At 72.4% G+C, this 56,169-nt stretch carries 53 protein-coding genes, 4 tRNA genes and 1 pseudogene (2 of these 58 running past the window's edge); 18 read left to right on the top strand and 40 right to left on the bottom strand.

What is annotated here, in order from left to right; genetic code table 11:
* The 3 genes from nusG to IQ279_RS14465 form a co-directional block, all read right to left on the bottom strand.
* Positions 1–562, bottom strand: partial view of a transcription termination/antitermination protein NusG gene (gene nusG / locus IQ279_RS14455; RefSeq protein WP_206348927.1) — the 5' portion only. 269 nt of this gene lie to the left of the window's left edge; the window shows 562 of its 831 coding nt (coding positions 1–562); it begins with the start codon at positions 560–562; the stop codon falls past the left edge of the window.
* A gap of 74 nt (positions 563–636) precedes the next feature.
* The gene (gene secE, locus IQ279_RS14460) at positions 637–918 is read right to left on the bottom strand and encodes a preprotein translocase subunit SecE (protein WP_206348928.1); all 282 of its coding nucleotides are present in this window, start codon (positions 916–918) and stop codon (positions 637–639) included.
* A gap of 114 nt (positions 919–1,032) precedes the next feature.
* Positions 1,033–1,105 (bottom strand) — tRNA-Trp (locus tag IQ279_RS14465).
* A gap of 243 nt (positions 1,106–1,348) precedes the next feature.
* Between IQ279_RS14465 and IQ279_RS14470 the strand changes: the two genes are divergently transcribed.
* Both IQ279_RS14470 and IQ279_RS14475 read left to right on the top strand, forming a co-directional pair.
* Entirely contained in the window at positions 1,349–2,587 is a 1,239-nt protein-coding gene (locus tag IQ279_RS14470) for a pyridoxal phosphate-dependent aminotransferase (protein ID WP_206348929.1), read from the top strand.
* A 159-nt stretch (positions 2,588–2,746) separates the two neighbouring features.
* Entirely contained in the window at positions 2,747–3,841 is a 1,095-nt protein-coding gene (locus IQ279_RS14475; protein WP_206348930.1) for an adenosine deaminase, read from the top strand.
* Positions 3,842–3,884: 43 nt separating this feature from the next.
* Here the strand turns inward: IQ279_RS14475 and IQ279_RS14480 are convergent, their stop codons facing one another.
* The 6 genes from IQ279_RS14480 to IQ279_RS14505 all read right to left on the bottom strand — a co-directional run bounded on the left by IQ279_RS14480 (position 3,885) and on the right by IQ279_RS14505 (position 6,561).
* Positions 3,885–4,940, bottom strand: a complete 1,056-nt coding sequence (locus IQ279_RS14480) for a UDP-N-acetylmuramate dehydrogenase (protein WP_206348931.1) — start codon at positions 4,938–4,940, stop codon at positions 3,885–3,887.
* Between the two features lie 104 nt (positions 4,941–5,044).
* A complete protein-coding gene (locus tag IQ279_RS14485) occupies positions 5,045–5,479 on the bottom strand; it encodes a MaoC family dehydratase (RefSeq protein ID WP_206348932.1) in 435 nt (144 codons plus the stop codon).
* Between the two features lie 5 nt (positions 5,480–5,484).
* Positions 5,485–5,967, bottom strand: coding sequence for a MaoC family dehydratase N-terminal domain-containing protein (locus IQ279_RS14490; RefSeq protein WP_206348933.1), 483 nt, complete (start codon positions 5,965–5,967; stop codon positions 5,485–5,487).
* A 148-nt stretch (positions 5,968–6,115) separates the two neighbouring features.
* Positions 6,116–6,280, bottom strand: coding sequence for a 50S ribosomal protein L33 (gene rpmG / locus IQ279_RS14495; RefSeq protein ID WP_003948671.1), 165 nt, complete (start codon positions 6,278–6,280; stop codon positions 6,116–6,118).
* An 85-nt stretch (positions 6,281–6,365) separates the two neighbouring features.
* Positions 6,366–6,441, bottom strand: a tRNA-Met gene (locus tag IQ279_RS14500).
* Positions 6,442–6,488: 47 nt separating this feature from the next.
* Positions 6,489–6,561 (bottom strand) — tRNA-Thr (locus tag IQ279_RS14505).
* Positions 6,562–6,784: 223 nt separating this feature from the next.
* On the opposite strand from IQ279_RS14505, the gene IQ279_RS14510 reads away from it, so the two are divergent.
* The 3 genes from IQ279_RS14510 to IQ279_RS14520 all read left to right on the top strand — a co-directional run bounded on the left by IQ279_RS14510 (position 6,785) and on the right by IQ279_RS14520 (position 9,528).
* Positions 6,785–8,191, top strand: coding sequence for an amidohydrolase family protein (locus IQ279_RS14510; protein WP_241028106.1), 1,407 nt, complete (start codon positions 6,785–6,787; stop codon positions 8,189–8,191).
* A gap of 84 nt (positions 8,192–8,275) precedes the next feature.
* Positions 8,276–8,956: an NAD(P)H-binding protein gene (locus IQ279_RS14515; RefSeq protein WP_206348934.1), complete on the top strand. Its 681-nt coding sequence runs from the start codon at positions 8,276–8,278 to the stop codon at positions 8,954–8,956.
* A gap of 362 nt (positions 8,957–9,318) precedes the next feature.
* On the top strand, positions 9,319–9,528 hold the full coding sequence (locus tag IQ279_RS14520; RefSeq protein WP_206348935.1) for a hypothetical protein: 210 nt from the start codon (positions 9,319–9,321) through the stop codon (positions 9,526–9,528).
* A 76-nt stretch (positions 9,529–9,604) separates the two neighbouring features.
* Here the strand turns inward: IQ279_RS14520 and IQ279_RS14525 are convergent.
* A tRNA-Tyr gene (locus IQ279_RS14525) sits at positions 9,605–9,686 on the bottom strand.
* Positions 9,687–9,875: 189 nt separating this feature from the next.
* Here IQ279_RS14525 and IQ279_RS14530 point away from each other — a divergent pair.
* From IQ279_RS14530 to IQ279_RS14540, 3 genes are all read left to right on the top strand, one after another.
* Positions 9,876–10,364, top strand: a complete 489-nt coding sequence (locus tag IQ279_RS14530; protein ID WP_206348936.1) for a YajQ family cyclic di-GMP-binding protein — start codon at positions 9,876–9,878, stop codon at positions 10,362–10,364.
* Positions 10,365–10,549: 185 nt separating this feature from the next.
* Positions 10,550–10,942: a hypothetical protein gene (locus IQ279_RS14535; protein WP_206348937.1), complete on the top strand. Its 393-nt coding sequence runs from the start codon at positions 10,550–10,552 to the stop codon at positions 10,940–10,942.
* Between the two features lie 111 nt (positions 10,943–11,053).
* Positions 11,054–12,004 (top strand): restriction endonuclease, encoded by a 951-nt coding sequence (locus IQ279_RS14540; RefSeq protein ID WP_206348938.1) that lies wholly within the window; start codon positions 11,054–11,056, stop codon positions 12,002–12,004.
* A 34-nt stretch (positions 12,005–12,038) separates the two neighbouring features.
* Here IQ279_RS14540 and IQ279_RS14545 read toward each other — a convergent pair whose 3' ends face one another.
* The 12 genes from IQ279_RS14545 to IQ279_RS14600 form a co-directional block, all read right to left on the bottom strand.
* Positions 12,039–12,452: a YccF domain-containing protein gene (locus IQ279_RS14545; protein ID WP_206348939.1), complete on the bottom strand. Its 414-nt coding sequence runs from the start codon at positions 12,450–12,452 to the stop codon at positions 12,039–12,041.
* The gene (htpX, locus tag IQ279_RS14550; protein WP_206348940.1) at positions 12,449–13,312 is read right to left on the bottom strand and encodes a zinc metalloprotease HtpX; all 864 of its coding nucleotides are present in this window, start codon (positions 13,310–13,312) and stop codon (positions 12,449–12,451) included. Before htpX ends, IQ279_RS14545 begins: the two co-directional genes overlap by 4 nt.
* A 143-nt stretch (positions 13,313–13,455) precedes the next feature.
* Entirely contained in the window at positions 13,456–14,982 is a 1,527-nt protein-coding gene (locus tag IQ279_RS14555; protein WP_206348941.1) for an NADH-quinone oxidoreductase subunit N, read from the bottom strand.
* Complete coding sequence (locus IQ279_RS14560; RefSeq protein WP_241028128.1) at positions 14,979–16,574, bottom strand: complex I subunit 4 family protein; 1,596 nt, start codon at positions 16,572–16,574, stop codon at positions 14,979–14,981. The genes IQ279_RS14555 and IQ279_RS14560 overlap by 4 nt, the downstream gene beginning before the upstream one ends.
* A gap of 27 nt (positions 16,575–16,601) precedes the next feature.
* The gene (locus IQ279_RS14565; protein ID WP_206348943.1) at positions 16,602–18,662 is read right to left on the bottom strand and encodes an NADH-quinone oxidoreductase subunit 5 family protein; all 2,061 of its coding nucleotides are present in this window, start codon (positions 18,660–18,662) and stop codon (positions 16,602–16,604) included.
* Entirely contained in the window at positions 18,659–19,084 is a 426-nt protein-coding gene (gene nuoK / locus IQ279_RS14570; RefSeq protein ID WP_206348944.1) for an NADH-quinone oxidoreductase subunit NuoK, read from the bottom strand. Before nuoK (IQ279_RS14570) ends, IQ279_RS14565 begins: the two co-directional genes overlap by 4 nt.
* A complete protein-coding gene (locus IQ279_RS14575; RefSeq protein WP_372445136.1) occupies positions 19,084–19,707 on the bottom strand; it encodes an NADH-quinone oxidoreductase subunit J family protein in 624 nt (207 codons plus the stop codon). Before IQ279_RS14575 ends, nuoK (IQ279_RS14570) begins: the two co-directional genes overlap by 1 nt.
* Positions 19,704–20,297 (bottom strand): NuoI/complex I 23 kDa subunit family protein, encoded by a 594-nt coding sequence (locus IQ279_RS14580; RefSeq protein WP_206348945.1) that lies wholly within the window; start codon positions 20,295–20,297, stop codon positions 19,704–19,706. Before IQ279_RS14580 ends, IQ279_RS14575 begins: the two co-directional genes overlap by 4 nt.
* Entirely contained in the window at positions 20,297–21,259 is a 963-nt protein-coding gene (locus IQ279_RS14585; RefSeq protein WP_206348979.1) for a complex I subunit 1/NuoH family protein, read from the bottom strand. The genes IQ279_RS14580 and IQ279_RS14585 overlap by 1 nt, the downstream gene beginning before the upstream one ends.
* Positions 21,256–22,359, bottom strand: coding sequence for an NADH-quinone oxidoreductase subunit C (locus IQ279_RS14590; RefSeq protein WP_206348946.1), 1,104 nt, complete (start codon positions 22,357–22,359; stop codon positions 21,256–21,258). Before IQ279_RS14590 ends, IQ279_RS14585 begins: the two co-directional genes overlap by 4 nt.
* On the bottom strand, positions 22,356–23,042 hold the full coding sequence (locus tag IQ279_RS14595; RefSeq protein WP_206348947.1) for an NADH-quinone oxidoreductase subunit B: 687 nt from the start codon (positions 23,040–23,042) through the stop codon (positions 22,356–22,358). The genes IQ279_RS14590 and IQ279_RS14595 overlap by 4 nt, the downstream gene beginning before the upstream one ends.
* Positions 23,033–23,404 carry an NADH-quinone oxidoreductase subunit A gene (locus IQ279_RS14600; protein WP_206348948.1) on the bottom strand — a complete coding sequence of 124 codons (372 nt, stop codon included), beginning with the start codon at positions 23,402–23,404 and terminating at the stop codon, positions 23,033–23,035. The genes IQ279_RS14595 and IQ279_RS14600 overlap by 10 nt, the downstream gene beginning before the upstream one ends.
* A gap of 515 nt (positions 23,405–23,919) precedes the next feature.
* Between IQ279_RS14600 and IQ279_RS14605 the strand changes: the two genes are divergently transcribed.
* From IQ279_RS14605 to IQ279_RS14630, 6 genes are all read left to right on the top strand, one after another.
* A complete protein-coding gene (locus IQ279_RS14605) occupies positions 23,920–24,984 on the top strand; it encodes a sensor histidine kinase (protein WP_372445137.1) in 1,065 nt (354 codons plus the stop codon).
* A 128-nt stretch (positions 24,985–25,112) separates the two neighbouring features.
* Complete coding sequence (locus IQ279_RS14610) at positions 25,113–25,772, top strand: response regulator transcription factor (RefSeq protein WP_206348981.1); 660 nt, start codon at positions 25,113–25,115, stop codon at positions 25,770–25,772.
* A gap of 195 nt (positions 25,773–25,967) precedes the next feature.
* Positions 25,968–27,878 carry a 2-oxoacid:acceptor oxidoreductase subunit alpha gene (locus tag IQ279_RS14615; RefSeq protein WP_307792355.1) on the top strand — a complete coding sequence of 637 codons (1,911 nt, stop codon included), beginning with the start codon at positions 25,968–25,970 and terminating at the stop codon, positions 27,876–27,878.
* Complete coding sequence (locus IQ279_RS14620; protein WP_206348950.1) at positions 27,871–28,962, top strand: 2-oxoacid:ferredoxin oxidoreductase subunit beta; 1,092 nt, start codon at positions 27,871–27,873, stop codon at positions 28,960–28,962. Before IQ279_RS14615 ends, IQ279_RS14620 begins: the two co-directional genes overlap by 8 nt.
* Before the next feature lie 274 nt (positions 28,963–29,236).
* Positions 29,237–30,217, top strand: a complete 981-nt coding sequence (gene rarD, locus IQ279_RS14625) for an EamA family transporter RarD (RefSeq protein WP_372445143.1) — start codon at positions 29,237–29,239, stop codon at positions 30,215–30,217.
* Between the two features lie 218 nt (positions 30,218–30,435).
* Positions 30,436–31,776, top strand: a complete 1,341-nt coding sequence (locus tag IQ279_RS14630) for a M28 family metallopeptidase (RefSeq protein ID WP_206348952.1) — start codon at positions 30,436–30,438, stop codon at positions 31,774–31,776.
* A 141-nt stretch (positions 31,777–31,917) separates the two neighbouring features.
* Here the strand turns inward: IQ279_RS14630 and IQ279_RS14635 are convergent, their stop codons facing one another.
* Positions 31,918–32,514 (bottom strand): CGNR zinc finger domain-containing protein, encoded by a 597-nt coding sequence (locus tag IQ279_RS14635; protein WP_206348982.1) that lies wholly within the window; start codon positions 32,512–32,514, stop codon positions 31,918–31,920.
* Positions 32,515–32,587: 73 nt separating this feature from the next.
* Between IQ279_RS14635 and IQ279_RS14640 the strand changes: the two genes are divergently transcribed.
* A complete protein-coding gene (locus tag IQ279_RS14640) occupies positions 32,588–33,082 on the top strand; it encodes a VOC family protein (RefSeq protein ID WP_206348953.1) in 495 nt (164 codons plus the stop codon).
* A gap of 5 nt (positions 33,083–33,087) precedes the next feature.
* On the opposite strand, the pseudogene IQ279_RS14645 reads toward IQ279_RS14640, so the two are convergent.
* From IQ279_RS14645 to IQ279_RS14655, 3 genes and pseudogenes are all read right to left on the bottom strand, one after another.
* Positions 33,088–33,447 (bottom strand): annotated as a pseudogene (locus tag IQ279_RS14645) (ATP-binding cassette domain-containing protein); the annotation flags it as partial.
* 108 nt (positions 33,448–33,555) lie between these two features.
* Complete coding sequence (locus IQ279_RS14650) at positions 33,556–34,773, bottom strand: LolA family protein (RefSeq protein ID WP_206348954.1); 1,218 nt, start codon at positions 34,771–34,773, stop codon at positions 33,556–33,558.
* Between the two features lie 276 nt (positions 34,774–35,049).
* Positions 35,050–36,060, bottom strand: coding sequence for a polyprenyl synthetase family protein (locus IQ279_RS14655; protein ID WP_206348955.1), 1,011 nt, complete (start codon positions 36,058–36,060; stop codon positions 35,050–35,052).
* Between the two features lie 278 nt (positions 36,061–36,338).
* Between IQ279_RS14655 and fahA the strand changes: the two genes are divergently transcribed.
* Complete coding sequence (fahA, locus tag IQ279_RS14660) at positions 36,339–37,577, top strand: fumarylacetoacetase (protein ID WP_206348956.1); 1,239 nt, start codon at positions 36,339–36,341, stop codon at positions 37,575–37,577.
* A gap of 228 nt (positions 37,578–37,805) precedes the next feature.
* The gene (locus tag IQ279_RS14665; RefSeq protein WP_206348957.1) at positions 37,806–38,270 is read left to right on the top strand and encodes a hypothetical protein; all 465 of its coding nucleotides are present in this window, start codon (positions 37,806–37,808) and stop codon (positions 38,268–38,270) included.
* 167 nt (positions 38,271–38,437) lie between these two features.
* Here the strand turns inward: IQ279_RS14665 and nuoN are convergent, their stop codons facing one another.
* The 14 genes from nuoN to IQ279_RS14735 are packed head-to-tail and all read right to left on the bottom strand — an operon-like array spanning position 38,438 to position 54,629.
* Positions 38,438–40,033 carry an NADH-quinone oxidoreductase subunit NuoN gene (gene nuoN / locus IQ279_RS14670; protein WP_206348983.1) on the bottom strand — a complete coding sequence of 532 codons (1,596 nt, stop codon included), beginning with the start codon at positions 40,031–40,033 and terminating at the stop codon, positions 38,438–38,440.
* Positions 40,034–40,068: 35 nt separating this feature from the next.
* Positions 40,069–41,664, bottom strand: a complete 1,596-nt coding sequence (locus IQ279_RS14675; RefSeq protein WP_206348958.1) for an NADH-quinone oxidoreductase subunit M — start codon at positions 41,662–41,664, stop codon at positions 40,069–40,071.
* A gap of 4 nt (positions 41,665–41,668) precedes the next feature.
* Positions 41,669–43,615 carry an NADH-quinone oxidoreductase subunit L gene (gene nuoL / locus IQ279_RS14680; RefSeq protein ID WP_206348959.1) on the bottom strand — a complete coding sequence of 649 codons (1,947 nt, stop codon included), beginning with the start codon at positions 43,613–43,615 and terminating at the stop codon, positions 41,669–41,671.
* A 13-nt stretch (positions 43,616–43,628) separates the two neighbouring features.
* Positions 43,629–43,928, bottom strand: coding sequence for an NADH-quinone oxidoreductase subunit NuoK (nuoK, locus tag IQ279_RS14685; protein WP_093660472.1), 300 nt, complete (start codon positions 43,926–43,928; stop codon positions 43,629–43,631).
* Positions 43,925–44,881 (bottom strand): NADH-quinone oxidoreductase subunit J, encoded by a 957-nt coding sequence (locus IQ279_RS14690; protein ID WP_206348960.1) that lies wholly within the window; start codon positions 44,879–44,881, stop codon positions 43,925–43,927. Before IQ279_RS14690 ends, nuoK (IQ279_RS14685) begins: the two co-directional genes overlap by 4 nt.
* Positions 44,878–45,504, bottom strand: a complete 627-nt coding sequence (nuoI, locus tag IQ279_RS14695) for an NADH-quinone oxidoreductase subunit NuoI (protein ID WP_101258347.1) — start codon at positions 45,502–45,504, stop codon at positions 44,878–44,880. Before nuoI ends, IQ279_RS14690 begins: the two co-directional genes overlap by 4 nt.
* Entirely contained in the window at positions 45,497–46,909 is a 1,413-nt protein-coding gene (nuoH, locus tag IQ279_RS14700; RefSeq protein WP_206348961.1) for an NADH-quinone oxidoreductase subunit NuoH, read from the bottom strand. The genes nuoI and nuoH overlap by 8 nt, the downstream gene beginning before the upstream one ends.
* Complete coding sequence (locus tag IQ279_RS14705) at positions 46,909–49,443, bottom strand: NADH-quinone oxidoreductase subunit G (protein WP_206348962.1); 2,535 nt, start codon at positions 49,441–49,443, stop codon at positions 46,909–46,911. The genes nuoH and IQ279_RS14705 overlap by 1 nt, the downstream gene beginning before the upstream one ends.
* The gene (gene nuoF, locus IQ279_RS14710) at positions 49,440–50,780 is read right to left on the bottom strand and encodes an NADH-quinone oxidoreductase subunit NuoF (protein ID WP_206348963.1); all 1,341 of its coding nucleotides are present in this window, start codon (positions 50,778–50,780) and stop codon (positions 49,440–49,442) included. The genes IQ279_RS14705 and nuoF overlap by 4 nt, the downstream gene beginning before the upstream one ends.
* Positions 50,780–51,616: an NADH-quinone oxidoreductase subunit NuoE gene (nuoE, locus tag IQ279_RS14715; protein ID WP_206348984.1), complete on the bottom strand. Its 837-nt coding sequence runs from the start codon at positions 51,614–51,616 to the stop codon at positions 50,780–50,782. Before nuoE ends, nuoF begins: the two co-directional genes overlap by 1 nt.
* A gap of 17 nt (positions 51,617–51,633) precedes the next feature.
* Complete coding sequence (locus IQ279_RS14720; RefSeq protein ID WP_206348964.1) at positions 51,634–52,992, bottom strand: NADH-quinone oxidoreductase subunit D; 1,359 nt, start codon at positions 52,990–52,992, stop codon at positions 51,634–51,636.
* Positions 52,992–53,708: an NADH-quinone oxidoreductase subunit C gene (locus tag IQ279_RS14725; protein WP_206348965.1), complete on the bottom strand. Its 717-nt coding sequence runs from the start codon at positions 53,706–53,708 to the stop codon at positions 52,992–52,994. Before IQ279_RS14725 ends, IQ279_RS14720 begins: the two co-directional genes overlap by 1 nt.
* On the bottom strand, positions 53,705–54,259 hold the full coding sequence (locus tag IQ279_RS14730; RefSeq protein ID WP_093660456.1) for a NuoB/complex I 20 kDa subunit family protein: 555 nt from the start codon (positions 54,257–54,259) through the stop codon (positions 53,705–53,707). Before IQ279_RS14730 ends, IQ279_RS14725 begins: the two co-directional genes overlap by 4 nt.
* Before the next feature lie 10 nt (positions 54,260–54,269).
* Entirely contained in the window at positions 54,270–54,629 is a 360-nt protein-coding gene (locus IQ279_RS14735; protein ID WP_206348966.1) for an NADH-quinone oxidoreductase subunit A, read from the bottom strand.
* 736 nt (positions 54,630–55,365) lie between these two features.
* Between IQ279_RS14735 and IQ279_RS14740 the strand changes: the two genes are divergently transcribed.
* Positions 55,366–56,169: the 5' portion of a C40 family peptidase gene (locus IQ279_RS14740; RefSeq protein ID WP_206348967.1), read on the top strand. It continues 21 nt past the right edge of the window; 804 of the gene's 825 nt are visible here — the first part of the coding sequence; the start codon lies at positions 55,366–55,368; its stop codon lies off the right edge, out of view.

Raw genomic sequence — 56,169 nt, forward strand, 5'->3', positions numbered from 1 at the left:
CGACCTCGTCCAGGGTCAGCGGGTACGGGTCGTAGGCGTTGCCCACGAAGCCGGTGACACCGGGGGTGTTGCGCACGACGCCCCAGGACTCGTTCGTCAGGTCCATCCGCACCAGGACATAGCCGGGGAGCTTGTTCTGGCGGACGTTCTTGCGCTCGCCGTTCTTGATCTGGACGATCTCTTCCTCGGGGACCTCGGCCTGGTAGATGAAGTCCTCGACGTTGAGTGAGACGGCACGCTGCTCCAGGTTGGCCTTCACGCGCTTCTCGTAGCCCGCGTAGGTGTGGATGACGTACCACTCGCCGGGGAGATGACGCAGCTCGTCGCGGAGGGCCGCGACCGGGTCGACCGGCTCCTCGGCCTCCTGTGCCGCCTCGGGCTCGGTCTCGCCGGCAGGCTCGGCGGGGGCCGCCGCCTCGGCCGACTCGTCCCCGGCGGTGTCGGCAGCTTCGGCCTGGTCGACGCCGTCCGCCGCCGCCTTGTCCGCCGTCTCGACGGCGTCGGGCGCGGTGTCGTCACCCTCGACGGGGTCGACGGCGTCGTTGAGGTTCGGGTCAGACACGGTGGCTGCTTCTTCCTGGCTTCAAGGGGTCGAACATGCGGAAAAGTGCCCCGGAGGGGCACTCCGCGGGCGTATCAGCCGAAGACGAACTTGACGACCTCGGTGAACCCCCAGTCAATCACGGTCACCAGGCCGATGATGACGAGGACGAAGATGATCACCACGGTCGTGTAGGTGGAGAGCTGCTTCTTGGTGGGCCAGACGACCTTGCGCAGCTCGGCGACGATCTGCCTGTAGAACAGGGCGAGACGGCCCAGCGGGCCCTTCTTCGCGCGCTTGCCACCGCGCCGGGGCTTGTTGTCGTCCTGCGACCGCCCGGGCTCGGGGACCTCGATGGAGTCCGTGATCTCCGCCACTCGTCCTCACCTGATCCGGGTCCTGGCCGCGTGCCGTGCCGCGTCCGGCCCGGCCGTACGGCGGTGCGTCCAGTTACGTACACGTGCACGCATCCCTGGTTCAGATGCGTGAAGCAGGGCCGGAGGGACTTGAACCCCCAACCGCCGGTTTTGGAGACCGGTGCTCTACCAATTGAGCTACGACCCTTCGCCGTTCCCAACCTACCGCATCCGGTCGGTTCCGCGGAGTGCGCGGACCACCGGTGATCGGTCGGGACCAACGACGGTGAGTGTACGTGCTTCCCGCGCCGCCGTCGAACACGTAACCCGTATCGCCCCGATCCTCCCCTTCACCCCGCCCGTACACCGGCGCTCTCCCCCGCCCGTTCCCCCTCCGGCTCCCCCCGCGACCCGGGTGCCCGGGCGTCCCCCCGTCTGCGACGATGCCCCCATGACTGCTGCAACCCCTTCCAACCAGTCACCCACCGAGCGCCGGGTCTCGGCCCGCGTCGGCTCGATCTCCGAATCCGCCACGCTCGCCGTCGACGCCAAGGCCAAGGCCCTCAAGGCCGCCGGGCGGCCGGTGATCGGCTTCGGCGCGGGCGAGCCCGACTTCCCGACCCCCGACTACATCGTCGAGGCCGCGGTGGAGGCCTGCCGGAACCCGCGCTTCCACCGCTACACCCCGGCCGGCGGGCTCCCCGAGCTGAGGGAGGCCATCGCGGCGAAGACGCTGCGCGACTCCGGCTACTCGGTCGAGGCGTCCCAGGTGCTGGTCACCAACGGCGGCAAGCAGGCCATCTACGAGGCCTTCGCCGCCATCCTCGACCCGGGCGACGAGGTCATCGTCCCCGCGCCGTACTGGACCACCTACCCCGAGTCGATCCGGCTGGCCGGGGGCGTCCCCGTGGACGTGGTCGCCGACGAGACCACCGGCTACCGGGTCTCGGTGGAGCAGCTGGAGGCGGCCCGCACCGAGCGCACCAAGGTGCTGGTGTTCGTCTCCCCCTCCAACCCCACCGGCGCCGTCCACTCCCGCGCCCAGGTCGAGGAGATCGGCCGCTGGGCCGCCGAGCACGGTCTGTGGGTGCTCACCGACGAGATCTACGAGCACCTGGTCTACGGCGACGCGGAGTTCTCCTCGCTGCCGGTGGTCGTGCCGGAGCTGGCCGACCGGTGCGTGGTCGTCAACGGCGTGGCCAAGACGTACGCCATGACCGGCTGGCGGGTGGGGTGGATCATCGGCCCGAAGGACGTGGTGAAGGCCGCCACCAACCTCCAGTCGCACGCCACCTCCAACGTCTCCAACGTCGCCCAGGCCGCCGCGCTGGCCGCCGTCTCCGGTGACCTGGAGGCCGTGGCGCGCATGCGCGAGGCGTTCGACCGCCGCCGCAGGACGATCGTGCGGATGCTGAACGAGATCGACGGCGTCACCTGCCCCGAGCCGGAGGGCGCCTTCTACGCCTACCCGTCGGTCAAGGGCGTGCTGGGCCGGGAGATCCGCGGCCGGCGCCCGGCCACGAGCGTGGAGCTGGCCGAGCTGATCCTGGAGGAGGCCGAGGTCGCGGTCGTCCCCGGTGAGGCGTTCGGCACCCCGGGTTACCTGCGGCTGTCCTACGCACTGGGCGACGAGGACCTGGTCGAGGGTGTTTCGCGGATCCAGAAGCTGCTGGCCGAGGCCAAGGCCTGAACCGGTCCGGGCCGGCCCGGCGGCGCCCTCACCGGAGCCCCGGAACATGCGGGCGGGCCCGCGCGAGCACTGCTTGCGCGGGCCCGCCCGCATGTTCCGGCCCGTCCCCGATCGTGGCGGTGACTTCCAGGCGTGTCGCGAGTGCGGCAAAATCTTCGGATGGAAAGCGCTCGTGACGTCCGCAAGCTCCCGAAGGCCCATCTCCACCTGCACTTCACCGGGTCCATGCGCCCGGGCACACTGCTGGAGCTCGCCGACAGACACGGTGTCCACCTCCCGGACGCGCTGAGCAGCGGCCGCCCCCCGAAGCTGCGGGCCACCGACGAACGCGGCTGGTTCCGCTTCCAGCGGTTGTACGACGCCGCGCGCTCCTGCCTGCGCACGCCCGACGACATCCGGCGGCTGGTGCGGGAAGCCGCCGAGGAGGACGTGCGGGACGGGTCCCGCTGGCTGGAGATCCAGGTGGACCCGACCTCCTACGCCCCGCGCCTGGGCGGGCTGATCCCGGCACTGGAGATCATCCTGGACGCGGTGGAGAGCGCCTCCGCCCAGACCGGGCTCGGCATGCGCGTACTGGTCGCCGCGAACCGGATGAAGCACCCGCTGGACGCCCGCACCCTGGCCCGGCTGGCCGTGCGCTACGCCGACCGCGGCGTGGTGGGCTTCGGTCTGTCCAACGACGAACGGCGCGGCTTCGCCCGGGACTTCGACCGGGCCTTCGCCATCGCGCGCCGGGGCGGCCTGCTGGCGGCCCCGCACGGCGGCGAGCTGTCGGGACCGCAGTCCGTCGCCGACTGCCTGGACGACCTGCGCGCGGGCCGCGTCGGGCACGGGGTGCGCGCCACCGAGGATCCGCGGCTGCTGGCGCGGCTGGCCGCGCAGGGCGTCACCTGCGAGGTCTGCCCGGCCTCCAACGTGGCGCTGGGGGTGTACGACCGGCACGAGGACGTACCGCTGCGGACCATGTTCGAGGCGGGGGTGCCCCTGGCCCTGGGCGCCGACGACCCCCTGCTGTTCGGCTCCCGGCTGGCCGCGCAGTACGAGATCGCGCGGCGCCACCACGGTTTCACGGACGAGGAGCTGGCCGAGCTGGCCCGCCAGTCGGTGCGCGGCTCGCGCGCCCCGGAGGACGTCCGGAAGGCGATCCTGGCGGACATCGACGCCTGGCTGGTGGAGGAGCCGGAGCAGGCCCCGTCCGGGCCCGCGTCCGTGTCCGGGCCCGCGTCCGCTTCCGTGTCGCAGAGGGGCCTCTGAGCCGCGGGCAGTGGTCTGACGAGGCGGGGGCGCGGGCGGCCCCTCAGAGCGAGCAGCCCACGGTCACCGGCTCGTTGACCAGCGTCACGCCGAACGCCTCGCGCACGCCGTCGCGGACCTCGCGGGCCAGGGCGAGGAGGTCGGCGGTGGTGGCCGAGCCCCGGTTGGTCAGAGCGAGGGTGTGCTTGGTGGAGATCCGGGCCGGGCCGTCGCCGTAGCCCTTGGCGAAACCGGCCCTGTCGATCAGCCAGGCGGCGGAGGTCTTCACCAGGCCGTCCCCGGCCGGGTAGGCGGGCGGGGCGGCGTCCGGCCCCAGCCGTTCGGCGGCGCGGGCGAGGAAGGCGGCGTGCTCGGTCTCGGTGAGGACGGGGTTGGTGAAGAAGGAGCCGGCCGACCAGGTGTCGTGGTCCTCCGGGTCGAGCACCATGCCCTTGCCCGCGCGCAGCTTCAGGACGGTCTCGCGGGCCCGCTCCACCGGCACCCGCTCCCCGGTCTCCACACCCAGCGCCCGTGCGGTCTCGGCATACCGCAGGGGCGCCGAGAGGCCGCCCGCGTCCTCCAGCTCGAAGCGGACGCGCAGCACGACGAAGCGGTCGGGGCCGGCCTTGAAGCGGCTGTGCCGGTAGGAGAAGCCGCACTCGGCGGCGGGGATGGTGACGGTCTCGCCGGACCGGCGGTCGTAGGCGACGACCTCGGTGATCGTGGAGGAGACCTCCTGGCCGTACGCGCCGACGTTCTGGATGGGTGTGGCGCCCGCCGATCCGGGGATGCCGGCCATGCACTCGACGCCCGCGAGCCCGGCCTCGACGGTGCGGGCGACGGCCTCGGACCAGTTCTCGCCCGCCGCCAGCTCCAGCCGGGTGCCCTCCAGGCGGAAGCCGGTGGTGGCGATGCGCAGGGCGGTGCCCGCGAAGCCCTCGTCGGCGATGACGAGGTTGCTGCCGCCGCCGACGAGCAGCAGCGGGGTACCGCCGGCGTCGGCGGCCCGTACCGCCTCGGTCACCTCCTCGTCGGTGGTGGCCGTGACCAGGCGGGCCGCGGGGCCGCCCAGACGGAAGGTGGTCAGCGGGGCGAGGGGCGCGTCGTGGAGTTCCTGCACGCGCCCAAGAGTACGAGAGCGGCCGTACGCGCATCTCCCACGGCCGCCCCGCCGGACGTGCGGCCGTGGTACCGGCACGGTGGTCCGCCGATGCGCCGGCGCGCTCAGGCGAGCCGGACCACCGCGCGGGACATGCCCAGCACCTTCTGTCCGGCGCTGGTGACCTTGAGGTCCACCCGGACGGTGCGGGCCTCGTCGTCGAGCTTGGCCGCGACCTTACCCGAGACCTCGATCACGGCGCCCTTGTCGTCATCGGGGACGACGACGGGCCTGGTGAAGCGCACGCCGTACTCCACGAGCGCGCCCGGGTCGCCGGCCCAGTCGGTCACCACGCGGGCGGCCTCGGCCATGGTGAACATGCCGTGCGCGATGACGTCGGGGAGGCCGACCTCGCGTGCGAACCGCTCGTTCCAGTGAATCGGGTTGAAGTCGCCGGAGGCGCCCGCGTACCGCACGAGCGTGTCGCGGGTCACGGGGAAGCTCCGTGCGGGCAGCTCGGTGCCGGCCTCGACGTCCTCGTACGCGATCCTCGCCGTCATCCGCCTCACTCCCCCTGCTTTCCGGCAGCGTCCACGGCCGCGTCGTCGGCCGCGCGGGCCACCAGCTTGGTCCAGGCCGTCACCACGTGCTCGCCGCCCTCGTCGCGCACCTCACCGCGGATGTCCAGGATGTCGTTGCCCGCCATGGACTTCACCGCCTCGATGGTGGACGTCACCGTGAGCCGGTCGCCGGCGCGCACCGGCCGCGTGTAGGCGAACTTCTGGTCGCCGTGCACCACCCGGCTGTAGTCCAGCCCCAGCTTCGGGTCCGCGACGACCTCCCCGGCCGCCTTGAAGGTGATGGCGAAGACGAAGGTGGGCGGGGCGATCACATCGGGGTGGCCGAGCTCACCGGCCGCCTCCGGGTCGGTGTACGCGGGGTGGGCTTCACCGATGGCCTCGGCGAACTCGCGGATCTTCTCCCGGCCGACCTCGTACGGCGCGGTGGGCGGATAGCTCCGCCCCACGAAGGACTGGTCGAGCGCCATGGCCCGGTACCTCCATACGGCTTGCGGGTGGTTGCTGGTCGGACGGCTCGGACGGGCGCAAAGCCGTGAGGCCGCCCCCGCGAACGGGGGCGGCCTCACGGCTTTGCGTGTCTGTGCGCGTGTGCGGCGGCCTGGCCGGTCGCGGCGTTTATCGCGTCTCGCGGTGCGCGGTGTGCGCGTTGCAGCGCGGGCAGTGCTTCTTCATCTCAAGACGGTCCGGGTTGTTGCGCCGGTTCTTCTTGGTGATGTAGTTCCGCTCCTTGCACTCCACGCAGGCCAGCGTGATCTTCGGGCGGACGTCGGTGGCAGCCACGTGAGTGCTCCTTGACGGCTGGGACGGGTTTAACGCAGAAAGAGTAGCCGATCGGAGGACCGACCCCGCAATCGGCTACTGGGTTTGGTAGCGGTGACCGGACTCGAACCGGTGACACAACGATTATGAGCCGTTTGCTCTACCGACTGAGCTACACCGCCGCGATGTGGGTGGCCCCCGTCTCTCGACGGGGAGCCTCACACATCAGAGCCCCAATACGGAATCGAACCGTAGACCTTCTCCTTACCATGGAGACGCTCTGCCGACTGAGCTATTGGGGCGAGCGATGAAGACATTACACGCTCGGAGCGCCGAACGTGAAATCCGTATCGGCCGCGCCTCCGTACGGCGGTGCCGACCGGTGCCTCCCGCCCTTCTTCCGGCGTAGCGGAGCGATCACCGGTACGACTATTGGGCTCCCGCGTGATGGCGGCGCGTCCCGGGACCGGTCCGGTCCTAGGCTTCGTCGCACCCCAGCGATCATGAGCGAAACGCGGGAGCCCCATGCCCGACAGCCAGCCGCAGGAACCGGCGCAGCCCGATCGCGACGCATCCCCGCCCCCGGGCCCCCCGGTCCCTCTCATCGGCCCCTCCGGCGCCGCTCCGGAGGAGACCCCGGAGGCGCCGGGGCGGACCTCGCTCGTTCTGTGCGGTGCCCGGCTCGCCGACGGCCGCACCGTGGACGTACGGATCGGCGGCGGGCGGATCGAGGCGGTCGGGACCGCGGGCAGCCTCTCCTCCCCCGCCCCTCCGTGCGCCACCCGGATCGACCTCACCGGCTATCTGCTGCTGCCCGCCCCCGCCGAGCCCCACGCCCACTACGACACCGCGCTGACGGCGGACGGTGACGCCCCCGGTGCCATCGGCGCCTCCCCGTACGGCCCCCGGGACCCGTACGCCCCCGGGCGGGTCCAGCGGCGCGCCGCCGAGGCCGCACTGCTCCAGCTCGGCCACGGCGCGACCGCGGTGCGCACCCATGTGCGCGTCGGCGACGTCGCCGGGCTGCGTGCCCTGCGGGCCGTACTGCGGGCCCGGCACGCCCTGCGCGGGCTGACCGATCTCACCGCCGTCGCCGTGCCCCGGCTGCTGACCGGCGCGGCGGGGGCCGACGGCCTGGCGATGCTGCGCGAGGCGGTGGACATGGGGGCCGCGGCGGTGGGCGGCTGTCCGGACCTCGACCCCGACCCGGCCGGCTACACGGAGGCCGTGCTGGAGGTGGCGGCCGAACACGGCTGCGCGGTGGACCTGCACACCGACGGCTCCGACCCGGTCCGGCTCTCCCGCCTGGCCTCGGTGGCCGGCGGGCTGCGGCCCGGGGTGGCCGTCGGTCCGTGCGACGGGCTGGCCCGGCTGCCGGGGGAGACCGCGGCCCGCGCCGCCGAGTCCCTCGCGGCGGCCGGGATCACGGTGGTCTGCCTGCCCCAGGGCGGCTGCGGCCTGCCGCCGCGGACGGCCGACGGCCCCCACACCGCGCCGGTGCGGCTGCTGCGGACGGCGGGGGTACGGGTCGTCGCCGGCAGCGGCGCTTTGCGCGACACGGCCAACCCGGTGGGCCGCGGCGACCCGCTGGAGGCCGCCTACCTGCTGGCCTCGCACGGCCAGGCCGCCCCGGAGGAGGCCTACGAGGCGGTGAGCGCGCGGGCGCGGGAGGCCATGGGGCTGCCGCGGGTACGGATCGAGGCCGGCTTCCCGGCCGAGCTGCTGGCCGTACGCGGCCGCACACTCGCCGGAACGCTCTCGCTGGCCTACAGCCGCCTGGTCGTCCACCGCGGCCGGGTGGTGGCCCGCACCAGCGCGGTACGCGAGTACTGCGACGCCACGGACCCGGGCGGCCACGCGGAGGCGGCGGCCACGGCGGCCCCGGAACCGGGCGGCCCCGCCACCGGACTCCCACGCCAGTCGCAGCGCTGACGGCGACGTGCCCGGCGGCGTGCCCGGCGGCGTGCCCGGCGGCGTGCACGACGGAGTACGGGCCCGGCGGCGTACGGTCGGAGTATGCGCACAGTCATCGCTGGAGGACACGGTCAGATCGCACTGCGGCTGGAGCGGCTGCTCGCCGCGCGCGGTGAGGAGGTCGTCGGGCTCATCCGTCGGCCCGAGCACGCGGACGACCTGCGCTCGGCGGGGGCCGAGCCGGTCGTCTGCGACCTGGAGTCGTCGTCCGCGGAGGAGGTCGCCCGGCACCTGAGGGACGCCGACGCCGCGGTCTTCGCGGCGGGCGCGGGCCCGGGCAGCGGCACGGCCCGCAAGGAGACGGTGGACCGCGCGGCCGCGGTCCTCTTCGCGGACGCCGCCGAACTGGCCGGAGTACGCCGCTTCCTGGTCATCTCCGCCATGGGGGCGGACGACACACCCCCCACCGACATGGAGCCCGTCTTCGCCGCCTACCTGCGTGCCAAGGGAGCGGCGGACGACGACATCCGCCGGCGCGTCAACCTGGACTGGACGATCCTGCGCCCCGGCCGTCTCACCAACCACCCCGGCACCGGGCAGGTGCGGCTGGAGCCCCGCACGGGGCGCGGCGAGATCCCGCGCGACGACGTGGCCGCCGTCCTCCTCGCCCTCCTGGACGACCCGCGCGCGGCGCGGGTGACACTGGAGCTGGTCTCCGGGGAGGTCCCGGTCGACCTGGCGGTCGCGGAACTGGGCTCGGAGGCGACGGAGGTGCCGGACTAGGCTCCGCACGGGTACGGAACGGACGCGGGGCGGGGTGGGGCGGCGGTGGAGCAACGGCGCGCGTGGCCGCGGTCGGTACGGGTGAGGGCAGCGCTGCTGACCTTGTTGTTCGCGGTCCCCATGTGGGCCCTCGGAGTGTCCTCCCTCTCCACGGCGAGCGCCCGGCTGGGCCTGGTCGGTGAGCCCGGTGAGTTCGAGGCGGACTTCTGCCGCGTGAGGAAGGAAGGCCGCAGCGCCCCGCTGCTCCGCTGCTCCACTGCACCGGCACCCTCGCCTCGCACGACGGCCGGATCGTCGGCCGGATCGTCGGCCGGGGGGGGGAGATCCTCTGGGCGGACGGGTACGCCGGCGCCCGTGCGCGGGTGCGGATCGACCCGCTCAACGGCGGCTCTGTGAGGGTGGACGAGGACGCCGTGGAGGATCTCGCGACGGCGGTCATGTTCGTACTGTGGCCGTTCCTGGTGTACCCGTCGGCGGTGTGGCGGATGCGGCGGCGCGGACTGGACCCCGAGTGGGGGGAGCGGTGGCCGGACGGAGGGCCCGTCGCCCCGCTCGGGGACCGCGGGCCGTGAGGAGGCCGCCCCCACGTCGGACGGAACGGCGAACGGCCCCCGACCAGTGGACTGGTCGGGGGCCGTCTCCCTCGTGTGGCGGCGCCAGGATTCGAACCTGGGAAGGCTGAGCCGGCAGATTTACAGTCTGCTCCCTTTGGCCGCTCGGGCACACCGCCTGGGATCGCTGCCCGGGGGTGTTCGCTCCCTGGCAACGCGCACAACCATACCCGATGGTGGGGGGTGGTCCGCCACCTGGTTGTCCAGCGGTGGATCACCGCGGCGGATGACTAGGCTGACGGCGCGGACCGGTCCGGACAGAGCCGGACCGCACCCTGACGGATCTACGCACGAGGAGCCAATCCACGATGGCCGACTCCAGTTTCGACATCGTCTCGAAGGTCGAGCGGCAGGAGGTCGACAACGCCCTCAACCAGGCCGCCAAGGAGATCTCCCAGCGCTTCGACTTCAAGGGCGTGGGAGCCTCCATCGCCTGGTCGGGCGAGAAGATCGAGATGCGGGCCAACTCCGAGGAGCGGGTCCTGGCCATCCTCGACATCTTCCAGACCAAGCTGGTCAAGCGGGGCATCTCCCTGAAGTCCCTGGACGCCGGGGAGCCCCAGGTGTCCGGCAAGGAGTACAAGCTCTTCGCGTCGATCCAGGAGGGCATCTCCCAGGACAACGCCAAGAAGGTCGCGAAGATCATCCGCGACGAGGGCCCCAAGGGCGTCAAGGCCCAGGTGCAGGGCGACGAGCTGCGCGTCAGCCACAAGAGCCGGGACGCCCTGCAGGAGGTCATCGCCCTGCTCAAGGGCAAGGACTTCGACTTCGCGATCCAGTTCACCAACTACCGCTGAGCACCGGGCCGGTGGTGGACGACGGCCGCCGGGCAGGAGCGAGGCAACGACGGGCACCCGCCGGGCGGCGGGTGCCCGTCGGCCTCTGAGGGGTGGCCGGGGGCAGGGGCGCCCGGGAGGTTGACGGACCGTGCGGCGGGCACCCGGGCACGGAACCTTCCACGCGTACGGGCCCAGGAGGACATATGAGAAAGAAGACCGTGCGGGCCGCTCTGCCGGCCGCGTTGCTGTGCGGCGCGTTTCTGCTCTCGGGCTGCGGGGACGGCGGCACCGGGGAGGAGATCTCCGGGACCCTCGCCCGCAACAGCGCGGCCGAGGCCGGTGAACTCGCCTTCGACCAGGCCGGGCACGAGATCGACGGTGACCTCACATGCGTCGACGAGGGCACCGGGAAGGACCTGAGGGTCACCTGCGAGGGCACCACCATGGACGGCGGGGAGGCCAGGATGACGGCCGACGCCGGCAGCGACCCCCGGATCGAGACGGAGGGCGGCGTCACGCTCGAGGGCTTCACGGTCGTCGGCACGGTGGACGGCGAGCAGGTCTTCCGGCAGGACTGCATCGGCGTCGGCTGCTGACCCCGGTGCGGCGGGCCGTTCCCGGCGGCCCGTTGAAAACGGGGAGGCGGGGCAGACGGCAGTAGCGAGCAGTGATGTTCCACGCCGAACCGCCAGGGGGGATCAGCAGCGATGGCCATATCCGCGCGCCGGAGGCGCGCACCGGACGGCAGGCCCGTCTTCGACCTGCGTGTGACGGCCCTGGCCTTCGTGCTGGCCGCCGTCGTCCTGCTGGGCGTGTGGTTCGCCGGGCGGGTGGTGCTGGAGGCCGCCGGGCGGCATCCGGTCGCGGCGGTGGCCGTCTGCCTGATCGCCGTACCGGCCGCCGTGGCCGGTCTGCGCGGCGGGCGCCGCTTCCGGGCGTCCAGGGCCGCGCGGCGGGCCGCCGCGGTCCTGACCGAGGCGGCCGAGACCGCGCTGGACTCCCTGGAGGAGGAGGTTCCGGGTGGCGGGCGGGAGAGCGGTGAGCGCACGGAGCGCCCCGGGCCGGCGGAGGGCCCGCAGGCCCTCCGGTACGCGGAACCGGACGGGGCCGACGGAGCCCGCCCCGACGGCCCCGACCGTCCTGTCCGACCGGACTACGAGGCCATGGAGGCCGAGGAGTTCGAGCAGGCGGTCGCGGCCCTGTGCGAGCGGGACGGCTGCCGCGACGTGGAGGTCGTCGGCGGCGCGGGCGACCTCGGCGCCGACGTCGTCGCCACCGCCCCGGACGGGCGGCGCGTGGTCGTCCAGTGCAAGCGCTACAGCGACACCAACAAGGTCGGCTCACAGGACGTGCAGCGCTTCGGCGGCACCTGCTACACCGTCCACGAGGCCCAGGTGGCGGCCGTGGTCACCACCGGCGACTTCACCGCGCCCGCCGCAGAGTACGCGCGGCAGTGCGGGATCCTGTGCTTCGACCGGCACGCGCTGGCCGCCTGGAGCGACGGCACCGGACCGGCCCCCTGGGAGAGCGCGGGCGAGCCGCCGCCCGGGGCCGAACCGCACGAAGGACGGTACGGAGGGCGGGACGAAGGCCCTTACGGGGACGCGTACGAGGGCGCGTACGACGGTCTGTACGACGAGGGGGCCGCCCGGGCCTGAGCCCTCCGGGACCTTCGACGCCCTGGGGGACGGCCTAGCGGGGAGCCGGGTTCCAGCGGTACGACGGGTACGCGGCGTCGCTGCGGACGATCTCGCGGCCCAGCGGCATCAGGGAGACCGGAATCATCTTGAAGTGGGCGATGCCGAACGGGATGCCGATGACCGTCAGGAAGAAGCCGATACCCGCGGCTATGTGCCCCAGGGTGAGCCATATCCCGGCGAAGACCAGCCAGACGACGTTGCCCGCGGCGGAGGCCGCGCCCGCGCCGGGCCGCTGGACGACGGTGTACCCGAAGGGCCACAGGGCGTAGACGGCGATCCGGAAGCAGGCGATGCCCCACGGGATCGTGACGATCAGCAGGAAGCAGATCAGGCCGGCGACCGCGTACCCCAGGGCCAGCCAGAGGCCGGAGAAGACCAGCCACAGGATGTTGAGGACCGTCCTCACAGCCGCCTCCCCGCCATGCGCTCCAGCCGGGCGATGCGCTCGGCCATCGGGGGGTGGGTGGAGAACATCCTGGTCAGGCCGTCTCCGGGGCGGAAGGGGTTGGCGATCATCATGTGGCTCGCGGTCTCCAGACGGGGCTCGGGTGGCAGGGGCAGCTGCTTGGTGCCGGCCTCCAGCTTGGCCAGGGCCGAGGCCAGGGCCAGCGGATCGCCGGTGAGCTGGGAGCCGGAGGCGTCCGCCTCGTACTCCCTGGAGCGGCTGACCGCGAGCCGGATCAGGGACGCGGCGAGCGGGCCGAGCAGCATGATCAGCAGCACTCCGACCAGGCCGGGGCCCTCCTCGTCCTCCGAGCGGCCGATCGGGATCAGCCAGGCGAAGTTGACCAGGAACATCACCACCGAGGCCAGTGCTCCGGCGACGGAGGCGATGAGGATGTCGCGGTTGTAGACGTGGCTCAGCTCGTGCCCGAGGACGGCGCGCAGTTCGCGCTCGTCCAGGATGCGCAGAATGCCGTCGGTGCAGCAGACGGCGGCGTTGCGCGGATTGCGGCCGGTGGCGAAGGCGTTGGGCGCCTGGGTGGGTGAGATGTACAGGCGAGGCATGGGCCGGCGGGCGGCCGTGGACAGCTCGCGGACCGTCCGGTACAGGCCCGGGGCCTCGAACTCGCTGACCGGGCGGGCTCTCATGGCGCGCAGGGCGAGCTTGTCGCTGTTCCAGTAGGCGTAGGCGTTGGTGCCGAGTGCCAGGACGACCGCGACGACCAGGCCGGTGCGGCCGAAGAAACCGCCGATGACGATGATGAGTGCGGACAGTCCCCCGAGTAGCAGGGCGGTCTTCAGCCCGTTGTGCCGGCGGTGCACGGTGCGCCCTCCAGGTGGTGCGGCAGGGGGGATCCCCCGTGTGGCCCTTCGTTGCGGCGTGCCTCCGTCCGAAGGCGGCTTGGTGGACCCTTCCTGTGAGGTCAACGCCGTGTGAAGGCGCCGGGTTCCCGGGCCGCTCCCGTCTAAAGCAGCACGTCGGCGGCGAAGCGCAGGGCGAGCTGGGGAGCACCCGAAAGGCCGACGGCGAGCAGCCCCGTCAGGGCGATCGCGGCCGTGAGCGGCGCGGCGACGCGTACGCGGGCGCGGGCGGCGGGGGCCTGTGCGGGGGCCCGGAAGATCTGCGCCGTCCACGCCAGGTAGTAGTAGAGGGCGATCACGACGTTCACCGCCATCACCGCCGCGAGCCAGCCCAGTCCCGCGTCCACGGCCGTGGAGAGGACCGCGACCTTGGCGAACAGGCCGATGATCCCCGGCGGCAGCCCGGCCAGGCAGAGCAGGAAGAAGGCGAGGGCGAGGGCGGCCGGGGGGTGGGCGGCGTACAGGCCGCGGTAGTCGGTGATCCGGTTGGCGGCGGCACTCCGGCCGACGTGGGCGGCCACGGCGAAGGCCCCGAGGTTCACGGCGGCGTACATCAGGGCGTACGCGACGGTCGCGCCGACGGCCCGCCCCGGCTCGGCGGCGTACGCCGCCGCGGCGATCGGCACCAGCAGGTAGCCCGCCTGGCCGACGGAGGACCACGCCAGCAGCCGTACCGCGCTGTGCGGGCGCTCCGGGCGCTGCCGCAGGGCGGCCGCGTTGCCCGCGGTCATGGTGAGGGCGGCCAGGACGGCGAGCGCCGGTCCCCAGACGTGGCCGTAGGAGGGGAAGGCCTCGACGGTCACCAGGATCAGCCCGGAGAAGCCGACCGCCTTGCCGATCACCGACAGGTAGGCGGCCACCGGCAGGGGGGCGCCGACGTAGGTCTCCGGCACCCAGGAGTGGAAGGGGACGGCCGCGGTCTTGAACGCGAAGCCGACGAGGGTGAGGGCGACTCCGGTGGCGGCCAGGGCCTCCAGGCCGGGGGCGGTCTCGCGCAGCCTCTCGGCGATCCGGTCCAGGTGCAGGGAGCCGGTCACGGCGTAGACGAAGCTGACGCCCATGAGGCTGACGGCGGTGGCGGTGACCGAGGAGAGGAAGAACTTCAGAGCCGCCTCGGAGGAGCGCCCGTCCGCGCGGCGCAGTCCGACCAGGGCGAAGGAGGGCAGGGAGGCGACCTCCAGTGCCACGATCAGGGTCGCCAGATCCCGGGCGGCGGGCAGCAGCGCCGCTCCCGCGGCGGAGGCCAGCAGCAGGAACCAGTACTCGCCGCGCGGCAGCGCCTCGTCCCGTACGGCCGTCATCGACAGCAGGGCGGCGATCAGGGCGGCGCCCAGCACCAGGAACTGGACGGCCAGGGCGAACGGGTCGGCGACGTAGGAGCACACCGCCGGGTCGGTGGTGAGGCAGAAGGTGGTGCGCTCGCCGCTCCGCAGGGGCAGCAGGCTGAGCGCGGCGAGCGCGAGCACGGCGACGGTGACCGGGCCGAGCAGCGGCTTGCGGCGCTCGGGCAGGAACAGGTCGGCGACCAGTACGGCCAGCGCGCCCAGCGCGGCGAGGGCGGGCGGGGCGATGGCGGTCCAGTCGACGGACTGGACGACCGACCGGACGGGGTCCTGGGCGAGCGCGTTCATCGGCTGACTCCCGGCAGGAGGTTCTGCACGGCCGGATCGGTGAGCCCCAGGAGGAGCGCGGGCCACAGTCCGGCCAGGACGGTGAGGACGACGAGCGGGATCCAGGCGGCGAACTCGTGGCCGCGTACGTCCGGCAGGGTCGCGCCCGGGGCGGGGGCGGTGCCGGGGGCGGACGGCGTCCCCGTGCACACCCGGCGTACGACCACCAGCAGGTAGGCGGCGGTCAGCAGGGTGCCGAGGGCCGCGACGGCCATGAAGACCAGGTACGCGGGCCGGCTGAGCCCGTCGGCCGGGTGGTACGCGCCGAGCAGCGCGAGCATCTCGCCCCAGAAGCCGGCCAGTCCGGGCAGTCCGAGGGAGGCGACTGCGCCGAAGGCGAGCAGCCCGCCGAGCCGGGGGGCGCGCCCGTACAGCGCCGCGCCCCCGCTGTGCACTCCTGCGCCGTCGAGTGCGAGGCGGTCCAGATCGGTGGTGCCGGTGCGGTCCTTGACCGCACCGGCGAGGAAGAACAGCAGGCCGGTGATGAGGCCGTGGGCGATGTTGGCGAACAGCGCGCCGTTGACGCCGGTGCGGGTGAGGGTGGCGACGCCCAGCAGCACGAAGCCCATGTGGCCCACCGAGGAGTAGGCGATGAGGCGCTTGAGGTCGCCTCCCGCGCCGGGCCGGGCGAGCGCCAGGCAGGCCAGCGACCCGTAGACGATGCCGGTGACCGCGAAGGCCGCCAGGTACGGCGCGAGGGTGTGGACGCCGTCGGGGACGACCGGCAGGACGATCCGGACGAAGCCGTAGGTACCCATCTTCAGCAGGACGCCCGCCAGCAGCACCGAGCCGACGGTCGGGGCGGCGGTGTGGGCGTCGGGGAGCCAGCTGTGCAGCGGCCACATCGGCGTCTTGACGGCCAGACCGGTGCCGATGGCCAGGGCGGCCACGAGCTGGGTGGTGTGGGTCAGCCCCCGGCCGCCGTCCTCGGCGAGCGCCGTCATGTCGAACGTCGGGCCGCCCTCGGCGCCCAGTCCGACCAGCAGCAGGCCCAGCAGCATCACCACGGAGCCGAGCAGGGTGTAGAGGACGAACTTCCACGCGGCCCGCTCCCGCCCCGCGCCGCCCCAGCGGGCGATGAGGAAGTACATCGGGATCAGGACCGTCTCGAAGGCCAGGAAGAACAGCATCAGGTCCAGCACGGCGAAGGTCGCAAGGGTGCCGGCCTCCAGCAGGAGCACGAGCGCGACGAACGCCTGCGGGCGCGGCCCCCCGGGGGGCCGGTGGTAGCTGTACAGGGCGCACAGGAAGGTCAGCAGCGCCGTCAGGACGAGCAGGGGCAGTGAGACGCCGTCGGTGCCCAGGTGGACGCGGACGCCGAGCGCCGGGATCCAGGCGATGTCGGTCTCGGCCTGCACCGTGCCGGGCCGGTCGTGGTCGAAGCCGAGCGCGAGCACCGCGGTGGCGGCCAGCACGGCGCCGGTGACGGTGACGCCGTGGCGCAGCACGGCCTGCTCGGGATTCCGGCCCCGCAGCCCGGGCGGGGCCGGCAGCAGGGCGGCGGCCGCGCCGAGCAGGGGCAGGACGACGACGGCCGCCAGGAGCAGCCGCATCGCGGTGTCGTTCAGGGGGATCACTGGTCACGCTCCGGCGGCGACGAGGGCGGCGGCCACGGCCAGGACGAGGGAGCCGGCGAGCAGGAGGCCGAGATAGGTCTGCACGTTGCCGGTCTGGGCGCGGCGCACGGCCGTGCCCAGCAGCCGTGCGGTGCCTGTGGCGCCGCGCACGTAGGTGTCGACGACCTCGCGGTCCAGGAAACGCACCAGACGTGCGGCGGCCAGGACCGGGCGCACGGCGACGGCCGCGTAGAGGGCGTCGAGGTGGAAGCCTCGGGCGGCGTGGCGGTGCAGCGGGCCGAGCAGGAGCCGGCCCGGGTCGGCCGGGTCGTCGGCGGCGGCGATGTCGCCGTACGCCGCCCGGTGGGTGGCGATGGTCTCGGCCTCGGAGACCGCCGGCTCGGCCTCCGGGTGGGCGGCGACGGCGCCGAGCGGGGCGCGGGCGGCGGCGGTGGCGGTGCTGTGCCGCCAGGCCGCGTACATCACCACGATGCCGGCGGCGGCCAGGCCGGTGCCCAGGACGGAGGTGGTGAGGGTGGGGGCCAGCGAGCGGCCGTCGAACCAGTCGGGCAGGGCCCCGTAGAGCAGCCCGACGGCGATGGTCGGCCCGGCCAGCGCCCACAGCACCGCGTTCATGACGACCGGCTGCCCGACGCGGCCGGGCACGGCGCTCCCACCGGGTGAGGCGCTCCCGCCGGGCACGGCGAAGCCGCGGCCGTGGAAGGCCAGCAGCCACAACCGGGCGGCGTACGCGGCGGTGAGCGCCGCGGCCAGCAGCCCGGCGAGCAGGACCGCCCAGCCCACGGCGGACGGGACGGCGTGGGCCGCCCCTTCGGCGGGGTCGAGGGCGGCGTGCTCGGCCGCGGCCAGGACGGCCTCCTTGGAGAAGAAGCCCGCGAAGGGCGGCACGGCGGCCAGGGCCAGCAGGCCGACGGTCATCGTCCAGTAGGCGTCCGGCGCCCGCCCGGCCAGACCGCCGGTGCGGGACATCGCGGCCAGGGAGTTGGTGCCGGCCGCGTGGATGAGCACGCCCGCGGCGAGGAAGAGCAGCGCCTTGAACACACCGTGGGAGATGAGGTGGAAGACGGCCGCGCCGCGGTCGGCGACGGCCAGGGCGCCGGTCATGTAGCCGAGCTGGCCGACGGTGGAGTAGGCCAGGACCCGCTTGATGTCGTCCTGGGCGAGGGCGGCGAGCGCCGAGCCGACCATGGTGACCGCCGCCATCGCGGCCAGGACGGCGAGCGCGGCGGCGGAGGAGGTGAAGACGGGCAGCAGCCGCGCGACGAAGTACACCCCGGCCGCGACCATGGTGGCGGCGTGGATCAGCGCGGAGACCGGGGTCGGGCCCGCCATCGCGTCCGGGAGCCAGGTGTGCAGCGGGAACTGGGCGGACTTGCCCGCGACGCCCGCGAGCAGCAGCAGTGCGATGACGGTGGGGTGCTCCAGCTCGAAACCGGACAGCGGGGAGGTAAGCCGCGTCACGATCGTGCTGATGCGGAAGGTGCCGGCCTTGGAGGCCAGCGCCAGGATGCCGATGACGAACGGCACGTCGCCGAGCTTGGTGACGAGGAAGGCCTTGAGGGAGGCGGAGCGCGCGGCGGCCGTCTCCCAGTAGTGGCCGACCAGGAAGTACGAGCAGATGCCCATGACCTCCCAGCCGACCAGCAGCACGATCAGGTCGTCGCTGTAGACGACCAGCAGCATCGCGGCCGTGAAGAGGGAGACCAGCGCGGCGTAGGAGGGGTAGCGCGGGTCGTCGCGCAGATAGCCGGTGGAGTAGATCTGCACACAGGACGCGACGGCGGCGACCAGGACGGCCACGAGGACGGCGAAGCCGTCGAGGTGGAAGGCGAGTTCGACGGGGAGGGCGTCGTTGCCGGTGGGGGCCAGCCGGGTCGCGCCGGTCAGGGCGCCCTCCCCGCCCTGGCGTACGGCGACGGCCGCGGCGAGGGCGGCGGAGGCGAGGGTGGGCAGGACGGCCAGGGGACGGACGTAGGCGGGGGCGCGGCGGCCCAGCAGAAGCCCGGTGAGGGCGCCGAGGAAGGGCAGCAGCGGGACGAGGACGGCGAGGGTCGTGGTGCTCACGCGGTGGCCTCTCCCCTGGTCAGGCGCGTGTCGGCGGGGTTGTCGGTGGCGTCTGCCACCGTCGGCCCGTCGGTTTCGGCAGGTCTGCCGGTTCCATCGGTTCCGCCGGTTCCGCCGGTCTCGGCGAGTTCGCGGAGCCGGTCGATGTGGGAGGTGCCCCGGTTGCGGTAAACGAGCAGCACGATGGCGAGGCCGATGCCGATCTCGGCGGCGGCGATGGTGATGGTGAAGAGGGTGAGGGCCTGGCCCGCGTGGAGGGTGTCGCGGAGCCAGACGTCGAAGGCGACGAGGTTGAGGTTGACGGCGTTGAGCATCAGCTCGACCGACATCAGTACGAGGATCGCGTTGCGCCGGGCGAGGACTCCGTACAGACCGGTGCAGAAGAGGAGGACGGCCAGGACGGCGGGGTAGGCCAGATGCATCAGCGCTCTCCCCCGTCCGCGGCCCCGGTTCCGTTCCGTCCGTCTCCCCGGCGGGAGAGGACGATCGCTCCGACGAGGGCCGCGAGCAGCAGGACGGAGAGGGCCTCGAAGGGAAGCACCCAGTGCTGGAAGAGGATCCTGCCGGTGACGTCGGTGGTGCCCTGCGGCGCGCCGTTCTCCAGGTCGATCCAGGTGGTGCGGAAGGCGTCCACCACGACGGTGACCAGGACGGCGGCGGCCGTGACGGCGACCGCGAGGGCGACGGGGCGATTGCCGGAGTCGGCGTCCGGCGAGCGGCCGATGGGCGCCCGGGTGAGCATCAGCCCGAACAGCAGGAGGACGACGACGGCCCCGACGTAGATCAGGACCTGCACCCAGGCGATGAACTCGGCGGACAGCAGTAGGTACTCGACGGCGATCCCGCCCAGTGCCACCACCAGCCACAGGGCGGCGTGCACCAGCTGCCGGGTGGTGACGGCGGTGATCGCGGCGCCGAGGGTGAGCAGGCCGACGAGCAGGAAGAGGATCTCGACGCCGGTGGGCGACAGGAAGCCGGGGGTGCCGGAGGCGGTGGAAGCGGCGGTGGCGGTGGCGGTGGCGGCGAGGCTCACGGTGGCGCTCACGCGTCACCGTCCCGCCGGTCCGTGTCCGACTGCGGGGCTCCCGGCCGCCCGGCCTCGCGGTCGCGGGCCTCGGCCGCGAGTTGCTTCTCGGCGGCCTTGCGGGCGGCGGCGATCTCCTTGGGCTCCTCCGCGGCGGGGTCGAGCGGCGGCGGGGCGGGCACGGTCCACATCCACTCCCGCAGCCGGTCCCGCTCGTGGACGAGATCGCGGATGTCGGTCTCGGCGTACTCGAACTCCGGGGACCAGAACAGCGCGTCGAAGGGGCAGACCTCGATGCAGATACCGCAGTACATGCACAGGGAGAAGTCGATGGCGAAGCGGTCCAGGACGTTGCGGCTGCGCTCGCGCCCTCCCGGGACGGCGGGCGGCACCGTCTCCTTGTGGGAGTCGATGTAGATGCACCAGTCGGGGCACTCGCGGGCGCACAGCATGCACACCGTGCAGTTCTCCTCGAACAGCCCGATCACCCCGCGGCTGCGGGCGGGCAGCTCGGGCTGGACGTCCGGATAGTGCGCGGTGACCGAGCGCCGGGTCATGGTGCGGAGGGTGACGGCCAGGCCCTTGGCCAGGCCACTGCCGGGAACGGCCATTACTGGATCACCACCTTGACGACGCCGGTGAGCGCGATCTGGAAGAGGGCGAGGGGGACGAGCACGGTCCAGGCGAACCTCTGGAGCTGGTCCTCGCGCAGCCGGGGGTAGCTCACCCGCAGCCAGATGACGACGAAGGCGAGGACGGAGGTCTTCAGCAGGGTCCACAGCCAGCCGAGGTCGTCGGCGAACGGCCCGTGCCAGCCGCCCAGGAACAGCACCGTGGTCAGTGCGCACAGGATGACGATGCCCGCGTACTCGACGAGCAGGAAGAGCGCGAAACGCAGGCCCGTGTACTCGGTGTACGCGCCGAAGATGATCTCGGAGTCGGCGATGGGGGCGTCGAAGGGCGGGCGCTGGAGTTCGGCGAGCCCGGCGGTGAAGAAGACCAGGGCGCCGATGATCTGCCACGGCACCCACCACCACTCGAACGCCTCCAGGATCCCGGGCAGCGAGAGAGTCCCGGCGGCCATGGCGACGGAGGCGGCCGCGAGCAGCAGCGGCAGCTCGTACGCCATGAGCTGGGCGGCGGTGCGCAGTCCTCCCAGGAGGGAGAACTTGTTGGCCGAGGCCCAGCCGCCCATCAGCGAGCCGAGCACGCCGACGCCCATCACGGCGAGCACGAAGAAGATCCCCGCGTCGATCGCCTGGCCGACCATGCCGTTCGGGCCGACCGGGATGGCGATCAGCACCAGGAGGTAGGGGATCAGGGCGACGGCCGGCGCGAGCTGGAAGACCCGGCGGTCGGCATCGGCCGGTACGACGTCCTCCTTCTGCGCGAACTTCACTCCGTCGGCGACGAGTTGGGCCCAGCCGTGGAAGCCCCCCGCGTACATCGGGCCGACCCGGCCCTGCATGTGGGCCATCACCTTGTGCTCGGCCTGGCCCACCACCAGGGGCAGGACGAGGAAGGCGAGCAGGACGGCCAGCAGCCGCCAGGCGACGTCGAGCACGTCCATCAGGCGCCGCCTTCCGTCGTTCCGCCGCCGCTGTCGCTGTCGCTGTCGCTGCTGTTGGTGCCGGTGCCGCCGTCGCCGGTGCCGCCGCCGGTGCCGGGCTTCCGGGGGGCCTCGCGCTCCGGTTCCGGGACGTCGCCCTCGGGGGTGTTCGCCACCGAGGCGCCGCCGCCCTCGCCGAGCGGGGCCCCCGTCCGCTCGTCCGTCCCGTGCACGCGGCGGGCGGCCTCGGCCGAGGTCTCGCCGGACGGCTCCGCCTGCTTGAGCCAGGGCGCGTCCGTGCTGCGCCGCCCCGGCTCCGCGGCTGCCCGCTGACTGGCCGAACCCTCGCTCGCGCTGCGGGAGCGGCGCGGAGCGGCGGCCTCCGGCGGAGTGGCCCCGGCGGCGCGCTGGCTCGCGGAGCCGGCGCTCGCGCTGCGTGTGCGCCGCGGCGGGCGATCCCCCGCGGCGCCCGCCGCACGGCCGCGTGCCGGGCGGGCGGGCGGCGCGGGGAGCTGCCCCTTGAGCGGACCCCACTCGTTCGGGTCGGGCACGCCGGGCGGCAGCGTCTGCCGCCGCCTCGGTCCGCCCTCGGCGGGCTCGCCGGGCTCCTTGGCACCGGGCCACGCCTTGGCGACACGGGCCGCCAGCACGAAGTCCTTGCGCAGCGGATGCCCCTCGAAACCGTCGGGCAGCAGCAGCGGAGCCGGGTTCGGGTGGCCGGTGAAGGAGACGCCGAACATCTCGTACGTCTCCCGCTCGTGCCAGGCGGCCCCCGCGTACACACCGGTGGCGGTGGGCAGTTCGGGCGCCTCGTGCGGCACGGTGGTCCGCAGCAGCAGCCGCCGGACCGGAGTGCCCAGCACGGCCAGGTGCGCGCAGATCGAGAAGCCCTCGCCCGGCTCGTCCACGGCGCTCAGCCAGTCGAAGAACGTGCAGCCCAGCTCGTCGCGCGCGATGGTCAGCGCCTCGGTCCAGCGGGCGGCCGGCACGTCGACGGTCAGCAGCCCGTACGCCTCGGCCGCGCTCGCGCCCTCGCCGAACACCTCCCCGGCGGGCCGGGGCAGCCACCCGGGGGCGGACGGCCGCGGGTCCGGTGGGTTCGGGTGCGGGTTCGGTCCGCTCATGCGCGCTCCTCCCCCGCGGCCGGACCCGGGGGCGGGGGCGGGGCGACCAGGCCGCTGGTCAGGGCCGCCCCCGAAGGGCCCGGCGGAGGCGGCGGCGCGGCGCCGGGGACGGGCGGGGACGCGGGGGCGTTCCCGTACCGCTCGGCCGTCGACTCGCCGGCGATCTTCTCCTGGAGCTTGAGGATGCCCTGGAGCAGCGCCTCGGGCCGGGGCGGGCAGCCGGGCACGTAGACGTCGACCGGGATGATCTGGTCCACGCCCTTGGTGACGGAGTACGAGTCCCAGTACGGGCCGCCGCAGTTGGAGCAGGCGCCGAAGGAGATCACGTACTTCGGCTCGGGCATCTGCTCGTACAGCCGCCTGATCGCCGGGGCCATCTTGTCGGTGACGGTGCCCGAGACGACCATCAGGTCGGCCTGGCGCGGCCCCGGGGCGAAGGGGATGACGCCGAGGCGGATGAAGTCGTGGCGGGACATCGACGCGGCGATGAACTCGATCGCGCAGCAGGCCAGTCCGAAGTTGAAGACCCACAGGCTGTAGCGGCGGCCCCAGTTGAGGACCACCTTCATCGGCTCGGGGGCGAGCCGGGCCAGCCCGCCCAGCCGGCGGGGCACCGGCAGGTCGGCCGGGGCGGAGGTCCCGCGGGCGCCGGAGGGCTCGGGGGTCGGGGGGGTCACGTCCATGCCAGAACGCCCTTCTTCCAGGCGTAGAGCAGTCCCACGGCCAGGAAGCCGAGGAAGACGAACATCTCCACCAGTGTCACTCCGCCGAAACCGGGCTCGGCGAAGACCGTCGCCCAGGGGAAGAGGAAGATCGAGTCGACGGCGAAGACGACGTAGAGGAAGGCGTACACGTAGTAGCGGATCCGGGTGTGCGCCCAGCCCTCGCCGACGGGGTCCACTCCGCACTCGTAGGTCAGCAGCTTCTCCGGCGTCGGCACCACGGGCCGCAGCAGCCGCCCGGCGCCGAAGGCCACCGCCACGAAGAGCACCCCGACGACCGCGACCAGCCCGACGACCGCGTAGCCGTGGAAGTAGTCCGGCACGTCCGCCCCTCGCTCCGTGGTGTTCGCATCGGTTACGACGCTCCGTTCGGAAGGGGAGTCTAGGCCCTGGACCCGTGGGCGGAAGCGGGCCTCCGCCGCACCCGCGCCCCGGCCCCCGCCGTGCCCCGCCCGGTGGTGGGGTTAACCCCACCGTGTCCCGCCCACGAACCCCATGGCGGCGCGCCCCCCGCGCCCGGCAGTCTTGTGCCCATGACCGCGAGCCCCCCGACCTCCGGCCGCGCCGCGCCCGACGGCCCGCGCGCCCCGTACGCCCCTCCCACCGCACAGGTGCCACGGCCTGCGGGAACACCGGAATCATCCGACGCGCCGGACGCCCCGGGCACGCCGGACGTCTGGCGCGCCCCGCAGGTCGCCGGGGCCGCCCGGACCGAGGGGGCCGCGGGCCCGCCGCCGGAGCACCCGGAACCGGCGGGGACGGCCGGCTGCCCCCGCCTCGGGCCCCGCTCGGCGCGCAGACCTGGAAGGAGATCGCGCATCTCCTGCTCAACCTGCCGATGGACATCGTGGGCTTCCTCTACGTCTCCGTGTGGGTCTACTGCGGCCTGCTGCTGTCGGTCACCGTCGTGGGGCTGCCGGTGCTGGCACTGGGCCTGATGGGCGGCCGCCGGTTCGGCAGGGCGGAGCGGGTCCGCGCGCGGCTGCTGCTCGGAGTCCGGATCGAGGAGCCGACGCCGATCCGGCACCGGGCGCACGGCGGCTTCTTCCCCTGGCTGTGGGCCTGCCTGAAGGATCCCGTCGGCTGGCGGCACGCGCTCTACTCCTTCGTCCGCCTGCCCTGGGGCGTCATCACCTTCACCGTCTGCCTCGTCTCGCTCCTCGTCGCCTGGCCCGTCCTGCCGTGGCTGGCTCGCGGGCTGTCCCATGTGGACCGGATGATGGTGCGCGGGCTGCTGTCTCCCTCGGACGCGCTGGAGCGGCGCATCGCGGAGCTGGAGTCGGGCCGGCGGACGGTGGCCGACACCGCCTCCGCCGACCTGCGCCGCATCGAGCGCGACCTCCACGACGGGGCGCAGGCCCGGCTGGTCGCCCTGGCCATGGGGCTGGGCCTGGCCAGGGAGAAGCTGCTGGAGGACCCGCAGGCCGCCGCCAGGATGGTCGACGAGGCCCACGGCGAGGCGAAGCTCGCCCTCGCCGAGCTCCGCGACCTCGCCCGCGGCATCCACCCGGCCATCCTCACCGACCGCGGCCTGGGCCCCGCGCTGTCCAACGTCGCCGCACGCTGCCCCGTCCCCGTGACCGTCTCCGTGGACCTTGCCACCCGCCCCGCACCCGCCATCGAGGGCATCGCCTACTTCACCGTCTCCGAGCTCCTCCAGAACGTCGGCAAGCACAGCGGCGCCGCCCGGGCCTCGGTGGATCTGCGGCGCTCCGGCGGCCGTCTGCTCATCCGGGTCGCCGACGACGGCCGCGGCGGTGCCCGCGCCGACCGCGGCACCGGTCTGGCCGGCCTCACCGAGCGCCTGGGCTCCGTCGACGGGCTCCTTGCCGTGGACTCCCCCGACGGCGGGCCCACCACCGTCACCGCCGAGCTGCCCTGGCGCGATCCCGACGGCGGCTGACGCCCCGGTTTTCCACAGCCCCCCGCGCCGCCGGGTCCCGGTCCTGGAATGCTGTGCACAGAGATTCCTGCGCACGGCGTTCGGAAGACGGGGAGCGAGGGGGAGCGGTGGGGGACGCGAGGGACAGGGTGCGGGTGGTCATCGCCGAGGATTCGGTGCTGCTGAGGGAGGGCCTGACGCGTCTGCTCGGCGACCGCGGCCACGAGGTCGTCGCGGGTGTCGGCGACGGCGAGGCGCTGGTGAAGGTCGTCGGCGAGCTGGCCGACGCGGGCGAGCCGCCGGACGTGGTGGTGGCGGACGTGCGGATGCCGCCGTCGCACACCGACGAGGGGCTGCGGGCGGCCGTCCGGCTGCGCGCCCGCCATCCGGGTCTGGCGGTGCTGGTGCTGTCGCAGTACGTGGAGGAGCAGTACGCCACCGAGCTGCTGGCGGGCTCCGGCCGGGGCGTGGGCTATCTGCTCAAGGACCGGGTCGCCGAGGTCCGCGAGTTCGCGGACGCGGTGGTCCGGGTGGCCCGCGGCGGTACGGCGCTCGACCCCGAGGTGGTCGCACAGCTGCTCGGCCGCAGCCGCAGGCAGGACGTGCTGGCGGGGCTCACCCCGCGTGAGCGCGAGGTGCTGGGCCTGATGGCCGAGGGCCGCACGAACTCCGCGATCGCCCGGCAGCTGGTGGTCAGCGCCGGAGCGGTGGAGAAGCACGTCGGCAACATCTTCCTGAAGCTGGGCCTGCCGCCGGGCGGCGAGGACCACCGCCGGGTGCTGGCCGTGCTGACGTACCTCAGGTCATAGCCCGGCGGGCCGGCAGACCGCGGTCCGGCGGCTCTGGCACGGGGCTCCAGAAGGGCTCCAGAGCAGCACCGGAATATACGCGCGTCCCCGAGTGTCGTCTCACCGGAACGTCCACCATGTGACCGATCGCAGGAAGGTCACCCTTACCCACGTACGATGGCTGACGAGCCGCCGCCTCAAGGGAGGTCCAGTCCAGTGACCAGCCAGGTCAGTAGCCCAGCCGATCAGCAGCGCTCGCCCGGCTCACCGGCCAAGGAGGTTCGGCGGCTGGAGCGGGTCATCATCCGTTTCGCCGGCGACTCCGGCGACGGTATGCAGCTGACGGGCGACCGGTTCACCTCGGAGACGGCGACCTTCGGCAACGATCTTTCCACGCTGCCCAACTTCCCCGCCGAAATCCGGGCGCCCGCCGGGACACTGCCGGGGGTGTCGTCCTTCCAGCTCCACTTCGCCGACCACGACATCCTCACCCCCGGTGACGCGCCGGACGTGCTGGTGGCGATGAACCCGGCCGCGCTGAAGGCGAACATCGGCGACCTGCCGCGGGGCGCGGAGATCATCGTCAACACCGACGAGTTCACCAAGCGGGCGATGGCCAAGGTGGGCTACGCCGCCAGCCCGCTGGAGGACGGCTCGCTGGACGCCTACCGGGTGCACCCGGTGCCGCTGACGACGCTGACGATCGAGGCGCTGAAGGACTCCGGTCTGGCCCGCCGGGACGCCGAGCGGGCGAAGAACATGTTCGCGCTGGGCCTGCTGAGCTGGATGTACCACCGGCCCACCGAGGGCACCGAATCCTTCCTGCGCAGGAAGTTCGCCAAGAAGCCGCAGGTGGCCGAGGCGAACGTGGCCGCCTTCCGGGCGGGGTGGAACTTCGGCGAGACCACCGAGGACTTCGCCGTCTCCTACGAGGTCGCCCCGGCTTCGGCCGCCTTCCCGCCGGGCACCTACCGCAACATCTCCGGCAATCTGGCACTGTCTTACGGACTGATCGCCGCGTCTCAGCAGGCGGACCTCCCGCTGTATCTGGGCTCGTACCCGATCACCCCCGCCTCGGACATCCTCCACGAGCTGAGCCGCCACAAGAACTTCGGCGTGCGCACCTTCCAGGCCGAGGACGAGATCGCGGGCATCGGCGCCGCGCTGGGCGCCGCCTTCGGCGGGGCGCTGGCGGTGACCACCACCTCCGGCCCCGGGGTGGCGCTGAAGTCGGAGACGATCGGGCTGGCGGTCTCCCTGGAGCTGCCGCTGCTGATCGTGGACATCCAGCGCGGCGGCCCCTCGACGGGCCTGCCGACCAAGACCGAGCAGGCCGACCTGCTCCAGGCGATGTACGGGCGCAACGGCGAGGCCCCGGTGCCGATCGTGGCCCCGGCCACCCCCGGCGACTGCTTCACCGCGGCGCTGGACGCGGCCCGGATCGCGCTGACGTACCGCACCCCGGTGTTCCTGCTGAGCGACGGCTACCTGGCCAACGGCTCCGAGCCGTGGCGGATCCCGGAGCCCGGCGAGCTGCCCGACCTGAGCGTGCGGTTCGCGTCCGGCCCGAACCACACCACCGAGGCCGGCACCGAGGTCTTCTGGCCGTACAAGCGCGATCCGCAGACCCTGGCCCGCCCCTGGGCCGTGCCCGGCACACCGGGCCTGGAGCACCGCATCGGCGGCATCGAGAAGCAGGACGGCACGGGCAACATCTCCTACGACCCGGCCAACCACGACTTCATGGTCCGCACCCGCCAGGCCAAGGTCGACCGGATCGAGGTGCCGGACGCCGCCGTCGACGACCCCACCGGTGACGCGGGGCTGCTGGTGCTGGGCTGGGGATCGACCTACGGGCCGATCACCGCCGCGGTACGCCGCCTGCGCGCCGCCGGCGAGAAGGTCGCCCAGACCCATCTGCGCCACATCAACCCCTTCCCCGGCAATCTCGGCGAGGTGCTGAAGCGCTACGACAAGGTGGTCGTCCCCGAGATGAACCTCGGGCAGCTGGCCACTTTGCTGCGAGCGAAGTACCTGGTCGACGCCCAGTCGTTCACGCAGGTCACCGGCCTGCCGTTCAAGGCCGAGCAACTCGCCACCGTTCTGAAGGAGGCCATCGATGGCTGAGACCACGACGGAGGCGCCCACCTTCGAGGCGCTCTCCCTGGTCCCCAAGGCCGACGGCAAGCAGACCATGAAGGACTTCAAGTCCGACCAGGAGGTCCGCTGGTGCCCCGGCTGCGGCGACTACGCCGTCCTGGCCGCCGTCCAGGGCTTCATGCCGGAGCTCGGGCTGGCGAAGGAGAACATCGTCTTCGTCTCCGGCATCGGATGCTCCTCCCGTTTCCCGTACTACATGAACACCTACGGGATGCACTCCATCCACGGCCGCGCCCCGGCCATCGCCACCGGGCTGGCCTCCTCCCGGCCGGATCTGTCGGTGTGGGTGGTCACCGGTGACGGTGACGCGCTGTCCATCGGCGGCAACCACCTCATCCACGCCCTGCGCCGGAACGTGAACCTGAAGATCCTGCTGTTCAACAACCGGATCTACGGGCTCACCAAGGGCCAGTACTCGCCCACCTCCGAGGTCGGCAAGATCACCAAGTCGACGCCGATGGGATCCCTGGACGCCCCCTTCAACCCGGTGTCGCTGGCGATCGGCGCGGAGGCATCCTTCGTGGCCCGCACCGTCGACTCCGACCGCAAGCACCTCACCGGCGTACTGCGTGCGGCCGCGGACCACCCGGGCACCGCCCTGGTGGAGATCTACCAGAACTGCAACATCTTCAACGACGGCGCCTTCGAGGTGCTGAAGGACAAGGAGCAGGCCCAGGAAGCCGTGATCCGGCTGGAGCACGGACAGCCGATCCGCTTCGGTGCGCCCGCGGAGGACGGCCTGGGCTCCAAGGGCGTGATCCGCGACCAGGCCACCGGAGACCTGAAGGTGGTCGACGTCACGGTGGAGGGCACCGAGGGCGTTCTGGTCCACGACGCCCACGCGGCCTCCCCGACGACCGCCTTCGCCCTCTCCCGGCTCGCCGACGCCGACACTCTGCACCACACCCCCATCGGCGTCCTGCGGGATGTGCGCCGCCCGGTCTACGACACCCTGATGACCGAGCAGCTGGAGAAGGCCGTCGTGCAGAACGGCAAGGGAGACCTGGGCGCGCTCCTGTCCGGCAACGACACCTGGACGGTCGTGGGCTGACGGCACGTTCGCCCGTGTGAGGGGCCGGTCCCGCCTGGCGGGACCGGCCCCTCGGCCGTTCAGGTGACACGGGATCCGGCCGGGGTGGGCCGAGTGTGCGGGACGGAGCACGATACGTAAGCACCGTACGCCGGAACGGAAATGACAACAGGGGCGTACGGCGCTACCGTCTTGAGGGCGGCCGCCGGGCCGGTCCGGTCACCCCCGAGGAGGAACGTTGGAGTCGCAGGGCGAGCAGCGCACGGGACTGTTGTTCGGCTTCGCCGCCTACGGGATGTGGGGGCTGCTACCGCTGTACTGGGCGCTGCTGGAGCCCGCCGGCGCCACCGAGGTCCTGGCCCACCGGATGGTGTGGTCGCTGCCCACCGCCCTGGTCATCCTGGCCGCGCTGCGCCGCTGGGCGTGGGTGCGCCCGCTGCTGCGCGATCCCCGCAGGCTGGCCCTGATAGCCCTGGCGGCCGGGCTGATATCGGTCAACTGGGGCCTGTTCATCTGGGCCGTGGGGAGCGGCAAGGTCATCGAGGCGTCGCTCGGCTACTTCATCAACCCGCTGATATCGATCGCCTTCGGCGTCCTGCTGCTGCGCGAGCGGCTGCGGCCCGCCCAGTGGGTGGCCGTCGGCATCGGGGCCCTGGCGGTGGGGGTCATGACCGTCGCATACGGCCGGCTGCCCTGGCTCTCGCTCGCCCTGGCCGTCAGCTTCGCGCTCTACGGGCTGATCAAGAAGGGCGTCCGGCTGGACGGGGTGGCGAGCTTCGGGGCCGAGACGGCCGTGCAGTTCCTGCCCGCCGTCGCCTTCCTGGTCTTCCTGGGTTCGCGGGGCGGGGCCACCTTCACCACCGAGGGCACCGGGCACGCGCTGCTGCTCTCCTTCGCCGGACTGGCCACCGCACTGCCGCTGATCTTCTTCGGCGGGGCGGCCGTACGACTGCCGCTGTCCACGATCGGCCTGCTGCAGTACCTGGCGCCCGCCTCGATGTTCCTGCTGGGCCTGCTGGCCTTCGACGAGGAGATGCCGCCCGAGCGCTGGGCCGGCTTCCTGCTCGTCTGGGCCGCGCTGTGCCTGCTCACCTGGGACGCACTGCGCACCGCACGCCGTTCGCGGGCACGCCTGCGTGCGGCCGCCGCGGCGGCGTCCGCACGGGCGCCGCGGACGGGCGGCGGAAAGGCCGGGGGCACGGTGTCCGACGAGGCCGCTCGCCCGGCGGACCGCCCGGCGGTGGCCGGCGCCCCGTCCGACCCCGCGAAGAGCTGACCGCGGGTCCGGCCACGGCCGGCCGGAGCCGGCCGGACCGCCCTGGGGACTCCAAAGGCGGAACGGCCGGAATCGGCCACTTCGCGGCGCGCCGCGAACCGGTGGCACGTCAGCGCGACATCGTCCGATATTCGGACGCGTATGTCCGGATTCTGCCCTTGACGGTGCACCGGCGCCCCATCAGCATCATGCTCACGTCAACCCCCACAGGAGGCATGATGCCCATTCACGCTGGACGACGGCTCCCCCGAAGATCCCCCCTCCACCGCGCCGTCCTCGGAGCCGGACTCGCCGGTGCGCTCGCCGCCGGACTGCTCACCGCGACGACCGCCCCGGCCGCGGCCGAGGTCACCACGGCCGCGGCGGCACCGGACATCCCGCTCACCAACGTCAAGGCACACCTCTCGCAGTTCCAGACGATCGCGAACGCCAACGGCGGCAACCGCGCCCACGGCCGCCCCGGCTACCGCGCGTCGATCGACTACGTCAAGGGCAAGCTGGACGCGGCCGGCTACACCACGGCGCTCCAGCAGTTCACCTACAACGGGACCACCGGCTACAACCTCATCGCCGACTGGCCCGGCGGCGACACCGGCGCCGTCCTCATGTCCGGAGCACACCTGGACTCGGTCAGCAGCGGCGCCGGCATCAACGACAACGGCTCCGGCTCCGCCGCCGTCCTGGAGACCGCCCTCGCCGTGGCCCGCGCGGGATACCAGCCCGACAAGCATCTGCGGTTCGCCTGGTGGGGGGCCGAGGAACTCGGTCTGGTGGGCTCGAAGCACTACGTCAACAGCCTCTCCTCCACCGAGCGGTCGAAGATCGACGGCTACCTCAACTTCGACATGATCGGCTCGCCCAACGCCGGTTACTTCGTCTACGACGACGACCCCGCCATCGAGAAGGTCTTCAAGGACTGGTTCGCCGCCAGGGGCGTCCCGACCGAGATCGAGACGGAGGGCGACGGACGCTCCGACCACGCCCCGTTCAAGAGCGCCGGTGTCCCCGTCGGCGGCCTGTTCACCGGTGCCGGACGCGTCAAGACCAGCGCCCAGGCGCAGAAGTGGGGTGGCACCGCCGGGCAGTCCTTCGACCGCTGCTACCACTCCTCCTGCGACACCACCGCCAACATCAACGAAACCGCCCTGGACCGCAACAGCGACGCCGCCGCCCACGCGGTGTGGACGCTGAGCTCGGGCACCACCACCCCGCCGGACGGCGACGTCTTCGAGAACACCGACGACCACGCCATCCCCGACCCGGGCACGGTGGAGTCACCGCTCCCCGTCACCGGCCTCTCCGGGAACGCCCCGAGCGACCTCAGGGTCGGCGTCGACATCAAGCACACCTACCGCGGTGACCTGGTCATCGACCTGGTGGCCCCGGACGGCAGCAGCTACCGGCTGAAGAACTCCGGCTGGGACTCGGGCGACGACGTGATCACCACCTACACCGTCAACGCCTCCTCCGAGGCGGCGAACGGAACCTGGAAACTGCGTGTGAGGGACGTCTACCGCTCCGACTCCGGCTACATCGACAGCTGGAAGCTCACCTTCTGACCCGTCCGGCCGGCCCGTCCGGGCCCCGAGCCCGCCCCGCCGGGCCGGGGACCACCGCCCGCCGACGCGACCGCGTCGGCGGGCGCGGCCATCCATGCAGACCGTCCGTACCACCCGGCGGGCGGACGCTCCGAGCCCCGGTCACTCCCCCTCCTCGCGGCGGGCGCGCAGCGCCCGGACCTTGTGACGGTTGCCGCAGCGCTCCATCGAGCACCAGCGGCGGCGGCCGGGGCGCGAGGTGTCCACGAAGACCAGTCGGCAGTCGTCCGACGCGCACTCCCGTATCCGGTGGACGTACGGGCCGCCGAACAGGTCGACGGCGTCGCGCGCGACGGTCGAGAGCAGTTGGGTGCCGGTCGCGTCCGGCCCCCATTCCCTCGCCCAGCCCCGTCCGCCGTCCCGCCGCAACCGCACCGGCAGCGGCGGCCGGGAGGCGGCCTCGTTGACCACCGCCGCATCCCGCGGGCGCGGTGCACGGCCGTGCGCCCGGTCCACCGCCATCCGCCACAGCGCGGCGCGCAACTCCTTGGCGGCGGCCAGCTCGGCCTCCGTCACCACGATGGAGGGCGCGGGGCGCAGCCGGGAACGGGCGGCCCAGACCGCGAGGTTCACCGGCTCGTGCAGCACCTCGTAGCGCGCGTGACCGCCGGACCCGCCCGTCGGCAGCAACTCCAGGCACAGGGACCCCGGGTCGAAGCGATAGGGCACTCCTTCGGGTGAGTGCAGCACCAGACCCATTGCGGACTCCGTCACGTAACCAATATAACTGGTTACCGAGCAGAGGGAAGTGCGGCGAACGGGAGACGGGGCGATGACGGAGACATCGGGCGAGGCGACCACGACGGGCAGCACGCAGGAGGTGCTGGGCTGGAAGCTGGTGATCGACTGCGCGGATCCGCACCGGCAGGCCGACTTCTGGGCCGCGACCCTGGGCTATCTGGTGGAGGACAACAGCGCCCTGATCGAGCGCCTGCTCGGTCTCGGCGTCGTGGGCGAGGAGATCCTGGTCGAGCACCACGGCCGCCGCGCCTGGCGCGACCTGGCCGCGGCACGCCACCCGGAGGATCCGGCCGACCCCGACAGCGGTGCCGGGCTGGGGCGGCGGTTGCTCTTCCAGCGCGTCCCGGAGCCCAAGACCGTCAAGAACCGCCTGCACATCGATGTCCACTCGGGCCCTGGGCGGCGCGAGGGGACCGTTGCCCGGCTGGAGGGCCTGGGTGCGTCGGTCATACGGCAGGTGAGGGAGCCGGGCGGTGAGTGGACGGTGATGGCGGATCCCGAGAGCAATGAGTTCTGCGTGTCATGAGGGCGCCGCCTCTCCATGCCCAGCGAGTACGCCCGTGTCTTCTTGCGGGCGGCGGCCGTGAGCCCCACCCGCTCCAGCGCCTCCGCCACCCGGGCCGCACGGGTGCGGGGACCGGCGGTCGGGTCGGCCGCCTCCAGGCGCGGCGGGTTGTCGCGGCCGGAGAGGAAGCCGTACGGCGCCCGACCTTCGATCAGCGCGCCCGCCCGCGGCAGCACCCGCCGGGCCGCGTCCGGCATCGACTCGCCCAGCAGCCGCGCGCTTCCGCCGCTGGGCTCGATCAGTCCGAACAGCATCCGAATCGTGGTCGTCCTGCCCGAGCCGTTCGGGCCCAGGAAGCCGAAGACGCTGCCGCACGGCACCTCCAGGGCTGCATGGCGCTTCCCGGGGTCGGGGGAACGGTGCGGTACGGCGGTGCCGAACCGGTCCCGCCGCACCGTCTCGCGGACGGGCAGCGGGACCGGGCGGCGGGCGCGCTAGCCGGCGGAGCCGGCCGCCTCGGCCAGGCCCTCGCGGGTGACGGCCCCGACGTAGACGGTGCCGTCTTCGGTGATCAGGGCGTTGACGAGGCGGGTGCCGAAGAAACGGCCGGTGCCGAAGTCGCCCTTGACCTCCTCCGTGAAGCCGTCGAGCAGCTTGCGCGCCTCGGGCGCCGCCTCCTGCGCGGCGTCCGTACCGGGCACCGGGCCGCCACCGGGCAGTTCGATCCGGGCGACCGAGCCCCAGCCCTCACCGACGACCTCCAGGCCGGACGGCAGCCCCTCGGCGCCGTCCCGGTCCCTGCCGTCGCCGCCCCGGCCGTCCTCGTACGGCGCCTTGCCGGAGCCGTTCCGCGCGCCGTCGAGCCTCTCCTCGGTGACCTTCGCGTCCTTCGGCGGCTTGAAGTCGAAGGTGCCGGCGTCCGGCCGGGCGAAGTCCACCTCGGTGAAGCCCACGTCGACGGCGGCCTTCCCGCCGCCCTTGGGGGTGAGGGTGAACTTCAGCGGCACACCGCTGTCCGCGTCCACCGCGATCCGCACCGACCCGACCGTGCTCTCCGGCTGCTTCGGCTCGATCAGCAGTTGGTGGGCGTCCTGGCCGGCGACCTTCGCCGTACCGTCGACGGTGACCGAGGTCGTGGCGTCGACGGCCTTGAGAACCTCCTGGGCGGCCTTCTGCGGGGTCACCTTCTCCAGACCTCCCGGGGTCTCCCCCGGGCCGGCGCCCCGTCCGCCCTCTCGGGGGAGGACGGTGTGGTGGACGGTGTTCGTGGCGCTGTCGTACGCCCACACGTCGCCCCCGTTGCGGATGAGGCTGTACTCCGCGGCCTTCTCCACGATCGAGACGCGCTGTCTGTCCGGCCCGTCCACCGCGACGCGCAGGGTGTGGGAGCCGGAGGCCAGCCCGGCGAGCCTACCGCGCGGATCGGCGGCCCCGGCGCCCTCCTCACGGCCGCCGCCGGGGCCGCCCGAGCCCATGCCGGGCAGGGCGGGCAGACCGAGATCGGTGGTGATCCTCACCGTCCCGGACAGTTGTTGGGTGTCCGAGGCCGCGATCTTCGCGACCAGTTCCTCGGCGGTGATCTCCGGCAGATCCGGGCTGCCGCCGGAACTGGCCAGTGCCGGTACGAGGCCGACGGCCGCCACCGTCGCTCCGGCCACGGTGGCCGGCACCGCGTAACGCAACGCCTTCTTCATCGGTCGGGTCCGTGCCATGTGTGCCCTTACCTCCGTGATCGGCGGCGGTTCGTCCGTACGTCGCACTCGTCAACCCCTGGCCGCCATTCTCACCCATTCCGGTGCGGGGTGTCGGTGTCAATCCCACCAAATTGCTCCGGACAGGGCGTCAGACGACAGGGGCAAACCGATCTACTCCCGGGGTATGACACCACCGGCACCGCCTCGTCCCACCGGCGCCGCAGACGGCCCGACGCCCCCTTCCCGAGGCGTACGGTCCCGTCCGGGCCGGGAGGAACGGAATCCTCGGCGCGGTCAGCCCGCGCGGTGGACCACCGAGTCGCACAGATAGGAGAGAGCCTCCTTGGCCGCGCAGTCCGGCAGCGGCGCAAGAACGTTGCGGGCCTCGTCCGCGCAGCGGATCGTGTCACGCCGCGCCTCCTCCAGCGCCGGATGGGCGCGGAGTCCCGCCAGCGCCTCCGCGTGCCGGGCGTCGTCGCTCAGGTCGCCGTCCAGCAGCGCGCACAGAGCCAGGTCCTCCGGCGAACCGCCGTCGGCCGCGCGGGCCCGCAGACGCAGGACCGGCAGCGTCTCGATGCCTTCCCTCAGGTCCGTGCCGGGTGTCTTGCCGGACTCGTGGGAGTCGCTGGCGATGTCGAGCACATCGTCGGCCAGCTGGAAGGCGGTGCCGATCCGCTCCCCGTACTGGGTGAGGACGTCCACGACGTTCTCGTCCGCGCCCGACATCTTCGCGCCGAAGCGTCCGGCTACCGCGATCAGCGAGCCGGTCTTGCCCGCGATCACGTCGAGGTAGTGGGCGATCGGGTCGTCGCCCTCCCGCGGGCCCGCCGTCTCCAGGATCTGCCCGGTCACCAGCCGCTCGAACGCCTCGGCCTGGACCCTGACCGCCTCCGGTCCCAGATCGGCCAGGATGTGCGAGGCCCGGGCGAAGAGGAAGTCACCGGTGAGGACGGCCACGGAGTTGTCCCAGCGGGCGTTGGCGCTGGGCACTCCGCGCCGCACGTCCGCCTCGTCCATCACGTCGTCGTGGTAGAGCGTCGCCAGGTGCGTCAGCTCCACGACCACCGCCGAGGGCACCACCCCGGGGGCGTGCGGGTCGCCGAACTGCGCCGCCAGCATCACCAGCAGCGGGCGGAATCGCTTCCCGCCGGCCCGCACCAGATGCTGCGCGGCTTCCGTTATGAAGGGCACGCCGCTCTTGGTGGCCTCGATGAGGCCCTCCTCGACAGCCGCCAACCCCGCCTGGACATCGGTTTCCAGCGCATGGTCCCGCACGCTCAGCCCGAAGGGCCCGACGACGGTCACGAGGGGTACTCCTGTCTGCGTACGATCAGCCAACGATCACGCGGCTCGTCGCGGCCTTCACGGTGTGTCGCCGTACCGCCGGGCCGCTGTCGCCATCATCATCCCTGGCAGCGTAGCCGGTCCCGAGACGATCACAGCCGCCGCGTTGCCTCTGTGACGGAGGCCGCATCCCGGCCCCGACCGCGCCCCGCAGCGGGTCGCTTCTGCCGCGGATCACCACCGCGTAGCCTGTTCGCGGCCCTGACCGGCGACGACCTCGAAGGCGAGGCACCTCACCCATGTCCGACGCGACCCCGCTCGAACTGCCCGAAGACGATCTCTTCGGCCCGGACAACCTGCCCTACGGCGTCTTCACCACCGAGGACGACCCCGACCTGCGCCGGATCGGCGTGCGCTACGGCCCGTACGTCCTGGACGCGGGCTCGGCCGCTGACGCGTTCGGCTCGCCCCACACCGGCCTGCTCCAGAAGCCGAGCCTCAACCCCCTGATGGCGGCGGGGCGCCCGGTCTGGCGGGCGGTGCGCGCCGAGCTGCGTTCCTGGCTGACCGCGCCCGAGCACGCCGGCACCGTCACGCAGTACCTGATCCGGCTCGAGGACGTCACCCTCCACCTTCCCTTCGAGGTGGCCGACTACGTCGACTTCTACGCCAGCGAGCACCACGCCACCAACGTCGGGCGGATCTTCCGGCCCGGCGGTGAGCCGCTCACTCCCAACTGGAAGCACCTGCCGATCGGCTATCACGGCCGCTCCGGCACCGTCGTGGTCTCCGGCACCCCCGTCGTCCGCCCGCAGGGGCAGCGCAAGGCCCCCGACGAGGCCTCCCCCTCCTTCGGTCCGTCCCGCCGGCTGGACATCGAGGCGGAGGTCGGCTTCGTGGTCGGCACCCCCTCCCGGCTGGGCGAAACGGTGCCGCAGGCGGACTTCCGGGAGCACGTCTTCGGCGTCTGCCTGGTCAACGACTGGTCGGCGCGTGACGTCCAGGCCTGGGAGTACGTGCCGCTGGGCCCGTTCCTGGGCAAGTCCTTCGCGACCTCCGTCTCGGCCTGGGTCACCCCGCTGGACGCCCTCGACGCGGCCCGCACCGAGCCGCCGCGGCGCACCCATCCGCTGCTGGACTACCTGGAGGACTCCGCGGGCGGGGAGCCCGGCGGGCTGGATCTGCGGATCTCGGTCTCCCTCAACGGCCACACCGTCGCCGAGCCGCCCTTCTCCGCGATGTACTGGACGGCCGCCCAGCAGCTCGCCCACATGACCGTGAACGGCGCCTCGCTGCGCACCGGGGACCTCTTCGCCTCCGGCACCGTCAGCGGCCCGGAGGTGCACCAGCGCGGCTGCCTGCTGGAGCTGACCTGGTCCGGCCGCGACCCGGTCGAACTCCCCGACGGCAAGCGGACGTTCCTGGAGGACGGCGACGAGGTCGTCATCACCGCCTGGGCGCCCGGACCGGACGGTTCCCGCATCGGCCTGGGCGAGGTGTCCGGCCGCGTCCACCCGGCCGCCGACCGGGGCGTCTGACACCGCCCCGCCCACGGGGGCCGGCCGCCGCGTACCGGTCCGCCGTTCTCAAGTCGGTCGCACGCCGGTCCGGAATCCGTTCCGGACCGGCCCGTCGGCCGGTGCCACCTGCTAGCTTGGCGTGCCCTTGCAGTACGAGTGATACGCAGTAATACGCAGTAAGCAGTGATACGCATGGAGGGGGACCACGTGCGCACATCGGCACGGTATGCGGGAGCGGCCGCCGCCTTGGCCACAGCCCTGCTGATGAGCGGCTGCGGAAGCGGCGGCGGCTCCGGGGAGCCCGAGCCGAAGCCGAGCTCCGAGCAGACCGCCGAGCCCACCGGCGACCCCGGCGGGGAGGCGGCGACCGGCGGGGTGAACGGCACCTGGAGCGCCGAGGGCGACGGCAAGGCGATGGTGCTGAGCATCAGCGGCGACCAGGCGGCACTGCTGGGCGAGACCACCTGCACGGGCACGGCGGACACCGGCGCCGATCCGGTCACCTTCGCCCTCAAGTGCACCGACGGCAGCACCGACCGCACCAGGGGCACGGTCAAGAGCGTGGAGGGCGAGAGCCTCACCGTCGCCTGGGAGTCGGGCACCACCGACACCTTCACCAAGGTGGAGGTCCCCGAGGTCTCCACCGAGATCCCCGAGATCGGCGACCTGCCCAGCGGTCTGCCCAGCGATCTGGATCTCCCCACGGAGTGAGCGCGCCCGGGAGAAGCACCTCCTGAGAAGCACGCCCGGGAAGCATGACCGGGGAGCGCGGCTCCCCGGCACGCCTCCGCGGCGCGCTCCGGACCGCGAGACACCCCCGGCACACACACGGCGGCCGCCCGGCACGGATGCCGGGCGGCCGTCGCCGTACGGGCACCTCAGCGGGCGAACACCCCCGCCTGGGAGGCGAGGTCCAGGAAGTACTGCGGGGCCACGCCCAGCACCAGTGTGACCGCCACACCGACGGCGATCGCCGTGGTGGTCAGCGGACTCGGCACCGCGACCGACGGCCCCTCCACCTTCGGCTCGCTGAAGAACATCAGGACGATGACCCGGATGTAGAAGAACGCCGCGATGGCCGAGGCGATCACGCCCACGACCACCAGCGCCCCCGCGCCGCCCTCCGCCGCCGCCTTGAACACCGCGAACTTGCCCGCGAACCCGGAGGTCAGCGGGATGCCCGCGAAGGCCAGCAGGAAGACCGCGAAGACCGCGGCCACCAGCGGGGAGCGGCGCCCCAGACCGGCCCACTTGGACAGGTGCGTGGCCTCGCCGCCCGCGTCCCGCACCAGCGTCACCACGGCGAAGGCGCCGAGCGTGACGAAGGAGTAGGCCGCCAGGTAGAACAGCACCGACGAGATGCCGGAGGGCGTCGCCGCGATCACACCGGCGAGGATGAAGCCGGCGTGCGCGATCGAGGAGTACGCCAGCAGCCGCTTGACGTCGGTCTGTGTGATGGCGATGACCGCGCCGGCCAGCATCGACACGATCGCCACGCCCCACATCACCGGCCGCCAGTCCCAGGTGAGCCCCGGCAGCACGACGTACAGCAGCCGCAGCAGGGCGCCGAAGGCGGCGACCTTGGTGGCGGCGGCCATGAAGCCGGTCACGGGGGTCGGGGCACCCTGGTAGACGTCCGGCGTCCACATGTGGAACGGCACCGCGCCGACCTTGAACAGCAGGCCCATCACCAGCAGCGCGCCACCGATGAGCAGCAGTACGTCGTTGCCCGTCGTCCCGGCGAGCGCCTCGGTCGTGCCGCGGTTGGTGTCCGCGATCACCGAAGCGATGTCCGCGTACTTCACGCTGCCCGCGTAGCCGTACAGCAGGGCGATGCCGAAGAGCAGGAAGGCGGAGGAGAAGGCGCCCAGCAGGAAGTACTTGAGCGCGGCCTCCTGCGACATCAGCCGCTTGCGGCGGGCCAGCGCGCACAGCACGTACAGCGGCAGTGAGAAGACCTCCAGCGCGATGAAGAGCGTCAGCAGGTCGTTGGCGGCCGGGAAGACCAGCATGCCGCCGACCGCGAAGAGCAGCAGCGGATAGACCTCGGTGGTGGTGAACCCGGCCCGCACCGCCGCCTTCTCGCCCTCACCGCCGGGCACCGCCGCGCCCTCGGCGGCGAAGGAGTCCACGTGCCTGCCGTGCGCCCGCGGGTCGAGCCTGCGCTCGGCGAAGGTGAGCAGCGCGACCAGCGAGACCAGCAGGATCACGCCCTGCAGGAAGAGCGCCGGTCCGTCGACGGCGAGGGCGCCCATGGCGACCAGCCCCGCCTCGGTGGTGGCCCTTCCCGCGGCGGCCAGCCCGACGACGGCCGCGAAGGCCGACGCCAGGGCCAGGCCCGCCAGCAGCGCCTGGGCGGTGTACCGCGCCCGGCGCGGCACGAACGCCTCGATCAGGACGCCTACGACGGCGGCGCCGATGACGATCAGCACCGGGGCGAGCTGCCCGTACTCGATGTCGGGCGCGGGGATCATCTCCTGCGCCCGCAGGGTGAGTTCCGTGGTGGTGCTCACTTGGCGGCCTCCACCTCAGGATCGGGGTCGGTCTTCTGCACGTCCGAGAGGGTGTGCTCGACCGCCGGGTTGACGATGTCCGTCAGCGGCTTGGGGAAGACGCCGAGGAGGATCAGCAGGGCGATCAGCGGTGCCACCACCGCCAGTTCGCGCTTCCTCAGGTCGGGCATGCGCTCGACCCCGGGACCGACCGGCCCGGTCATGGTGCGCTGGTAGAGCACCAGCACGTACAGCGCGGCCAGGACGATGCCGAACGTGGCGACGATCCCGGCGGCCGGGTAGCGGGTGAACGTGCCCACCAGCACCAGGAACTCGCTGACGAACGGCGCGAGCCCCGGCAGCGAGAGGGTGGCGAGCCCGCCGATCAGGAAGGTGCCGGCCAGCACCGGGGCGACCTTCTGCACCCCGCCGTAGTCGGCGATGAGCCGGGAGCCGCGGCGCGAGATCAGGAAGCCGGCGACCAGCATCAGGGCGGCGGTGGAGATCCCGTGGTTGACCATGTAGAGCGTCGCGCCGCCCTGGCCCTGGCTGGTCATCGCGAAGATGCCCAGGACGATGAAGCCGAAGTGGGAGATCGACGCGTAGGCGATCAGCCGCTTGATGTCGCGCTGCCCGATGGCGAGCAGGGCGCCGTAGACGATGCTGACCAGCGCCAGCGCCAGCACCACCGGGGTGGCCCAGGCGCTGGCCTCGGGGAAGAGCCCGAGGCAGAAGCGGAGCATCGCGAAGGTGCCGACCTTGTCGACGACCGCCGTGATGAGCACGGCGACCGGTGCGGTGGACTCGCCCATGGCGTTGGGCAGCCAGGTGTGCAGCGGCCACAGCGGCGCCTTGACCGCGAAGGCGAGGAAGAATCCGAGGAACAGCAGCCGCTCGGTGTTCTGCGCCATCGTCAGCTCGCCGGAGGCGCGGGCCTCGACGATCGCCTGGAGGGAGAAGGTCCCCTCGCCCAGCTGGTCGGCGGTGACGGCGTACAGGCCGATCACCGCGGCCAGCATGACCAGGCCGCCGGCGAGGTTGTAGAGCAGGAACTTCACGGCCGCGTAGGAGCGCTGCTTGGCCGCCTCGCCCTCGTCGCGGGCGCCCGCCCGGTCACCGAAGCCCCCGATGAGGAAGTACATCGGGATGAGCATGGCCTCGAAGAAGACGTAGAAGAGGAAGACGTCCGTGGCCGCGAAGGAGATGATCACCATCGCCTCGACCGCCAGGATCAGCGCGAAGAAGCCCTGGGTGGGCCGCCACCGGCGGTCGGGCTCCGTCCCTTCCAGGGGGTCGGCGTCGTGCCAGCCCGCCAGGACGACGAACGGGATCAGCAGGGCGGTCAGCGCGATCAGGGCGACCCCGATGCCGTCCACGCCCAGTTCGTAGCGGACGCCGAAGTCGGCGATCCAGGTGTGCGACTCGGTGAGTTGGTAGCGGTCGCCGCCGGGGTCGAAGCGGAAGGCCACGACCGCGGCGAGGACCAGGGTGGCCAGGGAGACGGCCAGCGCCAGCCACTTGGCGGCGGTGCGCCGGGCCGCGGGTACGGCGGCGGTGGCGACCGCGCCGATCGCGGGCAGCGCGGCCACCGCCGTCAGCAGGGGAAATGACATGGGATCAGACCGCCCTCATCAGCAGGGTCGCGGCGACCAGGACCGCCGCACCGCCGAGCATCGAGACCGCGTAACTGCGGGCGTAACCGTTCTGGATCCGCCGCGACCGGCCGGACAGGCCGCCGACCGCCGCGGCGGTGCCGTTGACGGCGCCGTCGACGACCTTGTGGTCGAGGTAGACCAGGCCGCGGGTGAGGTACTCGCCGGGCTTGACCAGTACCACGTGGTTGAAGTCGTCCTGGAGCAGGTCGCGGCGCGCGGCCCGGGTGAGCAGCGAGCCGCGCGGTGCGAGCGCGGGCACGGGCTTGCGCCCGTACTGCAGCCAGGCGGCGCCGACTCCGATGAGCAGGGCCACGACCGTGGCCGCGGTGACGGTGAGCGCGCTGACCGGCGGGTGGCCGTGCTCGAAGGGGACGACCGGCTCCAGCCAGTGGACGAACGCCTCGCCCCAGCTGAACAGGCCGCCGGCGAAGACCGATCCGAAGGCCAGGACGATCATCGGGACCGTCATCGACTTCGGGGACTCGTGCGGGTGCGGCACCTCGTACTCGCCCCCGGTCTCGGCCGCCGGCTCCACGCTCGGCTCCTTCGGCGACGGGGTGGGGGCATTGCGCCAGCGCTCCTCGCCGAAGAACGTCATCAGCATCACGCGCGTCATGTAGAACGCGGTGAGTGCCGCGCCCAGCAGGGCCGCGCCGCCCAGGATCCAGCCCTCGGCGCCGCCCTTGGCGAAGGCCGCCTCGATGATCTTGTCCTTGGAGAAGAAGCCGGACAGACCGGGGAAGCCGATGATCGCCAGATAGCCCAGTCCGAAGGTGGCGAAGGTGATGGGCATGTACTTGCGCAGACCGCCGTAGCGGCGCATGTCCACCTCGTCGTTCATGCCGTGCATCACCGAGCCGGCGCCGAGGAAGAGCCCGGCCTTGAAGAAGCCGTGGGTGACCAGGTGCATGATCGCGAAGGCGTAGCCGATCGGGCCGAGGCCCGCGGCCAGCACCATGTAGCCGATCTGCGACATCGTCGAGCCGGCCAGGACCTTCTTGATGTCGTCCTTGGCGCAACCGACGATCGCACCGAACAGCAGCGTGACCGCTCCGACGGTGACCACCGCGGTCTGCGCGGTGGGCGCGGCGTCGAAGATCGCGCCGGAGCGGACGATCAGGTAGACGCCGGCGGTGACCATCGTCGCGGCGTGGATGAGGGCGGAGACCGGGGTCGGGCCCTCCATCGCGTCGCCCAGCCAGGACTGGAGCGGCACCTGGGCGGACTTGCCGCAGGCCGCCAGCAGCAGCATCAGGCCGATGGCCGTCGCCGTGCCCTCGCCCGTCTCGCCCACCGACTCCAGCACCGGGGAGAAGGCGAAGGTGCCGAACGTGGTGAACATGATCATGATGGCGATGGACAGGCCGATGTCGCCGACGCGGTTGACGATGAACGCCTTCTTCGCCGCCGTCGCCGCGCTGGGCTTGTGCTGCCAGAAGCCGATCAGCAGGTACGAGGCGAGGCCCACGCCCTCCCAGCCGGCGTACAGCAGCAGGTAGTTGTCGGCGAGGACGAGCAGGAGCATCGCCGCGAGGAACAGGTTCAGGTAGCCGAAGAAGCGGCGCCGCCGCTCGTCGTGCTCCATGTAGCCGATCGAGTAGACGTGGATGAGCGTGCCCACGCCGGTGATCAGCAGGACGAAGGTCATCGACAGCTGGTCGAGCCGGAAGGCCACGTCGGCCTGGAAGCCGCCGACCGGGATCCAGCTGAAGAGATGCTGGCTCAGGGTGCGGTCCCCGGCCTCGCGGCCGAGCATGTCGGCGAAGAGCACCGCGCCGAGCAGGAAGGACGCGGCGGCCAGCGCCGTGCCGATCCAGTGGCCGGTGCGGTCCAGCCTCCGGCCGCCGCACAGCAGCACCGCCGCGCCCAGCAGTGGCGCCGCGACGAGCAGTCCGATCAAAGTCTCCACTGTTCGCTACCCCTTACAGCTTCATCAGACTGGCGTCGTCGACCGAGGCCGAGTGGCGGGAGCGGAAGATCGTCACGATGATCGCCAGTCCGACCACGACCTCGGCGGCGGCGACGACCATCGTGAAGAACGCGATGATCTGGCCGTCGAGGTTGCCGTGCAGCCGGGAGAAGGCGACGAGCGCGAGGTTGGCCGCGTTCAGCATCAGCTCGACGCTCATGAACACGACGATCGCGTTGCGCCGCAGCAGTACCCCGCTGGCCCCGATGGTGAACAGCAGCGCGGCCAGGTAGAGGTAGTTGACCGGGTTCACTTGGCGGCCTCCCTGTCACGGTCCCCGTCGCGGTCCGCGTCCCTGTCCCGGCCGACGGCCGGGGAGTCGTCCGAGACGTCCTTGCGTACGTCCGCCGCGTCGCGCACGTCCCGGCCGCCGCCCTCGTCCGGGCCGCCGCGGGCGGTGCTCTCGCCCCGGCCCAGGTACTCCTCGGTACGCCGCTCCAGCGCCGCCAGGTCGGACAGGGCCTTGCTGGAGACGTCCCGGACCTGGCCGCGGGAGCGCAGCGTCTCGCTGACGGTGAGTTCGGAAGTCGTGCCGTCCGGCAGCAGACCGGGGATGTCCACGGCGTTGTGCCGGGCGTACACGCCGGGCGCGGGCAGGGGCGGAAGGTGCTTGCCCTCGCGGACGCGCTTCTCGGCGAGTTCGCGCTGGGTGTCGCGGCGCTCGGTGCGCTCGCGGTGGGTGAGCACCATGGCGGCGACGGCCGCGGTGACCAGGAGCGCGCCGGTGATCTCGAAGGCGAACACGTAGTCGGTGAAGATCGACCGGGCCAGGCCCTGGACGTTGCCGCCCGCGTTGGCCTCCGCCAGACCGGTGAAGGTGCCGACGGAGGCGTTGCCGATGCCGCCGACCAGCAGGATGCCGAAGCCGAGCCCGCACAGGACCGCCATCCAGCGCTGCCCCTTGATGGTCTCCTTCAGCGAGTCGGCGGCGGTGACGCCGACGAGCATCAGCACGAACAGGAAGAGCATCATGACCGCGCCGGTGTAGACGACGATCTGCACGATGCCCAGGAAGTAGGCGCCGTTGGCCAGGTAGAACACGGCCAGGACGATCATCGTTCCGGCCAGGCAGAGCGCCGAGTGCACCGACCGCCTCATCAGCACGGTCCCGAGCGCGCCCAGCACCGCGACGGTGCCCAGGATCCAGAACTGCACCGCCTCGCCGGTGGAGGTGGTGGAGGCGGCGGCCAGCAGGGTGCCGTTCACTTCTCGCTCACCGCCTCGGAGGCGGGCTCGTCGGGGCCGAAGGTGTCGGCGGCGGCCTGCGGGGCCTCGTTCTTCGGGTTCTTCGAGTGGGCCTCCTGCCGGACCGTCCCCGGGGCGGCCTCGGTGACCAGCCCCCGGTAGTAGTCCTTCTCGGTCATGCCCGGGAAGATCGCGTGCGGGGTGTCGACCATGCCCTCCTCCAGCCCGGCGAGCAGCTCCTCCTTGGTGTAGATGAGTGACTCGCGGCTCCGGTCGGCCAGTTCGTACTCGTTGGTCATGGTCAGCGCCCGGGTGGGGCACGCCTCGACGCACAGGCCGCACAGGATGCAGCGCAGGTAGTTGATCTGGTAGACGCGCCCGTAGCGCTCACCGGGCGAGTAGCGCTCCTCGTCGGTGTTGTCCGCGCCCTCCACGTAGATCGCGTCGGCCGGACAGGCCCAGGCGCACAGCTCGCAGCCCACGCACTTCTCCAGCCCGTCCGGGTGCCGGTTGAGCTGGTGCCGGCCGTGGAAGCGCGGCGCGGTGGGCTTCTTCTCCTCGGGGTACTGCTCGGTGAGCCGCTTCTTGAACATGGCCTTGAAGGTCACGCCGAAGCCGGCCACCGGGTTCTCGAACTCAGGCATCGTCGGCCTCCCTGGCCTTGCCGGTCTCGCTGGACTCGCCGTCCGCGCCGGCCCCCACGCCCGCGGTCTCCCGCTCGCGGCGCGGCCGCCGGCGCGGTACGGGCGGCAGGGTCTGTCCCGGCAGCGGCGGTACGGGGTAGCCGCCCGCCATCGGGTCGAAGGTCTCGTCTCCGGCCGCCTTCCCGGCCTCCTCCCTCTCCTTCTCCCCGGCGCGCTCGCCGCGTGCGCGGACGGCGTCGTAGACGAAGGACAGCAGGAGCAGCGCCAGCGCCGCGCCGGCGACCCAGAGCACGATGTCGCCGAAGGCGTAGCCCTCGTTGCGCAGCGCCCGCACGGTGGCCACCAGCATCAGCCAGGCCAGCGAGACGGGGATGAGGACCTTCCAGCCCAGCCTCATGAACTGGTCGTAGCGCACGCGCGGGAGCGTGCCGCGCAGCCAGACGAAGAGGAACAGCAGCAGGTTCACCTTGACGACGAACCACAGCAGCGGCCACCAGCCGTGGTTGGCGCCCTCCCAGTAGGTGCTGATCGGCGCCGGGGCGCGCCAGCCGCCCAGGAAGAGGGTGACCGCCAGGGCCGAGACGGTGACCATGTGGACGTACTCGGCGAGCATGAAGAACGCGAACTTGATCGACGAGTACTCGGTGTTGAAGCCGCCGACCAGGTCGCCCTCGGACTCGGGCATGTCGAAGGGCGCGCGGTGCGCCTCACCGACCATCGCCACCATGTAGATGAGGAACGACACCGGCAGCAGCAGCGCGAACCAGGTGTCGGCCTGCGCCCCGACGATCGTCGAGGTGGACATCGACCCGGAGTAGAGGAAGACCGCCGCGAAGCTCAGGCCCATGGCGACCTCGTAGGAGATCACCTGGGCCGTGGCGCGCACGCCGCCCAGCAGCGGGTAGGTGGATCCCGAGGACCAGCCGGCCAGCACCGTGCCGTAGGCGGCGATGGAGGCGGTGGCCAGGATGTACAGGATCGCCACCGGCAGGTCGGTGAGCTGCATCGCGGTACGGGTGCCGAAGACCGACACCTCGTTGCCGGGCGGCCCGAAGGGGATCACCGCGATCGCCATGAAGGCGGGGATCGCGCCGATGATGGGGGCCAGGATGTAGACGGCCTTGTCGGCCGCCTTGACGTTGACGTCCTCCTTCAGCATCAGCTTGACGCCGTCGGCCAGCGACTGGAGCATCCCCCAGGGGCCGTGCCGGTTGGGGCCGACGCGCAGCTGCATCCAGGCGACGACCTTGCGCTCCATGACGATGGAGATCAGCACGGTCAGCATCAGGAAGGCGAAGCAGAACACCGCCTTGAGGCCGATCAGCCACCAGGGATCGGTGCCGAACATCGACAGGTCCTCCTCGGCGAGGACCGTCGTGCCCGTGGCCAGGACGGACGGGCTCATCACGCCTCCACCCCCTTCGTCTCCTCCGGGCCCGCGGCGGCCGCGGTGGCCGCGGTGGCCGCCGACAGCTTCACGAGCCGACCGGGCACGGTGCCCAGGCCGCCGGGGACGCCGGTTCCCGTGGAGTTCAGCGGCAGCCAGACCACGCGGTCGGGCATCTCGGTGATCTCCAGCGGCAGGGTGACCGTCCCGGCCGGGCCGGTCACGGTCAGCGCCTCGCCCCCCGCGACCCCGACCTCGGCGGCCGTGGCGGCCGACAGCCGGGCGACGGCGGCGTGCCGGGTGCCGGCCAGCGCCTCGTCGCCGTCCTGGAGCCGGCCCCGGTCGAGCAGCAGCCGGTGGCCGGCGAGCACGGCCTCGCCCGCGGCGGGCCGCGGGACCTGCCGGGTGCCGGCCTCCGGCGCGTCCGCGCGGGGGCCGTCCCAGACACCCAGGCGCCGCATCTCGGCGCGGACGGTGCGTACGTCCGGCAGCCCGAGGTGGACGTCGAGGGCGTCGGCGAGCATGTGCAGCACGCGGTGGTCGGACTGGACGAGCCGGCGGGTCATCTGGTCGGGCTTGATGGCGGCCTCGAACGGCCGCGAGCGGCCCTCCCAGTTGAGGAAGGACCCGGCCTTCTCCACCACCGCGGCGACGGGCAGGACCACGTCGGCCCGCTCGGTGACCTCCGAGGGCCGCTGTTCCAGGCTGACGACGAAGCCGGCCTTCTCCAGCGCCCTGCGGGCCAGCTCCGGGTCGGGCAGGTCGGCGACCTCCACGCCCCCGACCAGCAGGGCCGCGAGTTCGCCGTCGGCCGCGGCCTCGACGATCCGGCCGGTGTCGCGGCCGAAGCGGACCGGCAGCTGCGCCACGCCCCAGACGGCGGCCGTCTCGGCGCGGGCGTCCGGGTCGGTGGCCGGGCGTCCGCCGGGCAGCAGCGTCGGGAGCGCTCCGGCCTCGACCGCGCCCCGCTCGCCGGCCCGGCGCGGGATCCACACCAGGCGGGCACCGGTGGCGGTGGCCGTCCGCAGGGCGGCGGTGAAGCCGCCGGGCACGGCGGCCAGCCGCTCCCCGGCGATGATCACCGCCCCCTCGGCGCGCAGCGCCTCGGCGGCCTTCTGCCCGGTCTCGTCGAGCCCGACCCCGCCGGCCAGCGCGTCCAGCCACTCGGTCTCGGTGTGCGGAGCGGCCGGCAGCAGGGTGCCGCCGGCCTTCTCCAGCCCGCGGGTGGCGTGGGTGGCCAGGGAGAAGAGGCGCTGCCCGTGCTTGCGGTACGCCTTGCGCAGCCGCAGGAAGACGCCGGGGGCCTCCTCCTCGGACTCGAAGCCGACCAGCAGCACGGCCGGGGCCTTCTCCAGCGCGGTGTGGGTGACGCCGCTTCCGTCGGCGTCCAGTCCGCGTCCGGCGATGTGGGAGGCGAGGAAGTCGGCCTCCTCGGTGCTGTGGACGCGGGCGCGGAAGTCGATGTCGTTGGTGTCGAGGGCGACCCGCGCGAACTTGGCGTACGCGTAGGCGTCCTCGACCGTCAGCCGTCCGCCGGCGAGGACGCCGGTGCGTCCGCGGGCCGCGGCCAGTCCCCTGGCCGCGGCGTCCAGCGCCTCGGGCCAGCTCGCGGGCTCCAGCTCACCGGTCTCGGTGTTGCGCAGCAGCGGGTGGGTGAGCCGGTCGCGCTGCTGGGCGTAGCGGAAGGCGAAGCGGCCCTTGTCGCAGATCCACTCCTCGTTGACCTCCGGGTCGTCGGCGGCCAGCCGCCTCATGACCTTGCCGCGCCGGTGGTCGGTGCGGGTGGCGCAGCCCGTGGAGCAGTGCTCGCACACGCTCGGCGAGGAGATCAGGTCGAAGGGGCGGGAGCGGAACCGGTAGGCGGCCGAGGTGAGCGCGCCGACCGGGCAGATCTGGATGGTGTTGCCGGAGAAGTAGGACTCGAAGGGCGGTCCCTCGCCGGTGCCGACCTGCTGCAGGGCGCCGCGCTCCAGCATCTCGATCATCGGATCGCCCGCGATCTGGTTGGAGAAGCGGGTGCAGCGGGCGCACAGCACACAGCGCTCGCGGTCCAGCAGCACCTGCGTCGACAGCGGCACGGGCTTGGCGAAGGTGCGCTTGCGGCCGTCGAAGCGGCTGTCGGCCTGCCCGTGGGACATGGCCTGGTTCTGCAGCGGGCACTCGCCGCCCTTGTCACAGACCGGGCAGTCCAGCGGGTGGTTGATGAGCAGCAGCTCCATCACGCCGCGCTGGGCCTTCTCGGCCACCGGCGAGGTCAGGTGCGTCCTGACGACCATGCCGTCGGTGCAGGTGATCGTGCAGGAGGCCATGGGCTTGCGCTGGCCCTCCACCTCGACGATGCACTGTCGGCAGGCCCCGGCCGGGTCCAGCAGGGGGTGGTCGCAGAAACGCGGGATCTCGATGCCGAGCGTCTCGGCGGCGCGGATGACCAGGGTGCCCTTGGGCACGCTGGTCTCGATGCCGTCGATCGTCAGCGTCACGAGGTCCTCGGCGGCCTCGGGCGGCTTGGCCTCTCCGCCTCCGGAGGCCTTGGCGTCGGTGGTGACGGTCACGCGTTCACCTCCAGGTGTGCGGTCCTGTCGTCGGCCCACAGGGTCGACTTGGCCGGGTCGAAGGGGCAGCCCCGCCCGGTGACGTGCTGTTCGTACTCCTCGCGGAAGTACTTCAGGGAGGAGAAGATCGGGCTGGCGGCACCGTCGCCGAGGGCGCAGAAGGCCTTGCCGTTGATGTTGTCGGCGATGTCGGCGATCTTGTCGAGGTCGGACATGGCCGCCTTGCCGGCCTCGATGTCGCGCATGAGCTGGACGAGCCAGTACGTGCCCTCGCGGCAGGGAGTGCACTTGCCGCAGGACTCGTGGGCGTAGAACTCCGTCCACCGGGTCACCGCGCGGACCACGCAGGTGGTCTCGTCGAAGCACTGGAGCGCCTTGGTGCCGAGCATCGAGCCCGCGGCGCCGACGCCCTCGTAGTCCAGGGGTACGTCGAGGTGCTCGTCGGTCAGCAGCGGGGTCGAGGAGCCGCCCGGGGTCCAGAACTTCAGCCGGTGGCCGGGGCGCATGCCGCCGCTCATCTCCAGCAGCTGGCGCAGCGTGATGCCCAGCGGCGCCTCGTACTGGCCGGGGGAGGCGACGTGGCCGCTGAGGGAGTACAGCGTGAAGCCCGGGGACTTCTCGCTGCCCATCGTGCGGAACCACTCCTTGCCCCGGTTCATGATCGCGGGAACCGAGGCGATGGACTCGACGTTGTTGACGACCGTGGGGCACGCGTACAGGCCCGCGACGGCCGGGAAGGGGGGACGCAGCCTGGGCTGGCCGCGCCGTCCCTCCAGGGAGTCCAGCAGTGCGGTCTCCTCGCCGCAGATGTAGGCGCCCGCGCCCGCGTGCACGGTGATGTCCACGTCCAGGCCGGATCCGAGGACGTCCTTGCCGAGGTAGCCGGCATCGTAGGCCTGGCGGACCGCGGCGTGCAGGCGCCGCAGTACGGGGACGACCTCGCCGCGCAGGTAGATGAAGGCGTGGTTGGACCGGATCGCGTGGCAGGCGATCACGATGCCCTCGATCAGCGCGTGCGGGTTGGCGAAGAGGAGGGGGATGTCCTTGCAGGTGCCCGGCTCGGACTCGTCGGCGTTGACCACCAGGTAGTGCGGCTTGCCGTCGCCCTGGGGGATGAACTGCCACTTCATGCCGGTGGGGAAGCCCGCGCCGCCGCGACCGCGCAGACCGGACTCCTTGACGTAGGCGATGACGTCGTCGGGTTTCATCGCCAGGGCCTTGCGCAGGCCCTCGTAGCCCTCGTGCGCCCGGTAGGTGTCCAGCGTCCAGGACGTCGGGTCGTCCCAGAAGGCCGAGAGCACCGGGGCCAGCAGCTTCTCCGCTGATTCGGCGGTCATCACTTGCCCTCCTTCGCCACCGGACCGGCCGGGTTGTCGGGGTCGGAGGCGGCCGTCTTGCGCGGCGCGTCGTGGGAGCTGGGGTGCGGCTGGGGCGCCTCTCCGGTCTCGGTGACGGGCTGCCCGGCCGACGCGGGCCCTCCCCCGCCGCGCGGCGAGACCACCTTCGGCCCGGCCTTCTCGCCCTTGGCCAGCTTCAGTCCGGCCAGCGAGGCCTCCCCCGCGCTGCCGCTCGCCTCGACGGCGCCGGGCCGCTCGTCGGGGAATCCGGCGAGGATGCGGGCCGTCTCCTTGAAGGTGCACAGCGGGGCGCCGCGGGTGGGCAGCACCTCGCGCCCGGCGCGCAGGTCGTCCACGAGCTTCCTGGCGCTCTCGGGCGTCTGGTTGTCGAAGAACTCCCAGTTGACCATCACCACGGGGGCGAAGTCGCAGGCCGCGTTGCACTCGATGTGCTCCAGCGTCACCTTGCCGTCCTCGGTGGTCTCGTCGTTGCCGACTCCGAGGTGTTCCTGGAGCGCCTCGAAGATGGCGTCGCCGCCCATCACCGCGCACAGGGTGTTGGTGCACACCCCCACCTGGTAGTCGCCCGAGGGCTTGCGCCGGTACATGGTGTAGAAGGTGGCCACCGCCGTGACCTCGGCCGTGGTCAGGTCGAGCATCTCGGCGCAGAACCGCAGCCCGGTGGGGGTGACGTGCCCCTCCTCGGACTGCACCAGGTGCAGCATCGGCAGCAGCGCGGAGCGGCTGTCGGGGTAGCGGGCGATGATCTCCCCGGCGTCCGCCTCCAGCCGGGCGCGGACGTCGGCCGGGTAGTCGGGTGCGGGGAGCTGGGGCATCCCGAGCGATACGTCTGTCACCGGTCGACGCCTCCCATCACGGGGTCGATGGACGCGACGGCGACGATGACGTCGGCGACCTGGCCGCCCTCGCACATCGCCGCCATGGACTGCAGGTTGGTGAAGGACGGGTCGCGGAAGTGGACCCGGAACGGGCGGGTGCCGCCGTCGCTGACCACGTGCACGCCCAGCTCGCCCTTGGCGGACTCCACCGCGGCGTAAGCCTGGCCCGGCGGCACCCGGAAACCCTCGGTCACCAGCTTGAAGTGGTGGATGAGGGCTTCCATCGAGGTGCCCATGATGTTCCTGATGTGGTCCAGGGAGTTGCCGAGCCCGTCCGGGCCGAGCGCGAGCTGCGCGGGCCAGGCGATCTTCTTGTCGCCGACCATCACCGGGCCGGGCTCCAGCCGGTCCAGGCACTGCTCGACGATCCGCAGCGACTGGCGCATCTCCTCCAGCCGGATCAGGAAGCGGCCGTAGGAGTCGCAGGTGGTGTCGGTGGGGACGTCGAAGTCGTAGGTCTCGTAGCCGCAGTACGGCTGGGCCTTGCGCAGGTCGTGCGGGAGTCCGGTGGAGCGCAGGATGGGGCCGGTGGCGCCGAGCGCCATGCAGCCGGCCAGGTCCAGGTAGCCGACGTCCTGCAGACGTGCCTTGAAGACGGGGTTGCCGGTGCAGAGCTTGTCGTACTCCGGCAGGTTCTTGCGCATCTTCTTGACGAACTCGCGGACCTGGTCCACCGCGCCGGCCGGCAGGTCCTGGGCGAGGCCGCCGGGCCGGATGTACGCGTGGTTCATCCGCAGGCCGGTGATGAGCTCGAAGAGGTCCAGGACCAGCTCGCGGTCCCGGAAGCCGTAGATCATCACCGTGGTGGCGCCCAGCTCCATGCCGCCGGTGGCGATGGCCACCAGGTGGGAGGAGATCCGGTTGAGCTCCATCATCATCACGCGGATGACACTGGCGCGGTCGGGCACCTGGTCCTCGATGCCCAGCAGCCTCTCCACCGCCAGGCAGTACGCCGTCTCGTTGAAGAACGGCGTGAGGTAGTCCATGCGCGTCACGAAGGTCGTGCCCTGCGTCCAGGTGCGGTACTCGAGGTTCTTCTCGATCCCGGTGTGCAGGTAGCCGATGCCGCAGCGGGCCTCGGTGACCGTCTCGCCGTCGATCTCCAGGATGAGCCGGAGCACGCCGTGCGTGGACGGGTGCTGCGGGCCCATGTTGACGATGATCTTCTCGTCGTCGCCCCTGGCCGCGGCGGTGGCGATCTCGTCCCAGTCGCCGCCGGTGACGGTGTAGACGGTGCCCTCGGTGGTCTCGCGGGCGCTGGCCTGCGAGGCGGTGGGGTCCGTCGCGTGCGGGGATGCGTGCGAGGTACTCATCAGCTGTACGACCTCCGCTGGTCGGGAGCCGGGATCTGGGCGCCCTTGTACTCGACGGGGATGCCGCCGAGGGGGTAGTCCTTGCGCTGCGGGAAGCCCTGCCAGTCGTCGGGCATCATGATCCGCGTGAGCGCGGGATGGCCGTCGAAGACGATGCCGAAGAAGTCGTACGCCTCGCGCTCGTGCCAGTCGTTGGCCGGGTAGACCGAGACGATCGACGGGATGTGCGGATCGCCGTCGGGCACGCTCACCTCCAGCCGGATCAGCCGGTTGTGGGTGATCGAGCGCAGGTGGTAGACGGCGTGCAGTTCGCGCCCGGAGTCGCCGGGGAAGTGGACGCCGCTGACGCCGGTGCACATCTCGAAGCGGAGCGCGGGGTCGTCGCGCAGGACGCGGGCCGTCACCGGCAGGTGGTCGCGGGCGATGTGGAAGGTGATCTCACCGCGGTCCACGACCGTCTTCTCGATCACCTCCTCCGGCACCAGGCCCTGCTCCTCGAGCGCGCCCTCCAGTTCGTCGGCCACCTCGTCGAACCAGCCGCCGTACGGCCGGCCCGAAGCACCGGGCAGCCGGACGGTGCGCACCAGCCCGCCGTAGCCGGAGGTGTCGCCGCCCTCCTTGGCGCCGAACATGCCCCGGCGGACGTCGATCACCTCGCCCGTCCCGCCGCGCGGCGACGGGACGGCGCCGTTGCCGTTCGCCTCTGCCTCGCTCATCGGAGCAGCCCCTTCATCTCGATCGTCGGAAGCGCCTTGAGCGCCGCCTCCTCCGCCTCGCGGGCGGCCTGCTCCCTGTTGACCCCGAGCTTCTCGCCCTGGATCTTCTGGTGGAGCTTGAGGATCGCGTCCAGCAGCATCTCGGGGCGCGGCGGGCAGCCGGGCAGGTAGATGTCGACCGGCACGATGTGGTCGACGCCCTGCACGATCGCGTAGTTGTTGAACATGCCGCCCGAGGAGGCGCACACGCCCATGGAGATGACCCACTTGGGGTTCGGCATCTGGTCGTAGACCTGCCGCAGGACCGGCGCCATCTTCTGGCTGACCCGGCCGGCCACGATCATCAGGTCCGCCTGCCTCGGCGAGCCGCGGAAGACCTCCATCCCGAAGCGGGCGAGGTCGTAGCGGCCGGCGCCGGTGGTCATCATCTCGATGGCGCAGCAGGCCAGTCCGAAGGTCGCCGGGAAGACCGACGACTTGCGCACCCAGCCCGCGGCCTGCTCGACGGTGGTCAGCAGGAAGCCGCTCGGCAGTTTCTCTTCGATACCCATGTGTATGCCCCTAGTCCCATTCCAGGCCGCCGCGCCGCCAGACGTAGGCGTAGGCGACGAAGACGGTGAGCACGAAGAGCAGCATCTCCACGAGCCCGAACAGCCCCAGGACGTCGAAGGTGACGGCCCAGGGGTAGAGGAAGACGATCTCGATGTCGAAGACGATGAAGAGCATCGCCGTCAGGTAGTACTTGATCGGGAAGCGCCCGCCCCCCGCTGCCTGCGGGGTGGGCTCGATGCCGCACTCGTATGCCTCGAGCTTGGCCCTGTTGTAGCGCTTGGGGCCGACGATCGAGGCCATGACCACGGAGAAGACAGCGAAGGCTGCCCCGAGCGCTCCCAGTACGAGGATGGGCGCGTAGACGTTCACCGCTCCTCGCTCCTTCCAGTCGACGACGCTGCCGGCGGGCCGTTGCGGGCCGTTTTCGGACCGGTGTTCCGTTCACGAAGATCGTGCGTATGTGAGGCAGTTCACAAGCCCGAGTCGACTGCATCCTATGCCCGTCCTTCTGTGATCTGCGACACGGGGTGCGGCAACAAGTTTGTGATCTCCACCACCTGACGAATGATCATGAAGCCGGATGGACGGCGATCTTCACACGTGAAGCGGCCGACTGATCACCACACGTGACAATCCGATGCGTCTTGGCTGGTCGGAGGGGTGCGCCCTACCAAGGGATGCCCGCTACACGCAAATTTGCCCTGGACATCCGAACTCGCTAGACGACACGGAGCGGAACCTCGGCGGAACCTCGGCGGAACCTTGACGGGAGTCGGGGGCGGCACCCGGAACCGCTTTCGCGATCCCCCCGCGAGGCCGGTCCGACGAGATCGTGAATCCGTGCTCAATCTGTGACCTCCACCACGCCCGGCCCTCGCGGCGCGGGTCCGCCTTTGCGTGCGGAGGGCCGCCCGTGCTAGGCGCACGGAGCGAAGTGGATCAATCGGACAATGTCATGGTCACGGCCTCTTAACGGGGCAATGATCAACTTCCGGGAGAGCCATCCGGAGTGCCCCGCTCCGCCCAAAGTGGGCGCGTACACGCCGAGTGTGGCGCAACACACCTTTGTTGAACGGAACCTCCCGCGGCTGATAGCCGTGGTGGCATGTCCCAGACCGCCCACATACCCAGCCACCGGAAACCCCGTCGAGCCGGCAGGAACCCCCTGCTGCGCACGGGCGTTGCCGGTGGCGTCCTCAGCACTCTCGCGGTGACCGCCGCGGCCGCCCCCTCCTCCGCCGAGGAGCGGAAGACGGTCGCCGACACCGCCGAGATGCCCGTGATCGTCCCCGACGCGGCCACCGGCGCCCTGCTGGCCGCCGACGCCAACCGGACGGTCGCGACCCGGTACGAGACCGAGGCCGCGCGGACCCTGGCCGCCGAGCAGGCCATGGAGCGGGCCGGAGAACTGGCCGAGAGGAAGAAGGCCGAGGCCGAGCGCAGGGCGGCGGAGGCCGCCGAGGCCGAGCGCGAGCGCGCCGCCCGGGAGCGCGCGGCGCGCGACTCCCGGCGCACCACCCTCGGCGCCGCCCCCGCCGAGACCGCCGCCCCCGCCACGTCCGCGCCGGTCGGCAGCGGCAACGCGGCGACCCTGGTGAACTTCCTGCGCGCGCAGGTCGGCAAGGCCTACGTCATGGGCGCCACCGGACCGAGCGCCTACGACTGCTCCAGCCTCGCCCAGGCCGCCTTCCGCCAGATCGGGGTCAGCCTCCCCCGGACCTCGCAGCCGCAGTCCACGGCGGGCACCCAGGTCTCCCTGAGCAGCGTGCGGCCGGGCGACATCCTCTACTGGGGCAGCGCCGGCAACGCGTACCACGTCGCCGTCTACATCGGGAACGGCCGCTTCATCGGCGCCCAGAACCCCTCCACCGGCGTCGTCGAGCGCGACATGAGCCACGACATGCCGACG

Source organism: Streptomyces verrucosisporus, from assembly GCF_017114865.1.
GTDB classification, from domain to species: Bacteria; Actinomycetota; Actinomycetes; order Streptomycetales; family Streptomycetaceae; genus Streptomyces; species Streptomyces fenghuangensis.

What these genes read in the sequence shown, in the direction of transcription:
- IQ279_RS14470 (WP_206348929.1), top strand. Translation starts at nt 1,349, where the DNA reads ATGACTGCTGCAACCCCTTCCAACCAGTCACCCACCGAGCGCCGGGTC.
- IQ279_RS14475 (WP_206348930.1), top strand. Translation starts at nt 2,747, where the DNA reads ATGGAAAGCGCTCGTGACGTCCGCAAGCTCCCGAAGGCCCATCTCCAC.
- IQ279_RS14485 (WP_206348932.1), bottom strand. Translation starts at nt 5,479, where the DNA reads ATGACGGCGAGGATCGCGTACGAGGACGTCGAGGCCGGCACCGAGCTG.
- IQ279_RS14490 (WP_206348933.1), bottom strand. Translation starts at nt 5,967, where the DNA reads ATGGCGCTCGACCAGTCCTTCGTGGGGCGGAGCTATCCGCCCACCGCG.
- IQ279_RS14510 (WP_241028106.1), top strand. Translation starts at nt 6,785, where the DNA reads ATGCCCGACAGCCAGCCGCAGGAACCGGCGCAGCCCGATCGCGACGCA.
- IQ279_RS14515 (WP_206348934.1), top strand. Translation starts at nt 8,276, where the DNA reads ATGCGCACAGTCATCGCTGGAGGACACGGTCAGATCGCACTGCGGCTG.
- IQ279_RS14530 (WP_206348936.1), top strand. Translation starts at nt 9,876, where the DNA reads ATGGCCGACTCCAGTTTCGACATCGTCTCGAAGGTCGAGCGGCAGGAG.
- IQ279_RS14535 (WP_206348937.1), top strand. Translation starts at nt 10,550, where the DNA reads ATGAGAAAGAAGACCGTGCGGGCCGCTCTGCCGGCCGCGTTGCTGTGC.
- IQ279_RS14540 (WP_206348938.1), top strand. Translation starts at nt 11,054, where the DNA reads ATGGCCATATCCGCGCGCCGGAGGCGCGCACCGGACGGCAGGCCCGTC.
- IQ279_RS14555 (WP_206348941.1), bottom strand. Translation starts at nt 14,982, where the DNA reads ATGAACGCGCTCGCCCAGGACCCCGTCCGGTCGGTCGTCCAGTCCGTC.
- IQ279_RS14560 (WP_241028128.1), bottom strand. Translation starts at nt 16,574, where the DNA reads ATGCGGCTGCTCCTGGCGGCCGTCGTCGTCCTGCCCCTGCTCGGCGCG.
- nuoK (WP_206348944.1), bottom strand. Translation starts at nt 19,084, where the DNA reads ATGCATCTGGCCTACCCCGCCGTCCTGGCCGTCCTCCTCTTCTGCACC.
- IQ279_RS14580 (WP_206348945.1), bottom strand. Translation starts at nt 20,297, where the DNA reads ATGGCCGTTCCCGGCAGTGGCCTGGCCAAGGGCCTGGCCGTCACCCTC.
- IQ279_RS14590 (WP_206348946.1), bottom strand. Translation starts at nt 22,359, where the DNA reads ATGAGCGGACCGAACCCGCACCCGAACCCACCGGACCCGCGGCCGTCC.
- IQ279_RS14595 (WP_206348947.1), bottom strand. Translation starts at nt 23,042, where the DNA reads ATGGACGTGACCCCCCCGACCCCCGAGCCCTCCGGCGCCCGCGGGACC.
- IQ279_RS14605 (WP_372445137.1), top strand. Translation starts at nt 23,920, where the DNA reads ATGGACATCGTGGGCTTCCTCTACGTCTCCGTGTGGGTCTACTGCGGC.
- IQ279_RS14620 (WP_206348950.1), top strand. Translation starts at nt 27,871, where the DNA reads ATGGCTGAGACCACGACGGAGGCGCCCACCTTCGAGGCGCTCTCCCTG.
- rarD (WP_372445143.1), top strand. Translation starts at nt 29,237, where the DNA reads ATGTGGGGGCTGCTACCGCTGTACTGGGCGCTGCTGGAGCCCGCCGGC.
- IQ279_RS14630 (WP_206348952.1), top strand. Translation starts at nt 30,436, where the DNA reads ATGCCCATTCACGCTGGACGACGGCTCCCCCGAAGATCCCCCCTCCAC.
- IQ279_RS14635 (WP_206348982.1), bottom strand. Translation starts at nt 32,514, where the DNA reads ATGGGTCTGGTGCTGCACTCACCCGAAGGAGTGCCCTATCGCTTCGAC.
- IQ279_RS14640 (WP_206348953.1), top strand. Translation starts at nt 32,588, where the DNA reads ATGACGGAGACATCGGGCGAGGCGACCACGACGGGCAGCACGCAGGAG.
- IQ279_RS14650 (WP_206348954.1), bottom strand. Translation starts at nt 34,773, where the DNA reads ATGGCACGGACCCGACCGATGAAGAAGGCGTTGCGTTACGCGGTGCCG.
- fahA (WP_206348956.1), top strand. Translation starts at nt 36,339, where the DNA reads ATGTCCGACGCGACCCCGCTCGAACTGCCCGAAGACGATCTCTTCGGC.
- nuoN (WP_206348983.1), bottom strand. Translation starts at nt 40,033, where the DNA reads ATGATCCCCGCGCCCGACATCGAGTACGGGCAGCTCGCCCCGGTGCTG.
- IQ279_RS14675 (WP_206348958.1), bottom strand. Translation starts at nt 41,664, where the DNA reads ATGTCATTTCCCCTGCTGACGGCGGTGGCCGCGCTGCCCGCGATCGGC.
- nuoI (WP_101258347.1), bottom strand. Translation starts at nt 45,504, where the DNA reads ATGCCTGAGTTCGAGAACCCGGTGGCCGGCTTCGGCGTGACCTTCAAG.
- nuoH (WP_206348961.1), bottom strand. Translation starts at nt 46,909, where the DNA reads ATGAGCCCGTCCGTCCTGGCCACGGGCACGACGGTCCTCGCCGAGGAG.
- nuoF (WP_206348963.1), bottom strand. Translation starts at nt 50,780, where the DNA reads ATGACCGCCGAATCAGCGGAGAAGCTGCTGGCCCCGGTGCTCTCGGCC.
- nuoE (WP_206348984.1), bottom strand. Translation starts at nt 51,616, where the DNA reads ATGCCCCAGCTCCCCGCACCCGACTACCCGGCCGACGTCCGCGCCCGG.
- IQ279_RS14720 (WP_206348964.1), bottom strand. Translation starts at nt 52,992, where the DNA reads ATGAGTACCTCGCACGCATCCCCGCACGCGACGGACCCCACCGCCTCG.
- IQ279_RS14725 (WP_206348965.1), bottom strand. Translation starts at nt 53,708, where the DNA reads ATGAGCGAGGCAGAGGCGAACGGCAACGGCGCCGTCCCGTCGCCGCGC.
- IQ279_RS14730 (WP_093660456.1), bottom strand. Translation starts at nt 54,259, where the DNA reads ATGGGTATCGAAGAGAAACTGCCGAGCGGCTTCCTGCTGACCACCGTC.